This is a genomic window from Rahnella sp. ATs2, from assembly GCF_051851855.1.
GTDB lineage: Bacteria > Pseudomonadota > Gammaproteobacteria > Enterobacterales > Enterobacteriaceae > Rahnella > Rahnella variigena.
On sequence record NZ_JBLYPL010000026.1, the window covers coordinates 1 to 57,671 of the forward strand.

At 48.2% G+C, this 57,671-nt stretch carries 45 protein-coding genes and 12 pseudogenes (1 of these 57 running past the window's edge); 31 read left to right on the forward strand and 26 right to left on the reverse strand.

Annotated elements, in window-relative coordinates:
- Positions 1 to 7 precede the first annotated feature (7 nt).
- From ACJY2G_RS22005 to ACJY2G_RS22025, 5 genes are read left to right on the forward strand one after another with little or no spacing between them, the layout of a single operon-like run.
- On the forward strand, positions 8 to 88 hold the full coding sequence (locus tag ACJY2G_RS22005) for an IS3 family transposase (protein WP_439292210.1): 81 nt from the start codon (positions 8 to 10) through the stop codon (positions 86 to 88).
- A 59-nt stretch (positions 89 to 147) separates the two neighbouring features.
- Positions 148 to 309, forward strand: a complete 162-nt coding sequence (locus ACJY2G_RS22010; protein ID WP_439292150.1) for a hypothetical protein — start codon at positions 148 to 150, stop codon at positions 307 to 309.
- Positions 309 to 812 (forward strand): DUF1641 domain-containing protein, encoded by a 504-nt coding sequence (locus ACJY2G_RS22015; RefSeq protein WP_439292151.1) that lies wholly within the window; start codon positions 309 to 311, stop codon positions 810 to 812. The genes ACJY2G_RS22010 and ACJY2G_RS22015 overlap by 1 nt, the downstream gene beginning before the upstream one ends.
- Complete coding sequence (locus ACJY2G_RS22020; RefSeq protein WP_439292153.1) at positions 805 to 2,172, forward strand: cytochrome ubiquinol oxidase subunit I; 1,368 nt, start codon at positions 805 to 807, stop codon at positions 2,170 to 2,172. Before ACJY2G_RS22015 ends, ACJY2G_RS22020 begins: the two co-directional genes overlap by 8 nt.
- A 10-nt stretch (positions 2,173 to 2,182) precedes the next feature.
- Positions 2,183 to 3,133: a cytochrome d ubiquinol oxidase subunit II gene (locus tag ACJY2G_RS22025; RefSeq protein WP_439292154.1), complete on the forward strand. Its 951-nt coding sequence runs from the start codon at positions 2,183 to 2,185 to the stop codon at positions 3,131 to 3,133.
- An 801-nt stretch (positions 3,134 to 3,934) separates the two neighbouring features.
- Here ACJY2G_RS22025 and ACJY2G_RS22030 read toward each other — a convergent pair.
- Positions 3,935 to 4,144 (reverse strand): hypothetical protein, encoded by a 210-nt coding sequence (locus ACJY2G_RS22030; protein WP_439292155.1) that lies wholly within the window; start codon positions 4,142 to 4,144, stop codon positions 3,935 to 3,937.
- 859 nt (positions 4,145 to 5,003) lie between these two features.
- On the opposite strand from ACJY2G_RS22030, the gene ACJY2G_RS22035 reads away from it, so the two are divergent.
- From ACJY2G_RS22035 to ACJY2G_RS22045, 3 genes are all read left to right on the forward strand, one after another.
- Positions 5,004 to 6,130 (forward strand): IS3 family transposase gene (locus ACJY2G_RS22035; protein ID WP_439292156.1). Its coding sequence is split into 2 segments (ribosomal slippage): positions 5,004 to 5,268 and positions 5,268 to 6,130, totalling 1,128 coding nucleotides; the frame shifts between segments, so codons are not numbered across the junction.
- 954 nt (positions 6,131 to 7,084) lie between these two features.
- A complete protein-coding gene (locus ACJY2G_RS22040; protein WP_439292157.1) occupies positions 7,085 to 8,134 on the forward strand; it encodes a RepB family plasmid replication initiator protein in 1,050 nt (349 codons plus the stop codon).
- 668 nt (positions 8,135 to 8,802) lie between these two features.
- Entirely contained in the window at positions 8,803 to 9,510 is a 708-nt protein-coding gene (locus ACJY2G_RS22045; protein ID WP_439292159.1) for an SOS response-associated peptidase family protein, read from the forward strand.
- Here ACJY2G_RS22045 and umuC read toward each other — a convergent pair.
- A pseudogene (gene umuC, locus ACJY2G_RS22050) lies at positions 9,507 to 10,541 on the reverse strand (translesion error-prone DNA polymerase V subunit UmuC); the annotation flags it as partial. The gene ACJY2G_RS22045 and the pseudogene umuC sit on opposite strands and share 4 nt — an antisense overlap.
- A 271-nt stretch (positions 10,542 to 10,812) precedes the next feature.
- Here umuC and ACJY2G_RS22055 point away from each other — a divergent pair.
- Positions 10,813 to 10,995 (forward strand): annotated as a pseudogene (locus tag ACJY2G_RS22055) (IS110 family transposase); the annotation flags it as partial.
- A 596-nt stretch (positions 10,996 to 11,591) separates the two neighbouring features.
- Here ACJY2G_RS22055 and tnpA read toward each other — a convergent pair.
- A pseudogene (tnpA, locus tag ACJY2G_RS22060) lies at positions 11,592 to 12,018 on the reverse strand (IS200/IS605 family transposase).
- Positions 12,019 to 12,537: 519 nt separating this feature from the next.
- Here tnpA and ACJY2G_RS22065 point away from each other — a divergent pair.
- Positions 12,538 to 12,985, forward strand: a pseudogene (locus tag ACJY2G_RS22065) (IS6 family transposase); the annotation flags it as partial.
- A 90-nt stretch (positions 12,986 to 13,075) separates the two neighbouring features.
- On the opposite strand, the gene ACJY2G_RS22070 reads toward ACJY2G_RS22065, so the two are convergent.
- The 7 genes and pseudogenes from ACJY2G_RS22070 to umuD all read right to left on the reverse strand — a co-directional run bounded on the left by ACJY2G_RS22070 (position 13,076) and on the right by umuD (position 17,627).
- Entirely contained in the window at positions 13,076 to 13,621 is a 546-nt protein-coding gene (locus ACJY2G_RS22070) for a chorismate mutase (RefSeq protein WP_439292160.1), read from the reverse strand.
- Positions 13,622 to 13,776: 155 nt separating this feature from the next.
- Entirely contained in the window at positions 13,777 to 15,630 is a 1,854-nt protein-coding gene (locus ACJY2G_RS22075) for a tyrosine-type recombinase/integrase (protein WP_439292161.1), read from the reverse strand.
- Positions 15,631 to 15,786: a hypothetical protein gene (locus ACJY2G_RS22080; protein WP_439292162.1), complete on the reverse strand. Its 156-nt coding sequence runs from the start codon at positions 15,784 to 15,786 to the stop codon at positions 15,631 to 15,633.
- A gap of 142 nt (positions 15,787 to 15,928) precedes the next feature.
- Entirely contained in the window at positions 15,929 to 16,546 is a 618-nt protein-coding gene (locus ACJY2G_RS22085) for a tyrosine-type recombinase/integrase (protein WP_439292163.1), read from the reverse strand.
- Between the two features lie 72 nt (positions 16,547 to 16,618).
- On the reverse strand, positions 16,619 to 16,906 hold the full coding sequence (locus ACJY2G_RS22090; RefSeq protein ID WP_439292164.1) for a site-specific integrase: 288 nt from the start codon (positions 16,904 to 16,906) through the stop codon (positions 16,619 to 16,621).
- A 71-nt stretch (positions 16,907 to 16,977) separates the two neighbouring features.
- A pseudogene (locus ACJY2G_RS22095) lies at positions 16,978 to 17,205 on the reverse strand (DNA polymerase V subunit UmuC); the annotation flags it as partial.
- Entirely contained in the window at positions 17,205 to 17,627 is a 423-nt protein-coding gene (gene umuD / locus ACJY2G_RS22100) for a translesion error-prone DNA polymerase V autoproteolytic subunit (protein WP_439292165.1), read from the reverse strand. The pseudogene ACJY2G_RS22095 and the gene umuD, both read right to left, overlap by 1 nt.
- Before the next feature lie 580 nt (positions 17,628 to 18,207).
- Here umuD and ACJY2G_RS22105 point away from each other — a divergent pair.
- Together ACJY2G_RS22105 and ACJY2G_RS22110 are read left to right on the forward strand one after the other, a co-directional pair.
- Entirely contained in the window at positions 18,208 to 18,843 is a 636-nt protein-coding gene (locus ACJY2G_RS22105; RefSeq protein ID WP_120509973.1) for an AAA family ATPase, read from the forward strand.
- Positions 18,843 to 19,121 carry a ribbon-helix-helix domain-containing protein gene (locus tag ACJY2G_RS22110; protein ID WP_439292166.1) on the forward strand — a complete coding sequence of 93 codons (279 nt, stop codon included), beginning with the start codon at positions 18,843 to 18,845 and terminating at the stop codon, positions 19,119 to 19,121. Before ACJY2G_RS22105 ends, ACJY2G_RS22110 begins: the two co-directional genes overlap by 1 nt.
- 1,094 nt (positions 19,122 to 20,215) lie before the next feature.
- On the opposite strand, the pseudogene ACJY2G_RS22115 reads toward ACJY2G_RS22110, so the two are convergent.
- The 6 genes and pseudogenes from ACJY2G_RS22115 to ACJY2G_RS22140 form a co-directional block, all read right to left on the reverse strand.
- Positions 20,216 to 20,890: pseudogene (locus ACJY2G_RS22115) on the reverse strand (Tn3 family transposase); the annotation flags it as partial.
- 369 nt (positions 20,891 to 21,259) lie between these two features.
- Positions 21,260 to 21,760, reverse strand: coding sequence for a PaaI family thioesterase (locus ACJY2G_RS22120; protein WP_439292167.1), 501 nt, complete (start codon positions 21,758 to 21,760; stop codon positions 21,260 to 21,262).
- Between the two features lie 24 nt (positions 21,761 to 21,784).
- Positions 21,785 to 22,198: a hypothetical protein gene (locus ACJY2G_RS22125; protein WP_439292168.1), complete on the reverse strand. Its 414-nt coding sequence runs from the start codon at positions 22,196 to 22,198 to the stop codon at positions 21,785 to 21,787.
- Between the two features lie 85 nt (positions 22,199 to 22,283).
- Positions 22,284 to 23,255, reverse strand: a complete 972-nt coding sequence (locus ACJY2G_RS22130) for an ExeA family protein (RefSeq protein WP_439292170.1) — start codon at positions 23,253 to 23,255, stop codon at positions 22,284 to 22,286.
- Positions 23,255 to 24,922 carry an IS481 family transposase gene (locus tag ACJY2G_RS22135; RefSeq protein WP_439292171.1) on the reverse strand — a complete coding sequence of 556 codons (1,668 nt, stop codon included), beginning with the start codon at positions 24,920 to 24,922 and terminating at the stop codon, positions 23,255 to 23,257. Before ACJY2G_RS22135 ends, ACJY2G_RS22130 begins: the two co-directional genes overlap by 1 nt.
- Positions 24,922 to 25,584, reverse strand: a complete 663-nt coding sequence (locus ACJY2G_RS22140) for a recombinase family protein (RefSeq protein ID WP_439292211.1) — start codon at positions 25,582 to 25,584, stop codon at positions 24,922 to 24,924. The genes ACJY2G_RS22135 and ACJY2G_RS22140 overlap by 1 nt, the downstream gene beginning before the upstream one ends.
- Before the next feature lie 311 nt (positions 25,585 to 25,895).
- On the opposite strand from ACJY2G_RS22140, the pseudogene ACJY2G_RS22145 reads away from it, so the two are divergent.
- The 4 genes and pseudogenes from ACJY2G_RS22145 to ACJY2G_RS22160 all read left to right on the forward strand — a co-directional run.
- Positions 25,896 to 26,147 (forward strand): annotated as a pseudogene (locus ACJY2G_RS22145) (recombinase family protein); the annotation flags it as partial.
- 137 nt (positions 26,148 to 26,284) lie between these two features.
- A pseudogene (locus ACJY2G_RS22150) lies at positions 26,285 to 26,458 on the forward strand (transposase); the annotation flags it as partial.
- A 118-nt stretch (positions 26,459 to 26,576) separates the two neighbouring features.
- A complete protein-coding gene (locus ACJY2G_RS22155; protein ID WP_439292173.1) occupies positions 26,577 to 28,571 on the forward strand; it encodes a hypothetical protein in 1,995 nt (664 codons plus the stop codon).
- 57 nt (positions 28,572 to 28,628) lie between these two features.
- Complete coding sequence (locus ACJY2G_RS22160) at positions 28,629 to 29,852, forward strand: hypothetical protein (RefSeq protein ID WP_439292175.1); 1,224 nt, start codon at positions 28,629 to 28,631, stop codon at positions 29,850 to 29,852.
- A gap of 349 nt (positions 29,853 to 30,201) precedes the next feature.
- Here the strand turns inward: ACJY2G_RS22160 and ACJY2G_RS22165 are convergent, their stop codons facing one another.
- Positions 30,202 to 31,353, reverse strand: coding sequence for an IS30 family transposase (locus tag ACJY2G_RS22165; RefSeq protein ID WP_439292176.1), 1,152 nt, complete (start codon positions 31,351 to 31,353; stop codon positions 30,202 to 30,204).
- A 743-nt stretch (positions 31,354 to 32,096) separates the two neighbouring features.
- On the opposite strand from ACJY2G_RS22165, the gene ssb reads away from it, so the two are divergent.
- Both ssb and ACJY2G_RS22175 read left to right on the forward strand, forming a co-directional pair.
- Positions 32,097 to 32,648 carry a single-stranded DNA-binding protein gene (ssb, locus tag ACJY2G_RS22170; RefSeq protein ID WP_439292178.1) on the forward strand — a complete coding sequence of 184 codons (552 nt, stop codon included), beginning with the start codon at positions 32,097 to 32,099 and terminating at the stop codon, positions 32,646 to 32,648.
- A gap of 59 nt (positions 32,649 to 32,707) precedes the next feature.
- A complete protein-coding gene (locus tag ACJY2G_RS22175) occupies positions 32,708 to 32,938 on the forward strand; it encodes a DUF905 family protein (RefSeq protein ID WP_439292180.1) in 231 nt (76 codons plus the stop codon).
- A 135-nt stretch (positions 32,939 to 33,073) separates the two neighbouring features.
- On the opposite strand, the gene ACJY2G_RS22180 is transcribed toward ACJY2G_RS22175, so the two are convergent.
- Together ACJY2G_RS22180 and ACJY2G_RS22185 are read right to left on the reverse strand one after the other, a co-directional pair.
- Positions 33,074 to 36,103, reverse strand: a complete 3,030-nt coding sequence (locus tag ACJY2G_RS22180; RefSeq protein ID WP_439292182.1) for a Tn3 family transposase — start codon at positions 36,101 to 36,103, stop codon at positions 33,074 to 33,076.
- A gap of 65 nt (positions 36,104 to 36,168) precedes the next feature.
- The gene (locus tag ACJY2G_RS22185; RefSeq protein ID WP_439292184.1) at positions 36,169 to 37,665 is read right to left on the reverse strand and encodes a hypothetical protein; all 1,497 of its coding nucleotides are present in this window, start codon (positions 37,663 to 37,665) and stop codon (positions 36,169 to 36,171) included.
- A gap of 431 nt (positions 37,666 to 38,096) precedes the next feature.
- Here ACJY2G_RS22185 and ACJY2G_RS22190 point away from each other — a divergent pair, with 431 nt between their 5' ends.
- Together ACJY2G_RS22190 and ACJY2G_RS22195 are read left to right on the forward strand one after the other, a co-directional pair.
- Complete coding sequence (locus ACJY2G_RS22190) at positions 38,097 to 38,711, forward strand: recombinase family protein (RefSeq protein WP_439292186.1); 615 nt, start codon at positions 38,097 to 38,099, stop codon at positions 38,709 to 38,711.
- Between the two features lie 90 nt (positions 38,712 to 38,801).
- Positions 38,802 to 39,308, forward strand: coding sequence for a hypothetical protein (locus ACJY2G_RS22195; protein ID WP_439292187.1), 507 nt, complete (start codon positions 38,802 to 38,804; stop codon positions 39,306 to 39,308).
- A 925-nt stretch (positions 39,309 to 40,233) separates the two neighbouring features.
- On the opposite strand, the gene ACJY2G_RS22200 is transcribed toward ACJY2G_RS22195, so the two are convergent.
- Complete coding sequence (locus ACJY2G_RS22200; protein WP_050290700.1) at positions 40,234 to 41,181, reverse strand: DMT family transporter; 948 nt, start codon at positions 41,179 to 41,181, stop codon at positions 40,234 to 40,236.
- Positions 41,182 to 41,297: 116 nt separating this feature from the next.
- Here ACJY2G_RS22200 and ACJY2G_RS22205 point away from each other — a divergent pair, with 116 nt between their 5' ends.
- The gene (locus ACJY2G_RS22205; protein WP_439292189.1) at positions 41,298 to 41,759 is read left to right on the forward strand and encodes an Lrp/AsnC family transcriptional regulator; all 462 of its coding nucleotides are present in this window, start codon (positions 41,298 to 41,300) and stop codon (positions 41,757 to 41,759) included.
- 382 nt (positions 41,760 to 42,141) lie between these two features.
- On the opposite strand, the gene ACJY2G_RS22210 is transcribed toward ACJY2G_RS22205, so the two are convergent.
- Complete coding sequence (locus ACJY2G_RS22210; RefSeq protein WP_439292190.1) at positions 42,142 to 42,321, reverse strand: cytoplasmic protein; 180 nt, start codon at positions 42,319 to 42,321, stop codon at positions 42,142 to 42,144.
- 509 nt (positions 42,322 to 42,830) lie between these two features.
- Here ACJY2G_RS22210 and ACJY2G_RS22215 point away from each other — a divergent pair.
- From ACJY2G_RS22215 to ACJY2G_RS22230, 4 genes are read left to right on the forward strand one after another with little or no spacing between them, the layout of a single operon-like run.
- Complete coding sequence (locus tag ACJY2G_RS22215; RefSeq protein ID WP_439292192.1) at positions 42,831 to 43,139, forward strand: hypothetical protein; 309 nt, start codon at positions 42,831 to 42,833, stop codon at positions 43,137 to 43,139.
- A gap of 53 nt (positions 43,140 to 43,192) precedes the next feature.
- Positions 43,193 to 43,975 (forward strand): SAM-dependent methyltransferase, encoded by a 783-nt coding sequence (locus tag ACJY2G_RS22220; RefSeq protein ID WP_439292193.1) that lies wholly within the window; start codon positions 43,193 to 43,195, stop codon positions 43,973 to 43,975.
- A gap of 12 nt (positions 43,976 to 43,987) precedes the next feature.
- Complete coding sequence (locus tag ACJY2G_RS22225) at positions 43,988 to 44,914, forward strand: hypothetical protein (RefSeq protein ID WP_439292194.1); 927 nt, start codon at positions 43,988 to 43,990, stop codon at positions 44,912 to 44,914.
- On the forward strand, positions 44,911 to 45,642 hold the full coding sequence (locus ACJY2G_RS22230) for a 2OG-Fe(II) oxygenase (protein WP_439292195.1): 732 nt from the start codon (positions 44,911 to 44,913) through the stop codon (positions 45,640 to 45,642). Before ACJY2G_RS22225 ends, ACJY2G_RS22230 begins: the two co-directional genes overlap by 4 nt.
- 39 nt (positions 45,643 to 45,681) lie before the next feature.
- On the opposite strand, the gene ACJY2G_RS22235 is transcribed toward ACJY2G_RS22230, so the two are convergent.
- From ACJY2G_RS22235 to ACJY2G_RS22250, 4 genes and pseudogenes are all read right to left on the reverse strand, one after another.
- Positions 45,682 to 46,833 carry a hypothetical protein gene (locus ACJY2G_RS22235; protein WP_439292196.1) on the reverse strand — a complete coding sequence of 384 codons (1,152 nt, stop codon included), beginning with the start codon at positions 46,831 to 46,833 and terminating at the stop codon, positions 45,682 to 45,684.
- A 225-nt stretch (positions 46,834 to 47,058) separates the two neighbouring features.
- Positions 47,059 to 47,379, reverse strand: a complete 321-nt coding sequence (locus tag ACJY2G_RS22240) for a helix-turn-helix domain-containing protein (RefSeq protein ID WP_439292212.1) — start codon at positions 47,377 to 47,379, stop codon at positions 47,059 to 47,061.
- 45 nt (positions 47,380 to 47,424) lie between these two features.
- Positions 47,425 to 50,420: pseudogene (locus ACJY2G_RS22245) on the reverse strand (Tn3 family transposase).
- Between the two features lie 48 nt (positions 50,421 to 50,468).
- Positions 50,469 to 51,029 carry a recombinase family protein gene (locus ACJY2G_RS22250; RefSeq protein WP_439292198.1) on the reverse strand — a complete coding sequence of 187 codons (561 nt, stop codon included), beginning with the start codon at positions 51,027 to 51,029 and terminating at the stop codon, positions 50,469 to 50,471.
- 196 nt (positions 51,030 to 51,225) lie between these two features.
- Between ACJY2G_RS22250 and cqsA the strand changes: the two genes are divergently transcribed.
- Both cqsA and ACJY2G_RS22260 read left to right on the forward strand, forming a co-directional pair.
- Positions 51,226 to 52,374, forward strand: a complete 1,149-nt coding sequence (cqsA, locus tag ACJY2G_RS22255) for an alpha-hydroxyketone-type quorum-sensing autoinducer synthase (protein WP_439292200.1) — start codon at positions 51,226 to 51,228, stop codon at positions 52,372 to 52,374.
- A 149-nt stretch (positions 52,375 to 52,523) separates the two neighbouring features.
- Positions 52,524 to 52,790: pseudogene (locus tag ACJY2G_RS22260) on the forward strand (transposase); the annotation flags it as partial.
- A gap of 12 nt (positions 52,791 to 52,802) precedes the next feature.
- On the opposite strand, the gene ACJY2G_RS22265 reads toward ACJY2G_RS22260, so the two are convergent.
- Positions 52,803 to 53,954 carry an IS30 family transposase gene (locus ACJY2G_RS22265; RefSeq protein WP_439292201.1) on the reverse strand — a complete coding sequence of 384 codons (1,152 nt, stop codon included), beginning with the start codon at positions 53,952 to 53,954 and terminating at the stop codon, positions 52,803 to 52,805.
- Positions 53,955 to 54,018: 64 nt separating this feature from the next.
- On the opposite strand from ACJY2G_RS22265, the pseudogene ACJY2G_RS22270 reads away from it, so the two are divergent.
- The 4 genes and pseudogenes from ACJY2G_RS22270 to ACJY2G_RS22285 form a co-directional block, all read left to right on the forward strand.
- Positions 54,019 to 54,441, forward strand: a pseudogene (locus ACJY2G_RS22270) (IS3 family transposase); the annotation flags it as partial.
- A 672-nt stretch (positions 54,442 to 55,113) separates the two neighbouring features.
- Entirely contained in the window at positions 55,114 to 56,622 is a 1,509-nt protein-coding gene (gene ltrA / locus ACJY2G_RS22275) for a group II intron reverse transcriptase/maturase (protein ID WP_439292214.1), read from the forward strand.
- An 80-nt stretch (positions 56,623 to 56,702) separates the two neighbouring features.
- Positions 56,703 to 57,191 (forward strand): annotated as a pseudogene (locus tag ACJY2G_RS22280) (IS3 family transposase); the annotation flags it as partial.
- 331 nt (positions 57,192 to 57,522) lie between these two features.
- On the forward strand, positions 57,523 to 57,671 hold the 5' end (the start) of the coding sequence (locus tag ACJY2G_RS22285) for an RES family NAD+ phosphorylase (protein ID WP_439292203.1). Its footprint extends 562 nt past the window's final position; 149 of the gene's 711 nt are visible here — the first part of the coding sequence; it begins with the start codon at positions 57,523 to 57,525; its stop codon lies off the right edge, out of view.

Here is a 57,671-nt window from a genome sequence, read left to right on the forward strand (position 1 = left end):
TATTGAAGTGGATTACAATCAGAAACGTCGACATAGCACACTGGGTTATGTCAGCCCGATGGTATTCGAACGACAAGTCCTCTCTTAAGGGCGTGTCCACCAAGTCTGGGCCAGATCACTCCGGCCTACAAAGAAATCGCGGTCAACATGACCAAACTGGACCGGCCACCCCAACCGGATCCCCTGCCGCATGAAAACTTCCGCCATGGTCAGCGCAACCCCATCCATCACGTCCCCGCAGAAGATAAATGGCGTCAGGACGGCTATCATCAGCCGCCTGAACATGTTGAGCATCCGGAGAAATTTTAATGGCTGAACGACAGGAATATCAGGTGCCCCCTGCCCGTACCCTTACAACGGCGCAGGAAATGCTGCACACCTTAACGGAAAGCCTGCATGAGCACGGGTTTTTACGGTTGATGAAAGATCTGGTGCGGGCGAATACAGATATCGCCAGCATACTGGTAGCCGGCCTGAATCAACCCGGCGCCCAAAATGCGACGCAAAACCTTTCCCTGCTTTTTATCACACTAAGCAAAATCCCTCCGGAACATTTTAATCACCTCCTACTGGCACTGAAATCAGGCGTCATGGCGATACGACAGAATGAAGGGAAGAGCCATAGCAACGAGGAACCGAAACTGGAAGAGACGGCACCGGGGGTGCTCGGTGTCATGAAGTTACTCAATGACGAGGCGCTATGGCGCGGGCTGATGCCAATCGTTAACGGTCTTAAAGCATTTGGTGAGGAATTGCAGAAAGAAGAGCAAAAACCAGTCACCCGCAATACCGGTAAAAAGACGCATGACTGAGGCAGAATGGGTGCTGCTATTGTCGCGCGGGCAGTTTGCGCTCACCATCGGAATGCATATCACGCTGGCTGCGCTGACCTTAGGTCTGGCGCCATTTCTTGTCTGGTTTGAAGCGCGCTGGTTGTGGGGTAAACAGGAAGCCTCGCGCACTGCCCTGCACTTCTGGCTGAAAATATTTGCCATTACTGTTGCCGTGGGCGCGGTATCCGGTGTGGTGATGGAATTTCAGTTAGGCACCAACTGGTCAGTTTTCTCACAAAGAGCGGGCGGTATTATCGGGCCGCTGCTGTTTTATGAAGTGTTAATCGCTTTTTTTCTGGAGTCAGGACTGACGGGTGTCATGCTATTCGGCATGGGGAAAATCACGCCAAAGTGGCATTTTGTCATTACCTGCCTGGTTGCTATAGGGGCATTATTCAGTGCGTTCTGGATCCTTGCCGCTAATTCGTGGATGCAAACACCTGCCGGATTTGTGCTTGACGCGAAGGGTCATTTTCATCCCACCAGCTGGCTGGCATTTCTTTCGGCCCCTTCTTTCCCTTTGCGCTTTTTGCACATGGTTTTGGCTTCACTTATCGCTGTCGCATTTATGATCGCCGGCATAGGTGCATGGCGTTTACTTCATCAACCGGCAGAAGCCGCTTCCCGCATCATGGTAAAAGCGGCAATTTGGTTTGCGATTATTGCAACACCGGTACAAATTATTGTCGGTGATCAGCACGGTGAAAATACTCTTCGCTATCAGCCACAAAAAGTGGCCGCAATGGAAGGAAGCTGGCATCAACCGGTTACCGGAGAGGGCGAACCCCTGCGTTTATTCGCCTGGCCGGATCAACAGACACAGCGTAATAGGCTGGAGGTGGCGATACCCACGATCGGTTCTCTTTATTTGCGCCATAACCTGAACGGCCATATCAAAAGCCTGAGTGAGTTTCCAACTGAGGACCTTCCCCCCGTTGCCGCCGTTTTTTACTCGTTCCGCATTATGGTGGGTATAGGACTAATGATGTTGATAACCAGCATAGTCGTTGCGTACAGGCTTAAGCGTGGCGGGCTATTTGATTCCCGCCCACTGCTGGTGTGGTTGATCTGTATGTCGCCGTCTGGATTTGTTGCCCTGCTGGCAGGATGGCTGATAACTGAGTTGGGACGCCAGCCCTGGACAATTTATGGCATGCTGCGCACCGCCGGGAGTGTTTCATCCCTTCCTCTGTCATGGGTGGTGGCCTCCAGTTGCGGGGTGTTGCTGGTATACATTCTGGTCTTTGGTTTCGGTTTACGAAATTTACTGCGTTACGCGTCCGGTCCCTTACCAGAGGGGCAAAACATTGTGGTGACCGAAATACCGACCTCAATCTGAGGAGCACATAATGGTGTGGTTAACTGATCTTTCTGCAGCGGTGCTGTTGTTTTCGCTGTTGATGTATCTGCTGCTTGACGGCACGGATCTTGGAGCCGGAATGATAATAGCTTTCTTTCACCACGAGGACCAAAAGCGACAAATCGTCCGGTCAATGTTACCCATCTGGGATGCCAATGAAACCTGGCTTGTATTGCTTGCTGGCGGGCTTTTTTCCCTCTTTCCCGCTACTTATGCCCTGGTATTCAGCTCCCTTTATATACCGGTTTTCGTCATGTTATTTAGTCTGACACTACGTGCACTAGCGCTGGAATATCGGGATAGCGTCACCACAGTGGCGCGTTACTGGCTCGATAAGCTTTTGCCCGTTTCCTCGACTGTTGCAGCTTACTGTCAGGGAGCCTGCGCAGGGATGGTTGTCAGCGGCACGCTTATCGCTGGTGCCTGGGACTGGCTGGATTTTTATCCCATGCTCTGTGGATTCGGGCTTGTAGTGGGGTATCTTTTAATGGGATGTGGCTGGATACGTTGGCGTGTCGCCGGGAGCGTGGGAAGGGAGCCCCCGAAACTTACCCGCATTTTATTACTGCTGGGTCTTGCGTTGTTTGTAATAATAGAATATTTCAATCCCGCTCCCCTCCAACATCTCTCGGAACACGTCTGGGGAAAAGGTTTGAACGCAATGATAATTATGGTATGGATTAGTTTATTTTTGACTGTTTCAAAAAAAAATTCATTCTTGCACTTATTACTTTCACTTATATTGCTAGCGGCCATAACCATCCAGATGGGCATGGGATTTTATCCCGAGCTTATACAGGGGCAATTAAAATTACACCAGACATCATCAGATATTACGACTCAATGGTTTGTTTTATCTGGCATTGCTTTTATTATCCCTGTCACATTGGCTTACCACAGTTGGGCTTTTTGGGTATTCCGCGGAAAGATTGAAAAATAGGTATAACATTACGCTTATCCACTTAACTTCGTTTGCCAAGGTCATAATTTTCACGGGGCATCAAATGGTTATAAATACAAATAATCTTATTCTCGAGTGAAGAATATTATCAGGGGATTTGTGCATTCACATTCTTGGTTATACCCAGAAATATGAGCACAGCAAGGAATACCCTCTATAGCTCAAAAATTCGAGAAAACTTTTTGGAAGGTATTCTTAACAACACTATAATGTAAAGAACTAATTCCGAAGTTTATAAAAGATTATAACTATATAATTTCAACGATAAATAATATTAATAACATATTTACTTATCGAAGGATAATATCCCCCCCCTTTATGTATCGACCCTATTATACCTATATTTCGCTCATGGCGCCTACAAACCCAACCTTATCAGTGTAGATGATTTCTGTATTACTCCCTTGTTTGACGATTTCAGCAGCTTCATAAAACAATGACATTTGACTCCTATTTTGGCTTTCTGTGGCGAGTGTTTTAAGAGTTTCTACTAATGCAGTCTTTGATATAAGCCCGTCCACTAAAGAAATCTCAATGACGGCTCTTCCAACAGCATGAGAAATTAGGTTCAATCTGTTAGTGTCTAAATAAATTGACTTACCCTCCTGTTTTGACAGGTTTTATCTGGATTACAAGTAACTATTGTCATAGCACACCTTAGTATAACGTTTAGGGTTAGCATAAGTTACTTTTGAGAAATGTTAAATACTGGGTTTGATAAGTCCCAAGATAAACATTATTTATCAAAATGTGATACAGATAAGAATGGGTATTTAACCTTCATCGCATGAGAATCTCTATGGCTAGTTCCATTGCGAAGTCAGTTTCACCACTCGCTACTTTATAATCCTGATTGAGTAATGTCAGTTCCTCAACCAATATTGCACGATTAAAGTCTTCTGCGGTTGTGCATCGCATTAAGATATACTGCCCAACAATCTTACTGGCGGCATCTAGTATTTCGTCGGGACGTTCATTTAATCTTTTCATTATGATTTCACCAAAAAATTATGGGAATTTAAATTTAGCATCTAAAGATTTTCTCTCAAGACAATAACAGGGATTTCATTCAATTTTCATATGTCAACCCATACTCCTACAGAGGTAGGATGTTCCAGGATGGATATGGTTTTTTAAATCTAGAAAGCAATGAAATATTGATAAACGCATGGATTTCACTTAAAAATAATTAATAACCTTATAGGTTTATTATCTGGGTGATGTAATTTTATTATTCATTTTTTATATAAGAACCTGCTTAAATAAAAATCTTAAGTGATATAAATAAAATTTACATACAATCAAAATTATTCATGTAGGTTTATTAAAATATTTTATGTTTTAGGTTAATTGTTTATGGTGTTATTGCTTAATTCATCTAATTGAAATAAAAAGTTGTTTCATCATTTCATTACGCCTTTGATTGATTGGAGCATTTACAAGTGTCAGATAACTTTTTGAATTATAAATTTTAGCAATCTGAAGCTATTATAAGAAAATAAGACAAAATGCTAAAATATTTTACTTATATGAATACTCTTATTATGATTCAGTATTTACCTAAACCGCTACCTGCTTGACTATAATTAAACTTCATTCTATATGAACTCAATCCTAGATATTAATTGGAGGCAACATGTTTAAGAATAGTATTCCTGATAATAATCACTCGGATCATAAGCGAGATAAAGATAATCCCCAGCCAGATTATCCAAAAGATGATCCCCATGATGCACCTGAGTCAGGTGATAAACTAACCCATAGATAGCTGATGGATATCACCTGCTCCCCGTTGATTAGTACACCCCGATGTTAGTAATGTCTTCATAAGCCACATGAGGACATCCCCATGAAGAAGCGTTTTACGGACCAAGAGATCATCAGTATTCTCCGCGAGGCCGAAGCCGAAGCCGGAGTTTCTGCCCACGAGCTCTGCCGCAAGGACGCCATTTCCGATGCCACGTTTTACACCTGGCGTAAGAAGTATGGCGGCATGGACGTGCCCGAGGTTAAGCGCCTGAAGTCGCTTGAGGAAGAGAACGCACGACTCAAGAAGATGCTTGCCGAAGCCATGCTGGATAAAGAGGCGCTTCAGGTGTCTCTTGGTCGAAAGTTCTGACGACAGACCAGAAGCGGGAAGCCGTGATGTTGATATGTGATGCGACCGGTCTGTCGCAACGTCGTGCCTGCAGGCTCACAGGTTTATCCCTGTCGACCTGCCGCTATGAGGCTCAGCGCCCGGCTGCAGATGCGCATTTATCAGGGCGCATCACTGAGCTGGCACTGGAGCGCAGGCGTTTTGGTTACCGTCGCATCTGGCAGTTGCTTCGCCGTGAAGGGCTGCATATTAATCATAAGCGCGTGTACAGGCTTTATCACCTCTGTGGCCTGGGCGTAAAACGCAGAAGACGTCGTAAAGTGCTGGCAACAGAACGTCTGCCGCTGCTCCGTCCGGCGGCGCCCAATCTGACCTGGTCGATGGATTTCGTCATGGACGTATTGGCCACCGGTCGCAGGATCAAGTGCCTTACCTGCGTAGACGACTTCACGAAGGAATGCCTGACGGTCACTGTTGCCTTTGGGATTTCAGGCGTGCAGGTCACCCGTATTCTGGACAGCATTGTGCTGTTTCGCGGCTATCCGGCGACGATAAGAACTGATCAGGGCCCGGAATTTACCTGCCGCGCGCTCGATCAATGGGCCTTTGAGCATGGCGTGGAGCTGCGACTTATCCAGCCCGGCAACCCGACACAGAACAGATTTATTGAGAGTTTTAACGGACGCTTTCGCGATGAATGCCTGAATGAACACTGGTTCAGTGACGTCAGTCATGCCAGGAAAATCATCAGTGAATGGCGTCAGGATTATAACGAATGCCGCCTGCACTCCACGCTGAATTATCAAACGCCGTCTGAATTTGCGGCGAATTGGAGAAAGGGTAATTCTGATAGTGAAGGAACCGACATTACTAACTGAGCGTTGTATCTAATCCTGGGGGCAGGTCAGTGATGATATCACCTCTATTCAGGTGGCCAGATTTAGTGTGCCACTACAATATTGCGGTGGTTTACTCTCCCACACGGGCTTGATGCTCAAGTCCAAAATGAAACTCACCGCAATATCCCCAATGATCAGTCGGGGGATTATCGCTCGAATGCGGTAATCAAGATATAAGTCCAAGAACTGACCCGCTCTACATTATTTCCCGTTAAGACGAAAATTCAGTTTAGAAGACAGTGCATCGGAATTTCTAAACTCATTCTTCTTTAATTTTTCCACTTTTCCACTGGTTAGATCCAATAATAAGATCCTCTATAGATCATATAATAGATCAAAAGAGATCCCCGCACCTTCGCAAGCCGCGTTCTATAAGGCCTTGAGACACATTGCTAACCACTATGACTAGTAATTTAACCACTGTAAAGAGCATAACAACCGCTATAGAAGGTATTCTAACTTCGCTGGCGAGTGCCTAAAAACCACTACAGTGAGTAAATCGGCAATCGAGCTGTGGATAGTGTTCTTGCAAAATAGCTTTAATAAGCCCCTGAAACCTAAAAATAATCTTCAAGGAGATTAATGTGGTGAAAATAATGCTCACACTTTATTCACAGAGTCAGTTCTCGATTGTGAGCACTGCGTGGATCTTTATCTACAAACTTAACGCTCTGTTTTTAAAGTTATCCTATGCTTCGATCCAATAATAAGATCCTTATAGAACCTATAAGACCCAAAGAGATCCCCGCTCCTCTGCAGACCTTGTCCTAGCTGGGAAAAATTAATATCGTTAACCGCTGTAGTCAGTGAAACAACCACTGTGAAAAGCAAACTAACCACTATGACCTGTGGTAAAACCGCTATAGTGAGTGTTAGTATCCACTGTATTGTGTATTACGAGTCTCTTATCCACATTCCTTGTGCGAGCTGATAATGCCTGAAAATGAGCCTAAAAACATAGCGATAGCAAAAGCTTTCTCTGAAACCGATAAGCGAACGGGTGAACTTGTTACTCTGGTTCCTAACAGCAATAACACTGTTCAGCCTGTAGCATTGATGCGGTTGGGCTTATTTGTACCCACTTTGAAGTCTACTGCCCGCGGCCGTAAGGGGCAGATGAACTCAATGGATGTCACTTCTGAGCTGAAGCAGCTTTCGATCGTGAAGTCTGAAGGATATGAGAACATTAAGATCACGGGTGCACGGCTTGATATGGATAACGATTTCAAGACCTGGGTTGGGATCATCCATGCTTTTGCCAAGCATAAGGTCCTGGGAGACTCTGTATACCTGCCTTTCGTTGAGTTCGCTAAATTATGTGGCATTCCCTCAGCACGCTCCTCAGCGAAGCTCAGGGCGCGTCTGGAAGCCTCTCTTGAGCGTATCGCAACTAACACCTTGTCTTTTTCGAACAAAGAGGGGGACTATTACGTTACTCACCTTGTTCAGTCCGCAAAATACAGCCCGAAGAAGGACGCCGTAGAGCTGCAGGCAGATCCGAAGATTTTTGAACTGTACCAGTTCGATAAAAAAGTTCTTCTCCAGCTTCGTGCCATCAATGAACTCTCCCGCAAAGAGTCTGCTCAGGCTCTCTATACGTTCATCGAAAGTCTTCCGACAGATCCCGCTCCGATTTCTATGTCCCGCCTGCGTGCTCGTCTTAATCTGACATCACGAGCCATCACACAGAACGCTACTGTTCGTAAGGCGATGGAACAACTTAAGGCTATCGGCTATCTCGATTATACGGAGGTCAAACGTGGCAAAGCCGTATACTTCTGTATCCACTATAGGCGGCCAAAATTGAGACCGGCTCAGATCCCTACGGGTATTGGTGACGATGTCTATGATGTCCTGGACGATGAACATATCATTGATGTCCCTGCTGAAAAGGATAGCGATTCGGCAGCGCCGCGTGAGATGGTTATGTTAACCAAAGAAGAGCTTGAGTTGCTTGAACAACTTCGCCAGGCGAAGAAATAGTTTCAATCCCCTGTTATTCCCTGAATCCGACAGTCTGCTGAAAGTTGATAGCAGGCTTTTTCCTTCACCACTGTGGTAGGCAAGCCAACCACTGTAGTGAGCTGACTATCGACTGTAAACAGCAAGCCGGGCATTATAAAATTCAGCTAACCACTGTCGTCAGTAATCTCTACTCACTGTAGTGGTCATTTACTTATTTCGACATTACCCCCCTAGTAGTCACTAACCCGCAATCCTATATAGCCGCTGAGTCAGTGGTCACTAACTTACTACGTTCTGTCGCTATTTGCTCTCTGTAGTGGTTAATACTCATCATAGTGGTCGTTACTGATTACAGTGGTTTTCTACTCCCTCTAGTGGATATCACTCGCTGTAGTGGTTGCTAATTACCATAGTGGATATATGCCCACTCAAAGAGAATGCTCTCTATAGTGGATGTGTAAAATGCCTAACTGTAGGTAAGCGATTGTTGTAGCGGGGATTTGAGACACTGTCACTTCTGCTATGATACTTGTGAAACACTCCTTATGAGATCTCTTAGGCACTGTGCGCTGACACTTAACCTCAAAATGGTTTTATCCACTATTTTGTGCGCTTAGCCGTGCCGCTATTTAAATCCTCTCAGCATGTGTACCGTCTATACTTAGAATTCTAACTGAGGGCTCTTTATGTGTGGACGATTTACCCAGTACGAACCGCGTTCTCACTATATCGATGTGCTTTCCCCTGACAGAGAATTCGCAGGCGGCATCGATGATATCCCTGTTGGCCGTTATAACGTCGCTCCCGGGACTCGCGTGCTCATACTCAATCAACGCGATGATAAAATCTTTCTCGATCCTGTTAAATGGGGCTATCAGCCCGCTTGGGCAAAAGAATCAAAGCGACCACCGATGATTAACGCGCGTACAGAGACAGTGGCAACGAGCAGGATGTTCAGACCCCTGTTCGAACATGGACGCGTGTTGGTGATGGCCGATGGCTGGTATGAATGGAAAAAAGACCCTGTTGATCCGAAAATTAAGCAGCCATACTTCTTCTGCCATAAATCACATTCTCCCTTATTTTTTGCTGCGATAAGTCGTTTTCACTCTGATGCCTTAGAGGTCCCGGATAATGATGGCTTTGTTATCGTCACAGCTGGGAGCGACGAAGGGCTACTGGATATCCATGACCGCCGGCCACTGGTATTAGAGTCCTCAGATGCACTGGAATGGTTAGACTGCGATACTTCCCCGCAGCGCGCTCTTGAGATAGCGCAGATGCAATCAGAGCCCCCTTCTGAATTTCAATGGCATCCGGTGAATAAGAAAGTTGGTTGCATAAGAAATAATGGTTCCGAGCTAATCGAGCCTGTTGGGGATCCAATAATTTAAAGTTTGACGCGCATGAGTTCACTGAAGCGTGTTGTATATGCTGGAGAGAGCATCTGACGCTTCATTTCCCAGGATTTTTGCACCCCCTGGCTAGCGAACCACACCCGCCCTTTCCCGCTATGATTGATTCCATCGAGAACCGCCATGAGCTGCTCACTATTTGAGCGCGGCTGGTACTCGTCGAAAAGACCCAACTGGGCGACACCCTGACTGTAAAAATCCCCCAGCATCACGCCGCATTTCTGAAAGCGATGGCCGTCTTGCCAGATTGCATCCAGACATTGAGTTGCCGCAGCCACGATATCCCTGCTGTCCTGAGTAGGTATCTGAAGCTTGGTTCCCGCCGTTTTACCGTAATAGACTTCATTCACAGCAAAAGGACTTGTTTTGATGAATGCAGAGATATGCCGGCTGTATTGATGCTCACCCCGGAGTTTCTCTGCAGCCCGCACGGCATGACTACATATCGCTTCGCGCATCAGATCGTATTCTGATACGCGATCACCGAATGACCTTGAGCAAACGATTTGTTGTTTGGTCGGTGCGAACTCTTCCAGTTCTAAACACGGTTCTCCACGGAGCTCCCTTACCGTACGTTCAAGCACAATGTTGAAGTGCTTGCGGATCAGAGGAGTTGGAGTATCTGCAAGCTGCAGGGCAGTTTTAATCCCCATATCATTTAACTTTTTCGAAATCCTGCGTCCGACACCCCAAACTTCACCGACTTCAACGAGTGCCATCAGTTTTCGTTGACGTGCCGCTAACGAAAGGTCAACAACGCCACCCGTCTTTGTCCATTTTTTTGCGCTGTAATTTGCTAATTTTGCTAAAGTTTTGGTGGGTGCAATGCCTACACCTACAGTGAGTCCGGTCCACTGGAGAACTTTAGCTCGCACTTCCCTTCCGAACTCCTCCAGATCCTTGCAGTTACTGACTCCCTGCAAATTCATGAATGCCTCATCAATGCTGTATATTTCTACTGCCGGAGACATTTCCTCTAACACCGTCATTACCCGTGTGCTCATATCTGCATTTATGTGGAATGGAAAATCAAGGGCACTGTTGCAAAGATCAGCAAATTGGTAGAATTTGGCAATAAGTTTGGTTACCTGACGATGCCTTATGCGACAGAACCCGGATAAAGCCGATGCCCGGCCTTAAATCGTTCCGCCGGACGCAGAGTCCGCTGGCCAGCATCGAACTTATACATATGCTGCGCAAAGGGGCAATACCAGCCTCCTTGCGGGGACGTTCTGCCCCCGACAGAGCAGCCTTACTTTTTAATCGTATAAAAAACAAGCAATCCTGGTGCAATGCGCTCGCGCTTTTATGCAACGACTTGAACACAATCAGGGGCGGCTGGCTGACTGGGTGAAGGCCCAGCTCTCGCGGCATCACTCGAACGTAGTAGCCTGCGGATTAGCCAACAAACTGGCCAGAATAGCCTGGTCGGTGACAACCCATCGCACAGCTTTTATCCAATAAAAAGAGCCAACAGGGACGAACTGTTAGCTCTTAGGCGTTACGCAGTGACTTTCTGCTTTTGCGACGACTGATTATTGATGACATGAACGGCACAGCGACCTGCGGATGAACCTGACATAAAAAATGGCTCTTTGAATCCGTCCGCTTTTTAAGGTTCTGCAGGCGCGGACTTCATCGTGGCGCGGGCAACGTAAAGTTGCCCATCAGACGCCGTATAGATTTAAGCAAGCCCATCATAAATCAAAATCAACGTTGCAAAAACGGGGGTGACCATAGATTTTTATGCGCGTACTGATAGCTGTCCTGAAATAACGGGAAGTCTCTGGCAAAGAGCTCACCGAGTGCGGGAAGTTCGTCCTGCGTCAGGCAATGCTCCGGGCCCCGGTACAAATAAAATTTATCCCTCGCGGAGTCCGGCCCCGGACTCCGCATGTTTTTCAGCGAATTCTGCGACAGTAACATTGTGCTGACCGCCCCGGAGCGTGCACCCTGCCCGGAGGCGACAAGAATATAGTAAGTATCCTCCGGCAGAGCTGGAAGCTTTAGGGTGAGCGCCTCAAAGGCGCTGACAAACTATGAGCCGCCCAAGGCGGCTGCTATACGTTCAGTTTCATCTGGTCGTACCGTTCGTTTTCTCGTTCCTGGTTGCGGATGTAAGCCCTGACCGTGGCCTCATCCAAACCAACGGTGGAAACGAAATAGCCACGTGCCCAGAAAACTTCTCCGGTGAAGTTCTTACCTCTGCCGAAGTGCCGGGCTATCGCTATCGCGGTTTTCCCCTTCAGATAGCCGACTATTGTCGATACCGAGTACTTTGGCGGAACGCTGATGCATATGTGGACATGATCGCGCATCAGATGGCCTTCCAAAATCTGACAACCTTTCTGGTTCGCAAGCTCATGAAATACCTTGCCCAACTCATGCCGCACGCACCATATAACCGCTGCTTCCTGCGTTTGGGGATATAAACCACATGATATTTACAGCCCATTTAGTATGGCTTAAGCTTTGGTAGTCTCTCATCACGAATCCTCATCTCTTGGCGGAGATTTCAGATTCGCGCGACTGACTAAAAGGTCAAACCTTTCGGAGCCCCCGGCAAAGCCGGGGGTTTACCGGACTTAATTATCAAGTCGTATACACCGCTGGGGACAATTCTCATGCTCTTTAAGCCAGCCCAGTGCATCCAGCACCGGATGAAGGCGGCTGTTACCTGAACAAAATGTCAGCGCATCCAGTATTTTCGGCAACACACGGTCTAGTGATTACTGTAGAATGGCCGGAGGAGCTTATGGATCCCGCTGCTGGTAAGTCAGCCCCGACGATTCAATAACCCAAGAGTATTAATACCCACATTGTTTGAAAACAAATTATTAAATTGCTCTGCGTTAATCTGATAATTAGAGTAATACCCTGTAATGCTTTTTATCCATATAGGAAAATTAAACGTTGGTATATATAATCAATCCGATAATAAATTTCTTTCATAAATCGCTATTTTGCAGATTTATGGTTCTGTCGCATTAAGACGTCGTCCGGTAACTTAAAATCAAAGGCCAGTGGAAATACCAGTCCCGGGCGGTTGATACCGCGGGGCAGACCGTCGACTTCCTGCTGACCGCCAGGCGGGATGCGGCAGCCGCGCTGGGCTTCTTTCGCAAGGCTATCCGGCACCTGGGTGAACCTGAGATGGTAACCATAGATAAAAGGGGGGGCCAACACGGCAGCGCTGGCCACGCTCAACGCCGGCAAACCTGAAGAAGAAACTAACACCATCAGGCAGAACAAGTATCTGAACAACTTGTGGAGCAGGATCACCGAAACATCAAACGACGACCCCGCCCTATGCTGGGATTCAAATCGTTCCGCCGGGCGCAGAGTCCGCTGGCCAGCATCGAACTTATACATATGCTGCGCAGGGGGCAATACCAGCCTCCTTGCGGGGACGTTCTGCCCCTCGGCAGAGCAGTTTTACCTTCTGGCTGCCTGAAAAACAGGCTGCGCAACTTTGGGCTGACCTCACGTCATTAATGCGACACAACCTATTGGTTTTCCCCCGGCATCTTTCGTCCCCCATCCTTTACCCCTGTTTCAGGGACACCGTTTTTAGCGCATTCCAGATCAACAGCTTATCCCGATCGTTTAAATTTTGCTGTCGGATGTCCTGCATAAAGCGCGCTTTTTCCTGTTCAGTCAACGGCCCGCCTGACTTTAACCTTTCAGCCACGGTCTGCAGAATGGTATAGCTCAACCGGCCGATTTTCTCCCTGACCTCACTGAGCGGGCGGGGTGTCCAGCCGTTTTCCGGCACCGACAGCCAGTCCGCACGATACCGGTACTGGATCGCTTTCGCGGCATCCATCTGGGCCTGAATAAAAGGTTTCACCGTTTCCCCTTTTATTCCCAGCTCCCCGGCATCCGCGACGGCTTTTTCCAGCACCTTACTTTCCTGGGGCAAATCCTCGATCGTCTGATGGTGTTGGGCCTTATCGCCAGCCACGTCTTTCATATACGACAACCGTTCATTAATCAGGCTGCCGACTGAATGACGCTCAGCGGACGCAGCCGTGGCCGTAAAACCTGCGGCAGTCAGGGTTAATATCACTAAACAGAGCTGGTTTTTCATAACGATCCCTTCGTATCAATGAATATCAAGCCACCACACCGGCAGCCGTACAAGCATAGCCCGCCTGATGAAACAATAAAAGACGGACAAAGGGTAAGGCTCCCACGGGATGCCGTGTCAGCCTTCCGTGAGCGCGACGTCGCGGACGAGATGGGTTATGTCTTCTGGCTCCCCGGCGGCGGCAAAGCCGCCTTTTTGCGGATAAAACGGTCAAGCTTATCCAGATCGCCTTCCGCAATCGCCTGCTCATCCGGCTTCAGCGGCACCTCTTCCAGGTAGCGACGGACAGAGGCCTTACTTTCCAGCGCCAGCCCCCGGGCGCTGGCCTTTGGCAGACTGAAATCACAGCCGATACAGGCCATCCGGTGCGGGCAACTGCTCCAGAACGGATTGGTGCAGTACAGCTCACCCAGGTCATAGTACAGCGCCGGCCCCGCGTCCGTCATCGCCTGGCTGTCGTGATCGATAAGCACTTCAATCATGTGGGAAATTTTGTCGGCTTTCACAAAAGAGGCCGCCAGCCGGGTCGGCCGGATACGGATATAGTGCAGGGTTGAGCGCGGGCAGCTGTGTCCTGACCATTCCATCAGTTCATGCAGCGTCATCCCCTGTGGCACGCTGGCCAGCGCTGTGACCGCCGACGCCCGCCCGCGATGGCTGGTGATCCGCCCCTGACTATCTTCGACGGGGACGCCAGCCCGGGCGCACAGCACCGGGATCACGGTATTATTCAGCATGGCGCAGCCGGCCTGTCTGCCCCGGAACTGAAACAGATAGCTGACCTTTTCACCGGTGCGTTCGTCAGTCAGTGGAGCCTGTTCTGGCGGCCGCTCCTGCAGCCACAAATCGACATATTTTTTCACGGCACCGGCGACCGGTTTCACAAACGCTTTTGACGTTTTTCCTGCGGGAACATCCAGCCAGCACAGCGTCCCGGCGGATATAATGCTGCCATCCTCCTGAACAATATCATCCGTCTGCTCACGCACGCATCCCACGGTCAGGCGCAGGATTTCATTCTGACGCAGCCCCGCATGAGTCCAGATCACCGCCATCGCCTGATGCATGGCAAACGGATAATGGATCGCCGTCAGCATGTCCTCCGGCCGCAGGTTCAGGCTGGCCCAGATCAGTTTCAGCCAGACCGGATCATCAATCACCCGGGGGTTGACGCCACGGCTGAATGCCGGCGTATCCGGCGTTGCAAGATGACGATAAGGGCTCAGATGAAGTCTGCCCCATCCCCAGAGTTCATAATCGACAAAAAAACGCCGCAGGGCGTACAGGAACGACGCCCGGGAATTACTCATCATCGGCTGACCGGAGCGGGCCGACACACGCCGTTTTTCCTCAGGCTCCAGAGAAAGCTCATCAACATGCATTCTCCCCAGCGCGGCGATAAAACGGGCGCAGGTACTGATGGTCCACTGTCCGGGCTCACGTATATCAGGACAGTCCCTGGCCAGCCACAGGCCGATGCGAAAAATAAAACTGTAGTTTGTTTCGCGGGTCTGAGGCCTCAGTACGGAGGTTTCCCGCCAGCGCCGACAGAACTGCACCCATTCAGGGGCAATCCCTTCCGTTCTTTTCTCTTTCCAGCCCGTGTAACCCCGCATCCGCAGCGGGCGGGACAGAATGCCCATTGCCGCCAGGCCATGCGACACCTTGCCCACCGCGCGGGCGATACATTCCGTACGATATTGTTGCCCGCGCTTCAGCAGGTCTTCGGTAAAACTCTCCAGACGGGGATCGCCATTCTCCAGCATCAATGTACCGAGAACGGCAGACAGGAACATTTCCTGGTGCCGGAGGGAATAGCCCAGTGAAACCAGCACCTCAGTTAACCGCTTAAGTTCCTGATGAAAAAAATCCCGTCCGAATATTGCGCTGGCATAGCATGCCGGCTGACGGCACCGTTCAAGCTCCAGCGGTGTCCTGACGGAGCCCAGATGCCAGGCAAAAGCGGCAAGCAACGGCCCGCTGAGCCGACTTTGCTTAAAAAGGTGCATTCATATATCGTCCGGCCATGTCCAGCAGGGGGAATTGGTGTTGTAGGTTTCTGCAAGTACGGCCTGAATGGTCACCTTCGCCATCCTGGCGGGAATGCCGCTCAGCAGGGCGATATCGCTGAGTGGTTGCATCAATGGCGGAACGGGGTCAGTCATTTCCTGAAAGACTGTACGCCGGCGGGCAACACTTATCGCAGCCCTCTCCTTATCCGGGAGGTGCTCCGCAAGTATGTACCGTGAACGGTCAAAGGGAATATACACGGCATGGACAATATTATCAGATTTCATCTTGTCCCCTTCAGTCGAATATCAGCCTGGAAACTTTCTGATCAGTCATCGCAATAGCCCCGGCCATTCTGGCGGCCAGGTCCACCCCCGATAAATGCAGATACACCTGTGTGGTCCGGGGATCACGATGCCCGGCGTAGGCCGCCAGCTCATGCAGTTTCCAGCCGGCTCTTGCCAGATGCGTCAGGCGCAGATGGCGAAAGGTATGCGTCGAAAAATCCGGCAATTCGGTCTGTGTGGCCCAGTACCGCACCGTCTTGCTCCAGCTCCAGATACTCAGGGGCATGCCGTGATTCCGGTCTGATACCGAGCGGAATAACGCCCCGCCTGAAAATCCCTGGTGCCGCAGTTGCTGCAGATGTGCGGCAAGAACCGGCGTCACCGCCGGGCTGTAACAGACCATCCGTTCACGGTGATTCTTGGTGGTCTCGGCGCGGATACGGATCAGCCGGTGACCGTGATCAATATCGTCAATGCGCAGCGCCGTCACCTCGGCCCGCCGCAGTGCGCCATAATAAGCCAGTGCCAGCATCAGGCGATCGCGCAACGAGGCATGTGCCGCCTGCCTGAGCAGGGCAAACCAGCCCGGGTCATCCGGAATGCGGGGCAGCTTGACGATGCGCGGCACCAGCCCCCGTGCACTGAAACCCGCGGCGGGCTGCAGGGTACGTGGCACCGGGTTATGATCACAGTTTCCCTGTTAGAAGAGGAAATCGTACCAGAGGCGAATGGCGGAGATCCGCAGCTGTAAGGTGGCGCTGGCGACGGGGTGCGCCAGCCCCGGCAACTGCGGGCGAAGATAGGCGGAAAAGTCCTCAAAGCGCGCGGACTCGGGCCGCAGCGCCTGCGCCTCACAGTAACGCAAATAATGCGCCAGCGCCTGACGGTAGGCTTTAACAGTCGCAGGCGCTCGCCCCAAATCCGCCAGGATCGTCAGCCATTGTTCGACAAAGACCATACAGGGTGAGGAAAGCAGGCAGCGGGTCATGGGCGTTCACCTTTGATGTGAAAACATGTTCAGTGTAGGCGATCAAATGTTGCATTCCACGTAACTTACTAGAGCGCGTAGTTACTGCTGAATGTCACGATCTTATGCTGCTCGAAAAGCGCCCGCATCTTGAAGAACGGATCGCCCATCTTGATACCGAGTTTTTTTGCTTCGGCGCTGCGGGCAATAACGCAACCATCGTTGTTGCTTAAAACCACGACAGGTTTTCCCTTCAGGTCAGGCCTGAAAACAGTTTCGCAGCTCGCATAAAAACTGTTCACATCAGCCAGAGCGAACATTACTGAAATCCGTTGATGCTGAAAGTCACCACGCCAAACACTTCCAGTTCATCTCCGCCGTCATGCAACACGATGGGAGGGAAGTCCGGATTCATTGGCACCAGTTGAACAACCGGGTGTAAGCAAAGGCGCTTAACAGTGTATTCACCTGCAAGCGAAGCAATGATGATATCGCCATGCTTTGCCTGCAGACTCCTGTCCACAACAAGCATCGAACCTTCGTAAATGCCCGCATCAATCATACTCATCCCTGTGGCCATCACGAAATAAGTAGCGGCCGGATGATTTATACAGAGCTCGTTTAAATCAATGCCCTTCTCAATATAATCCTGAGCCGGCGAAGGAAATCCAGCCTGAACTTTACCTTGAAAGAAAGGGGTCAGCAGCTTCAAAGGCTCAGGTGTTGGGTAAAAGACATTCATGATTGATACTCACTAAGCACTGTTTATGCATACAGTATAATCATGGGTTCTTTAGCTTGTGAAGGGCTTATGCTTAGAAAAGTCTTAGGCTGCTGATCAGCAAGGAAACAAAAATTTTGCCCCCCTATTCCTCCAGTTCTCAACGTTTCTTCTGTCTTACTTTAAATATGTTTGGAATATGACGGAGCTTTTTCTTACTGATAGAGTCATGGGGGATTAAAAGCGGTATTTCTTACGCATGCATACGGAGGGTTCTTGTTGATGAGATGTAGAACTTGATGCCTTGAAGTACTCTCTGTACGGCAATATTCTGGTTAGAATTTCGCGGTTCGACTGAATCAACTTTAAGCTCACAGTTTGCGGTCAGGGCTAAGGGCGACAATTAATTAATCGTTAAATGCATGTTTATAAAGTCTAATTTTTCTCGATTGCGAAGTTACGCCGTAACTATTGTTTATTGAAGAAGCAAGCTACATGAATAAGTATTACTTCATACATAATAATTGCTCGATAATACTTCACATATGTTTTTTATGAGTTATCATTTAGGAAATGCTACTTTCGACATCACAGGTGACAAATGATCACGATTATTGGATGCAATAAAGGCGGTGCTGCCAAAACAACAACGGCCATCAATCTGGCGGTTGGTCTGGCTCTTCGTGGAGAGGACGTTTGTCTCGTCGATGCAGATGTTCAGCGTTCCGCTTCCAGATGGTATGCAGAGCGCGAAGCCTCAGGCATCACTCCATCCATTACCCTGATTGAAAAACGAGACAACATTTCTCAAACACTGAGAAGCCTGGATGAAAAATTTGCTCATGTCATCGTGGACGTTGCGGGACGCAATAGCCGGGAGTTGATCACGGGGGGTACCGTTGCCCATCAGATTATCGCGCCCCACCAGTGTTCACAGTTAGACCTGGATACTATGGTTGAACTGCAGCAGCAGCTGGAAAGTATGCGCGATTTGAATCCTGAGCTTAAGGCCTACTGCTATCAAAGTATGGCGACGACTAATCCGCTGTTGCAGGGTAACGAACGACATGAGTTTCTGGAGTATGTGCGTGAGTTTGAAGGGCTCATTCCTTTGACCGCCACAGCATGTTACCGAAAGGTTTACCGTGATGTGATGTCAGAAGGAAAATCAGTACTCGAGACATCTAACGAAAAAGCCAAGGCAGAAGTTCTGGCATTGCTGAATGAGGTATTTTAATGGCCTTAAAGAAACCCCCATTTTCAAATCGCCGAGTTGTAACAGAAGCTGAAGCTGACGCTCTGGCTAACAGACTGGCCGACCGCCCTTATGGTGACGAAAAAGTTGTTGCTGAACCTTCGCAGGAAATTCTGACAAGGACAACTATCTCTTTACCTCAGAACACGCTGCGAGAGATTGAAGATCTTGCCCTGCATAATAAGCGTAATGGTATTAGCCCGAAAAGCGTAAGTGCAATCATTCGTGATGCCCTGGATACTTACCTTAAAAAAGTTTGATACCAAGCGGCATTGGTAACCAGGCTGCTACCAATGCCGTTTTCACCAATCTCATACATTTCCTTAGCCACCGTGTTCCTTATTGCCTTCTCTCCTTTCCAACGTCTCCCATTGAGCTCAACGTTTCAAGAACACTCTCAATCCAAAGTATCGGAATCATTTCTGAGTGGGTTTAATCATCATTAGATAATAAGTATTAAGTGATAAATCACACTTAATACTGCCCTCCTGTGGCTTAGATTATTTGTGAAATACCAAGTGTGAAATGTGATTTTTGTGGGTTTTAAGCTCAGGCATAGCAAACTATATTACTGAATAAATAATGTTTCACACTTCATAAATCATAGGTAACACATCCTATCGATTAATGCACTTCTCCGAAAAACGTTGAAGGCATGCCCGTCTTTGTATGATTTACTCAGAGCGTATGTCACAACACATAAGTGTGAAATATTAGTTGTTACTTAACCAATTTTATATTGTTTATACGCTATCCACAATTCATACCTATGTAATATGAATTATTACATCATACTTCTTAACTCTTAACTCTTAACTCTTAACTCTTAACTCTTAACTCTTAACTCTTAACTCCTAACTCCTAACTCCTAACTCCTAACTCCTAACTCCTAACTCCTAACTCCTAACTCCTAACTCCTAACTCCTAACTCCTAACTCCTAACTCCTAACTCCTCAGTGACATTTGCCATTAGCTTGAAAGGATACTTATCCATAGAGAACAGCATGGGAGACATTGGGAGGCGAGTGTCTATGCAAGCATGCTGATAGAGAGGTATTAAAAGTTCAAAAGTGTTATTTATGAATTTACAATTCATAATTCATGTATGTGATTAATGCGTGGTGTCGGGTTGATTCTATGACGGGGAGCTTGGGCGTGTGCGTGAGGTAGAGCTCATGACCATGGCAACGTGTTAATGAATAATAATACTTACTATTTCATAATTATTATTTATGGGGTCAGTTTGGATATCGAAAATTATTGTACGTGGGGTCTGAAGCCCAATCGTACGAAAACGTACGCTAAGTACATTTTTTAACCAATGTGTCGTTTTTTATTCTCATGGCAAAGGCGACTATAAAGGCCATTCATCGCTATCTTCCGCTTTCTTAAGTGGCCTTAGCTGTCCTTTTGTTACCTGTTTCGCAAGCGTAAATGTATAGTGCCCCAGCATATTGATATGCGCATGCCGCAGTGGTGAAAGCCGGACTTCATCTTCTTCATTAATGACTTCGCCCTCATCACGTAAATGTGTCAGTGCGGCCTGCATATAAATGGTATTCCAGAGCACGACGGCATTGGTCACCAGCCCCAGAGCACCCAGTTGCTCCTCCTGCCCATCCTGATAGCGCTTTCTGATCTCGCCTTTCTGTCCGTGACAAATGGCTCTGGCGACAGCATGTCTGCTTTCTCCACGGTTAAGCTGGGTCAGGATGCGACGTCGGTAATCCTCATCATCAATATAATTCAGCAGGTACAGTGTCTTATTTATTTTCCCGGCTTCGATAATGGCCTGTGTTAATCCTGAAGGGCGATCGCTGCTCAGCAACGAACGAATCAAAACTGACGCACGAATAGTCCCCAACGTCAGGGAACCGGCCATGCGCATCATGTCATCCCAGTGTTGCTCTATCTTCCGGGCATTAGCAGCATTGCGGGCGATATCATTCAGCACGCCATAATCTGCATCTTTATCCACACGCCAGAATACAGAGGCTCCTGCATCAGCCAGACGGGGAGAAAACTGATAGCTGTAGTGACGCACAATAAAGATCGCCCTCACGCGCAATAAATGCCCCTTTCCAAACCACATTAATTGAGACGGATAACCCCGCCAGAATCACATTATGTGAGAATGAAACCACATTAGCTGATTACCAGCCACATTATGGACATTCTCACGCAGGTTACGTGAAACTCATCCTGATAGGTGATGTGCTATATTTTATATTCGCTATCACCTTCCTGAGGTGTTGTATGGTTCTGGAAATCAACCGTCCTCTAAGCTTGTTTGTGTGGGCATTATTTATCTTCACTACCATTGTTATTGCCCTGACCATCCATAGTCAGGATTTGGACGATTATGGGAATAATTCTCTCCAGGAGTGATTGATAAATATTACTCTTTTTTGTATTGCCGCAGTTTCCACTTCATCATGCCATTAGCCACGGTAGACGGGATGGTAAGACCATTCCAGCGAAGTTTACCTATACGGAAAATAGCGGTCGCTGTCGCCAGAACTCGACCGCTAGTATCACTGAGCTGTCCCGACGTGAAGCAGAGATTCCCCTTTATATGTTCAATTTTTCCTGTGCCTAAAATTTTTCCGGGAGACGCAGGCCGAACGAAAAGTGTTTTTGTTTCCACGGTTACCGCTATTTTATTCGGCGGAAGAGTGGCATAAATCGCCGGGCCCATACAATCATCCAGCATGGCTGAAAGAATCCCTCCCTGAACATTCCCAAGTGGGTTCGTCAGTGCTGCTTCAGCTGTATATGCCACATGAATCTCTCCTGACCCCTCATCATAACGAACAAACTGCCACCCGAGCGTTTTTGCTGCCGGGGGCAGCGGCAGTTCACCGCTGACCACCCGCCAAAATACGGCATTACGGTTCATACATCTCTCCGGTTGATTCAGATTTCAGGACAATAAAATGCAGATAAAACCAAGAACAGATAAAACGGCAGCCATCACACCACCGGCCACTGGTGTTTTTGCCCCTGTCTGCATCCGTAGTCTTATGGCCACAAACACGGGAGCTATTGCAGAAAGTAAATACAGGATCTGGAAGGTTGCCAGTTGCCAGAAGATTACAGGCCCTGACAGCAGAATAATTAACAAATATATGCAGATAAAAATCCAGGATAACCACGCCATACCAAGGGCATTCATTAGTGCCAGCAACAATTTCTGCATCCTGGTGTCTATTTCATGCCACTGGCGTTGTACAGCATCCCGGTGGTATGGCATAAACGATGAGCGGAATATATAGATCATGGAAAATGTTAGAACCAGAGTCAGTGACAATATGTAGCAGATCATTCCATAAATCATGAATCACCTCGAACAACCTCAAAAAACAAAAAAGTTATACACATCCACACTGAATAGCGTACCTACGAGGTGTCCGGCAGACACATCACAATGGCAGCCCGGCCGCACGCATTTCCTCGACCAATTCGTTAGCGCGCTGTGGGTTTAATGTGCCACGCATCAACTGACGGATTTCCGGAGGTTTAGCATCAAATTGCGTGCAAAGTGCACGGATATCGTATCTATGACGTGTTAGCTGCGGCTCAAGATCATCAATCCGTCGTGACAGGACTGCTTCCACAATACCGGCATCAATGGGCTTTACACCCATATCAAAGCCAGTCTCGAAAGCCCGAACGAGATGGCGTCCTATCTGAAGAGGGGTTTTTAGCCGGACCGCCAATACTGTCGCGGCTTCATCGGTGATGACATCACTGATGTCGCTCCCTTCGCCAAGCGATTCTCGTAGTACCCAGTCGATATAATCTCGCTGTTTGTCCCGGAGGCCACCAAACTCGAACACCGTGGTGCGATCGCCGACTTCTTCCATACTGGGACGACGTAAATCGTTTTTGAGCTTGGGGTGGCCAATCAGGACGATAGAAATCTTGCCCTTCCCATCGGTAGCCAACTCAAACAGGCGCTTAAGTGAGGTCAGGGTTTTTGGATGCAAATCGTGGGCATCATCAATAAACAAGGCCACCGGTTTCTTTGCCTTACGAAATAATGCCTGTAGCTCACGCGCCCGTTTCTCTGAATCGCCAGGGATCTTGACCGTTTTCTCGGTAGAGAGATCGTAGAACAATGCTGCATCAAGCAGCGATGCGGTGAGTTTTGTCTTGTCAAGACTGAGAGAACGGGCAACCATGACCTTGCTCTCCTTTTCCAGCGTTTCACGCAGCCGTCGCATGAGCAGGGTTTTTCCCGAGCCGATCACCGCTGTAAGGGCTATCAGCCGGCCATTTTGGATGGCCGCTTTGAGATCCCGGTGAATTTGCTCGTGGTGGTCGGTCTCGAAATACCCGGCATCAATCGGTTCACACTGCAGGCCATAGTAGTGCATGACTTCGGTTAGCATTAGCCAATCCCTCCTTTTCGCCCTGCAGGAAAACGGGCGCGAATTGCCGCAGTAATCGCGGGTCTGGACAGGGTTTCATCCAACAGCTGCCCAATGAATGTCTGGTCTTCTGTCTTGAGTTTTGCCAGCGGCAGACGCAGCTCATCGGCAATGGCCTGACGTGCGGCGAACTTGGTCGGATACGTCAGTTCACAAAATGGATCGGGACCCACAAAGGACCGGGAGGGCATTGTTGCCGACGAGGGTGAACGCGTATTATCCAGTACGACAATGTCTGCTTCACCACTGACGGCGGCCAGAGGGATGCTGAGTTTGTCGGCCAACGAACTCACCTGCTCAGCCCGGTATTCCCGACGACTTTTGCGGTGTTTACGGTATCGATGGAGGGGAATGGGACCGCCAACCGGCAGAAAGGGGCCAAACTGCTCCTCATCCCGTTCGGCAAACAACTCTTGATCGAAAAGTCCCCACCAGACCACCACGGTTTCACCGGCCAGCTCGGCATCAAGCTCGTTGGTGACGCCAGCCACGGTCAGACGACAGTCGATGCCTACAGTGCGAGGTTCAGGCTCCCGGGCGAATGAACAAAAACGTTCCCAGGAGCACATCGAGCGCAAGCCACAGCTCGGTTGCCTGGATTGCCAATCCTCGAGACGGCTGTGAGGTTCGTGACGATGCTCCCTGGCGTTATAGGTCGCAATATAATTTGCCAGCCAACGATTGGCCTCGGCTTCAGTTGTTGGCTTGTGGAAATGGTAAAGTGTTTCGTGGGCTTCCTTTACGGTGCGAAACGGTCGCTCAACCTTGCCTTTGCTTCTGGCCGTTGTGCGTCTGCCATCAGTACCCCGGGGTTTATGAAAAATCACCGTCACGCCAAGGAAATCCATGACACGTTTGAATACCGCCGATTTCCCTACCGGGCCATTGTCGAGCTGAAGGGCTTCCGGTATGCCTTGTAAGGTAATACCCAGTTCTGTTTTTTCACTCATGGCATTAAACAGGAACCGCAGTGCCGACTCTGCGTCTTCCCCATAGACACAGCGATACTCCTGGTAGCTCACACCACTGCGATCATCAACCACGCTAAACAGCATCAGCGTAGGGGCGCCTTGCCGATCAGGATCGATCCAGCCAGGTGTTTCCAGCTCTTTTAGGTCAGAGGGACTCATATCAAAATGCCATAACGCATTCGCATATTCGGCCTGAAAACGTACTGCTGGCGGCTCGCGGGTCATTCTGGCCTGGTCATAGCCCAGCCGGCGCATATGACGATTTAGCGTAGATTCGGTCAGCTGTCCGGGAGAAAGCTTTTCCAGTCCCTCAGGAGTTTCAACGCCATACTGAACAAGCAATTCGAGGATACGAGTATTTGACAGACAGCGACCTTTCTTGTTCGTCGTTCTGACTTTGAGTGCCGCGACGATTTCGCACCACCGCTCGATCCTGGCCGTTGTCATCACGCGCGGCTTGCCACGATCGGCACGGTGTGCATCTTTAGCCCGTCGATCGCCACGTAAAAGCCGATAAAGCGTGGCGCGCGATACGGCATACAGACTAGCCGTCGAATCCATCAACAGGAAACGCTCGGGATGCCGGGCAGGTAACGCAGCGAGCCGTCGCCGTAACGCCGCAATAGCCTCTACAGGAACGGCGGCGGTTGTCCTCATCACGCACCTCTGACCCTTTCGGGATGGTGGCCTGCTAAGGAGTCACCAGCGCCCCCATTGAGTAAGTAGAAACCGGGGGCCTTCAGTGAACCATCCCCGTTAACATAGGTATAAAGTGTTGTCGTCGTCATCCCGAGGCGTTTTGCGACATCGGCCGCAACGGCTTTAGGGTCGGCCATCGCCGCCATCGCCATTGTCAGGGTGGCGCGATCCATTTTGCGTGGACGACCGCCAAGACGGCCGCGCGCACGGGCAGCGGCCAAACCCGCCTGAGTTCGTTCAGCGATCAGTTCGCGTTCAAATTCGGCGAAGGCCGCAAAAATACCAAAAGCGAGCCGACCATTTGCCGTTGTGGTGTCAATTTCGGCCCCGGCCCCCGTGAGCACCTTCAGATGAATGCCTCGTACCCGCAGATCTTCGACAGTATTGACAAGATGACGCAAATCACGCCCCAGTCGATCAAGCTTCCAAAGCACCAGGGTATTACCGGGCTGAAGTGCTTTAAGGCAGGCCTTTAATCCAGGACGGTCATCATTACGCCCGGAAGCGATATCTTCATAAATACGTTCAGGGGCAATGCCGGCAGCGAGCAGAGCATCCCGCTGAGGGATGACCGTTTGGACCCCGTCGGATTTTGATACCCTGGCGTAACCGATCAGCAGCACAGGAATAACTCCGCAAGAAAAGAATAATGACAAAGTATAACCTTGCGTTGATTTCCGCAATGAGTTTTCTTGCGAAAAATGGTGATGAATTAAGCGAGTTCGGGACCACCAGAAAACCGGCCGTTTTTCTGGCGGTTGCTCTGTCTCAGGGAGGTTGCGTGAACGTCTCAATAATGTGGTTGAGAGTCAGATAATGTGGTTTGATTCTCAGCTAATGTGATTATGGCGCGGCTATTTGTCTCAGCTAATGTGGTTTGAAAAAGGGCATTTATTGCGCGTGAGGGCGATCTTTATTGTGCGTCACTACACTTATCGACCTGATGGCCGCGATGTCGCATAAGGACTGGCTGAGCCGCCGCCAGCGCCAGAAGCAGGGAATTGAACGGGCACATACACTGGGGAAATACCGCGGCAGGCAGGCTGATCATGATCGGCATCAGAAAGTGCTGTACTACCGACAGGTAAAAAAACTGAGTATCCGTGAAACCTCTGAGGCCACCGGGTACAGCTGTTCTCAAATATGTCGCATTCAAGGACTGTACCGAAAATCAGGCTCCTAAGTCATGACCGCTGTATGATGTTGGTGAGTATAATTAAGTCCGGCCCCCCCCCGGCTTTGCCGGGGAGACTCCAAAAGGTTTGACCTTTAAGTCAGTCGCGCAAATCTGAAATCTCCGCCAGGAGATGAGGATTCGTGATGAGAGACTACCAGAGCTTAAGCCATACGAAATGGGACTGTAAATATCACGTGGTTTATATCCCCAAACGCCGGAAGCAGCGGTTATATGGTGCGCTGCGGCATGAGTTGGGGAAAATATTCCATGAGCTTGCGAGCCAGAAGGGCTGCCAGATTCTGGAGGGGCATCTGATGTGATCTTGACCCGCCATCTCAGAATAGTTCATATAATAATCGTTTTTTGAAAGATAAATCTGATGGTTACGAGATAATCCTCCATTCATCAATTCATCAATTCATCAAGTGAATATGTATGCCTAATATTAATAATACCCATCTGACACAACTCCATTATCCCCTCGCTTTCGTCGAGGCAAAGACTGACCATGGCGATGGGCGTTTTGTGGTTAATAAAAACACAGGAATCATTTACCAGCTTTCGGGGGTTACAAACAGTAGCTTGCAACTAAATCAGGTTGATTCGTCTGCCCTAAAGGGAATGGGCATCAGATTTATAGATAAGGTTACACACTTCAATGCCAATGAGATAATGAAAAATCCTAGTATGCTCAATACCGTTCTTAGCCCGTATAGCTTTAAGAGCACATTGCCTGGCCGATTCAAGGCCATCGCCGATTTAGATGCGATTGAAAAGTCCCAATACAAACAGTTATCAGAATCCGACAAAACTGCACAACTGCGTCAGGCTCTCATCTCGCTTGTAGACAACGATCTGAAAGAACCGTTCAGTAGTTTGTTAAATGAGTGGGGAACCTATGGTGTTTCCGCCTGCGAGGTCGATAAGGGAGCTTATTCCAATTTCAAAGAATTCTATGATGAAGAAATGGCAAGCCATGCTGTAAAAAAAGATGATTATGCCAAACTTGATTTTTCCACCCAAAATATTAAATCACACATTACCGACCCACGTTGTATAAACGCTAAACTGACGCCATTACAACTGTTCAAAGCGGCTTTTCAGCTAGGCGATGTCCCTGCAGTTTCCAACTTTCGTTTTATGAACAACCCAGCCAGTAAAGACGACGGTAAATACCGGGAGTGGATGTATCATTTTGACAACAGTAATTATGCTGCCGAGTTTAAACTGATTACCACACGTACCGCAGGTACCGAACAAGCCAACAACGAACAGTGCCTGGCTGCGTTCCCCTATGATACCGAAAAAACCATCCGTTTTACGCAAAGCGAAGCGGCAACAAAATTCCCGACGATGGACGACCTGCAAAAAGAATTCAGTCATATACCGGGAGCCCGCTATGTGGTTATTCGTAACCCCGACAACACAACGCCGATTGAAACCGGTATTCGTACCGAAATGATCGTACATCACCGTTCTGCAAGCGGCAAAAACGAAACGGAATCACGCGACGCCGATTTGATGACCTTCCATGGTGCTGACCGGTGCCAACCTTTCCTTACTCCACAGGAACTTGAACAAGCCCCGCATCTCACGTCATTACAACGTTTCGTATTGGGTGAATTCCGTGATGCCGAGCCGCAACAATTTGTTGAAGCTTTAAAAGAACAAAAAGAAACCCTTAATGCACAAATAAGGCAAAGCCTAACGGTCAACGCACTTAAACCACTAGAAAAAATAACCGTGGCAAAATTCAGTGAAGATGGACTACAAATCACCAACAAAGAATTATTCAGTAAACAGATAAGCACTTACAATAATCTACCCGAAGTTCTGGATAAGCTCCCGAAACTGGAGTTTTCTTCTGCCGACTTAACTGAGGACGTGCTCACTATCGTTCCCATGCTAATGAACTACGATCAGAATGCAGAATTGAAGCCGGACTGCTCCGAAAATAAGGCATTTCCTGCCAGAACCCAATTGCGGGAACGCACTAATGAACAATTCAGGGAACCGTTGGAACGTGATTTAAAATACGTCCAAATGAGTAACAGCCCCAACAACCTTCTCTCCATGGATAAATTGATTGATATCACTCATCATATTCAGGACTTTTACCAGAAGGGAGTCCATTCTCTCAAAGAGTTAAAGGCAGACCCTAAAGTGATAGCGTTATATGAAAGCCGTGCAGAATTAGCCAGAGAGTACGCCAGTCAGTTCCCGACACGCGCAACTCACCCAGAAACCCATCAGGTACTCTCACTGTTCACCTACTACATGGTAGACGATCTGGACCAGGCGGCTGCCACTTTACATAACCTGGCGGCCAACGTCGATAGCACTCAGCTTGCCCGTATGAAAGAGCAACAGCAACCACTACTACAGCACTTTATTACCCATCGTCTGTTAAATGATCAACTGGCAGACTGAACCTGTTTCTCGGGGGCCATGATAGCCCCTTTCTCTACAAACGAATAAATAACAAATATGATTATTCAAAATTATCGAAGCATGATTGGCCAATTTTTTCCGCTCCAGCAGGAAAATAATGAAGCCCGTACAGCAAATCTGACCCAGGACAGAACCGCCGGGGAATTTATCAAAATGGATGCTGTGCCGGGTGATAGTAAAAGTAGCATTGAGAAAATGACTCACCCTCTGGCAGGGTGCGATGAAACAGGAAGCATGTCACCTTATATGATAGTGTTGCTTGGCGATCAAAGAGCGCTGGATTTTGCCGATAAAGTGCTTCATGCACCGAGACAGCGCTTGTTTGACACACTGGGTATCGATGCTGATAACAAAGCAGATCGCCACGCCCGGCTACATAGCGAACTGGAATCCCTCGCTCGTTTCTACCCAAATACTCCTGAGTTTGAACCCCAAAAGATCACATTAAATGACCAGCCTTTTATCGAGCAGGAGCCTACCAAACCTTACTTTGCTGGTCAAAAAATTATCACACCTGATTTCACCACCTTCCGTGCTGAGCAAGAAAAACAAAGAAATAATCTTTTACTATGTAAAACGCGAGATGATAGCGCGCTGTATTTCAATCAAACCCCGATCATCGAACTAAAAAGATACAACGAGGATGTATTTGCCAAAGAAAAAGCACTGCGTGCTAGCGAGAATTTTTTGAATAAAACGCAATATTTCATCCCAATGGTCGAGTATTTAACCCAGTTCAGCAAAGAAGGGGATATTTTGGTACAAAACCCCTTTGAAACCAGCAGCGATAAAAATACGCCGCACTTACAATTTATTCCTGGCGATGTCCCTTTGCCCCTGCTCTATCAAAACTCGCAGGTGTTAATTAATGAAAAGTACCAACAGGTTCACTGGCATTTACCTACCTTGGCTGTGACCGTGGATAGCCGACAATATGACTGGCGAGAACAGACAGAACGGGTACAGACTGTGTGCCAGGAGTTACTGGCTAATCAACACATCAGTACTACACCAGTGCTCAGGAATCTGGGGAATGGCCTGATAGAAATGTATTTGATCTTCAAACAGGATGGTAGCGATTTGGCAGCAGAAATTATGCAACAGGCCCCCGGTTGGTTGGAATCTTGCGGTATTTTCATTTCTAATACGCCAAAAGCAGTTATGTTTGCCTCCTTGGGTGCAGTTCAGTATTACGCCCCCTACGGGGTCACGGATAAGGAACAACTGTTAACAAGCCTAGTGCAGCAACTCATTAACTGAGCATAAATGCTGGTAAAGTGATCGCCTGGTAACACATTTTGTTAATCGATATTACACATCCAGAGCCGCGCTGAGATTGTGGACCTGAATTCACTGGTTAACATGCTGAGGTAGGGTAACGGAAATATCGACGGAGAAGTCGTCTAAATAGCGGCTCTTCCGTTTTGGAGTGGCCAAAATTTAGTCTTAACGTACAATAATTTTCGATATCCAAACTGACCCCTTTATGATCAAAAGTATAGCTTTCTGTATCACGTAGTACTTCACACTTCACACTTCACACTTCACACTTCACACTTCACACTTCATATTTACTATTTAACATTTTTTAAAGTTCTCTGTTGTAGATTCAATCTGTCAACGCAACACCCCTTTCAATTATCTCTTTCGGTGTTTTGAACTTCAGTGTCTTTCTTGGTCTGTTGTTTAGCTGAGCTGCAACCTGATCCAGCTCATGTTGAGTATATTGGGCAAGGCATGTCTTTTTGGGAAAGTAATGTCTAATTAGCCCATTAGTGTTCTCTTTTGTTCCCCGCTGCCAGGGACTCTGAGGATCGCAGAAGTAAACTTTAACTCCGGTGCTGCCAGTAAATTCCAGATGCCTGGCCAGCTTCATTCCTCTGTCCCATGTCAGTGATTGCCGGAGTTCAGGCGGCAAGCTCAGGAATTTGTCGGTAAGAGCCTGATTCACTGAAAAAGAATCTTTGCCCCTGAGTCTAAGGATGATCGTATAACGTGATTTTCGGTCTACAAGTGTGGCTATATGCGAGTTTTTTGTGCCTGATACTAAATCGCCTTCCCAGTACCCCAGAGAGCGTCTGTTATCGATATGCCGGGAGCGTTCGTGAATTGGCGTTCCGTTCACTATGTTGATCGTACCTCTTTCACCTTTGCGGGTATGGCGTCTGCCATGACGAAGGCTATGCGACCGGCGCAGATGCTGTACATTCAGGTGGTGTAGCGCTTCACGGCTACGAAAGTACAGCGTTTTATAAATTGTCTCAGGTGATATTCGCAGTTTTTTTTGACGCGGCTTCGTTCGCCTTAACCATCCTGATATTTGCTCAGGAGACCACTTCATCTCCAGCTTTTCCAGAACAAGCTCTCGCAACGTTAAATTCTGATCCAGTAAGCACGGTTTTGGTCTTTTCGCCATCCTGTTGGCCCGGTTATTAGCATCAACAGCTTTGTAATAGCGCCTGCCTCGATTACGCTGAACTTCACGTGAGATCGTCGAAGGACTACGATTTAGCGCAGTAGCTATCGCACGAATGCTCATTTTGGCTGACAAACCGGCTCGTATTTCCTCGCGCTCAGACAGCGTCAGGTGAGCTACAGCCCGCTTGCGCTCATTGGGTTTTATGCCGCCAGTATCTCTTAACATAGTGAAGATTGTTCCTGGTTTCGAACCCAGGATATTAGCTATTTCACTGAAGCCTGTTCCGTTCTTCCACAGTTCAAAAACAGATGCTTTTTCCTTTGCTGTAAATGTCCGTCTCATTCAAAAATCCTCCGCAACCCCATGTTTTCACATGACTGTTGCGTTGACCAATTGAATCTACAGTGGTGTTTTGCTGAGAGAATAAAATGCGTTCAAATAATGCATGAGGATTCTTAGTGAATAACAGTAAACGGCGCGATAGGCATTGCTGAGGTTGGTTCTTTTTGAACAGAGTTTCATTCATATACATATATAAGTAACTTGCAGTTTCGGAAAATCAGGGGCAGGGCGTCACCTTCGGCACGGCTGTCGTGAACAGAGCCAGGCTGCCTGTCTCTGCCCTTCGGGCTTCCATCCTGACGCAAAAATCCTCATCACACTAGCAGCGGCCAATGGCCGCGCCGTTTCACTGGCCTGCGGTAAAGCAGCAGGCCGCTGTTGGGCAACGGCGATTCGCTGCCGCTCGTCGTCGTTGCGGTGGTATCCGCTACGCCCATCTTGGGTGCCGTCTCTCCAGTTAAGCCCCTCTCGCCGGGGCTGACCAAAACACAGCCGCTGTCGCCCGTCCAGGGTAAATAAACGCCCCCAAAACTTTTCCTCGTACCTCCGAAAACTTTCGTGTCCGCCCCGGACGTTCGTCCTCGTCGGTGTTTTTTTACGCCCTTGCGGCGGAGGAACTCAACTGGAGATGTGGTAACACCCAGCCAGAAATACAGCCGAATACCACAAAACGTCAAGGTCGCGACAAAGCGAATCTAACCGAAGATATGGGCTAAAAGTCCTGAAAAATAAGGAGTGTCATCATGGCAGAACGTGGAATTAACAAAGTCATCATCGTGGGTAATTTAGGTCAGGCACCGGAACTGCGCTACATGCCGAACGGCGGCGCGGTCGCCAGTCTGACGCTGGCCACCTCTGAAAACTGGCGTGACAAAGTCACCGGCGAACAAAAAGAAAAAACCGAATGGCACCGTGTGGTCGTGTTCGGAAAGCTTGCCGAAATTGCCGCTGAATACCTGACCAAGGGCGCAAAAGTCTACATCGAAGGTCAGCTGCAGACCCGCAAATGGCAGGACGGGCAGGGTATCGACCGCTACACCACGGAAATTGTGGTCAAGGCAAACGGCACGATGCAGATGCTGGGCAGCGCACAAGGCAACCGTCAGTCGGGTGACGCAGCGGGTTCACAGGCACCGGCAAATGCGCCGTCTCATTCCGGTGAGCCTGCCGTTGACCCGAAACCGGCAAAAGCCGCGCGCGGTAAAAAATCCGCCAAAACGGCACCGGCGCAGCAATCCGCACCGCAGGGGGGAGAATTCCCGCCGGTTGATTTTGACGATGATATCCCGTTCTAGGATTTACCTTCGACATTAACCGCCCTGCGATAGCAGGGCACCACAAGGAGTGGTTAGCGATGAAAAACGAAAATCATGTATTGCTGCCCGAAGACACATTTTCCCGTAAGCAGGCTGAAGCCGTCGCCGTCGCTTACGCGAATATCGCCATCGAGGACGATCAGGGCACGCATTTTCGCCTTGTCGTTCGCATTGACCGGCAGATGGTGTGGCGGGCGTGGGATTTTGAGCCTGAAGCAGGGGCTGGTCTTAACAGATACATCATCAGATGTGGTGTGAGAAAGCAGTAAGGCAGTGAAGTGAGGTGCCGGACGGGGAAAACGTCCGGCAGACAAAATCAAAACTTACGAGGTATCAATTATGTCAGTAGCCGAGTCTAAAGCAGTTTCTAAAGGGGTTCTACGCCGGAACCCCAGATTTTTCCGTTATCCCAGTTTCAGCCCGGCAACCAGCGCATCCAGGTCAATAATCTCATTGCTGCTCTGGAAGGTATAATGCCCGTTCAGCAAAATATGCTGCCAGGCCACCGGTGATATTCGGGCCAAAGTCTCAATGCCCTTGGCGTTGCCTTCCGCTTCCAGTCGTTCCAGCAATCGCGACAGGATCGCCGAGTTGTAATACACGATCGCGTTGGAAATCAGCCGCCCGCACTGGTTACTGATGTCTGTTTCAATGTCATTTTTCCCGGTTAACTCCTTCTTTCCACCGACCTTGGCCACTGCGGCACGCAGCTGGTGATAAGATTCAATCCGGTTCTGGGAACGCCGGATGTTGCGTTCCAGCTGCGGATCGCGCAGATACTTCAGCGTGTAGATGCTGCGTACCAGCCGATCATATTCAAAGAGGGCCTGCCGGATCGGATTCGTCGTGGTGTACGTGCACAGTTTGCGGACCAGCGTCCCCTGCGTCATTTCTTTCCGCCCCAGCGTGGCGACGATGCGATCGAGATTGCTTTTTTCGCGGATGATAAGGTCCCGGTCAATCTGTCCGGCGGGCTGGATCAGGCATTTTTTATAGGCCGCTGGCTCTCTGAGGCAGTACAGCTCCTGCAACTGCCGGTTCAGGTCCGTAAAATGAGGTTCAAAGCGCAGGCCAAACCAGTGCAGGATCGCAAAGTTGGCTTTATTTATGCTGTGCATGTCGCCGGTAATGGCCGTGGGTTTGACCTCTGAGGTGTTGCGGTACCAGATATCAAAGACATGGTGGGCTTCATAGTCGTTCGTGCCAATCAGGTAACCGTTGATCGGGATGTGGTTACACAACAGTGTGTAGGCCACCATGCCTTTACCGCGGCCGAAGTATTTACGTGAATGTCGGGCCTTTACTGTCGGCCGTTCAATGCCAAACTTCTGCCCGTCAACGGCACCATAAAGCGTTTCCGGATCAAACGAATAGTGCGGAAAAATAGGCAGGGCCTCTATGGCATCGGTGATGCAGTCATTAGCCGTGACCAGTGACGCCAGGCGGAGGTACTGTTCGTACGTGGTTTCCAGCACATGGAACGGAATATCGCTGGTTCGTGCCATCACATGATTACCGTGATTCATCGCCTGGGCAACGATGACCGCCATCAGGCTGTCTGCATCGGCATTCTTTTTGGCATAGCGTGGCTGTAGCGGCTTCATGGCATGAAGAAAACGGCACTGCCCGTTAACAAACCGGAAGACGTCGGTCACATCGCAGAATGGCAACTGCTCATAAAATTGCTTCTCCTGCGCCTTATGACGGCTGACCACGGATTTATGCCAGGTCAGTTTCTGCGTTTCTATATCGTATTCCAGATGTTTCAGCTTCCCCTGCTTCAGCTCGCGGTTGAAAGCTTTCCACTGCCGGTGCAGTTCGGACTCCAGCGCCCTGAGCTGCGATTTAACCGGCTTTTGTAAAAACGGAATATTCATTTCAGCCAGGACAGCGGCCTGTTCCCCTTCCGGTACCAGTTCATCAGAAAGATGGCGGTGCCGGAGACTATCATTGAGGTGGAATTCACCCGTCTGAAAACGCTTTCTTATCTGGCGGTAGAGCCAGAACTCATAGCGCCCGGCGTTTAGGCCTGTGGGCTCGCCATCCTCGCCGAACTCCAGCAGATACGGGCGCAGCCGCTCCGGTAATGTGCCCGGCGGGCATTCCGCCAGTGACCGCTGTGAAAGCGTCTGCTTTTTGCTGAAAACCATTTTGAGCCAGCTCAGCGCTTCAGCCCACGGGCTGTCGTGGATCACGCTGGTGAGGTCGAGTGACAAAAATAATGGCCGCAGGTGACGCCGGATTAATGCCGTCATACCGTCCACGGCCTGCCACTGCAGCGCCAGTTTACTGACGGGTTTTACACTCATGCGCTGCGCGGTGGTTTGCAGCGCCTCCCGCGGCATGATTTTCCATGCACGCCGGCGGACTTCGCCAAAAGTGGTTGGGTCCGGGACGCTGTCATCAACGTAAAGCGATAACAGCCGCCCGATTTTAGACGTCTCACGCCGGAATTTTTCCTGGACGTCGGCCAGAAGCTGTTTGGCCGCGCTGCGGCTCTCATCCTCCAGCTGTTTCATATGGAAAAACATCGCATCCACCAGGTTATCGCAGAACTGGCGGTAACGAACCCATGCATAGCACAGCAGGTAAAGGCGGGTCTGATCGGGCTTCAGTTTTCGGAGATCATAAACGGTATAGAAGTTTGCCAGGCTGGCGTAGTAAAGCAGATTCTGCTGAGAAATATTCAGTGCCGGCAGGATGTCGCAGGCTTTACGGTGCAATGGCGCTAGTATGGCCCGTTTTTCCCGCTCCCGGACCATCTGGCGCCAGCCGAAATCACGAGCATCCTGCCTGAGGATCGCCAGCCGGGAAAGGGTATCATCGCGTTCAATCAGCGTGTTCAGGCTATCGATGGTGGCGTCATCAAGTCGCTCCCTCAGGATACGCCCCAGCCGCTGCCTTTCATCAGAAAGCGTCCGGCTTACCAGCTCCTGAAGCGTGGTATAGCCTGGTCGGATGATTTTGTGCTCATTGAGCCAGATGATCAGCTCCGTGGCAACAAAGCCGGGAGTGACATCACGGTGAACAATGCGGGCGGCCTGTTGTTCAAGCGGTGAAGACAGTGCCGATGACCAGGGGCGGTAACCATAGAGCGCACAGATTTGTTCCCGCTGCGCATAGCGTTCCTGCTTATAGGGCAGTTTGTCCGGCAGTGACTCCCCGGGAAAATAACGGCTCAGGACAAAGCTGCAGTCGTCTGGAACATCAGCCCACCCGAAACGGAAAAACAGGTGCTTGGCTTTAAAGTAGGCGATCTGGATGATGCAATACATTTGAGCGTGAAGCCCCCGACGGCTGCAGGCCAGCGCCAGTTCAGATTCATTCAGCGCCAGAAACTCCAGTCGCTGAGCATCATCGAAATCAGGGAGGCCATACAGCGCATCCTGCTCTGCGTCCGAAAGAATGCTGAGGAGTTTATTTTTGTTGGCCATCCCTGATCCTTCATGCCCATTGAACGTAGCGCCCTGTTAAGCTCCTTTACACCGTTGAACTAAATTTAGATATTGCTACGCGTAAACGTTAACTCTAGCGGATTGAAAAGATTACGGAAGAAGGTATCCACCTTTTTGATGTTACTGATATCGTTTTCCGTCAGGGTGTCATTCTTAAGGCGAGCGATCATCTCCGTAGTAATTTCTTTCATAGCCGCAATATTATCGCCATGGCGAGCAACGTTACCGGTTTCTTTTTCCAACTGCTGGGCTGTCAGCTGAATGCTGTCCACGGCATTATGAAAGAAACTATCCGGGAAAACGGTTTTATCCGCGGGCAGAAATGCCGTCGTCGCCATGTAATTCAGGGTTGTGCTGAATTCACGAAGCACGGCTAAGTCATCTGCAGTGGTGGTGTACTGCGCTGAATCGGAAAACGGAAATGATTCAATCGCAAACTGCTTATCGCTCTCGCGAATCGTCGCGGGGGGCGTGCCAGTGACAGGTGCTGAATCAAAACGCATGTTCTGCGGCAGTTTCAAATAGGTGTTCGTGGTTTTTTCTTCGCCATTTTCTTTAGCATAGGCCGGAATATTCAGCTGCTGCGCATAGGTATAGGTCTGGCGGAATACTGCCGCAGGCGTTCCGGCTATGATAATTTTATTGCACGGTTTATTCTCCCGGATCATATTATTAAGAATATCCGCCACGTTAATAGAATTCTGACCGCTGTTTGTGGAGAAATGATCAGTGTGGATTTTTTTCGCCGCAACACCATTATTTACCAAAATCTCTTTAAATCGGCCCGCTTCGGTTTGGTTTACTGCGATGTGATGGCGGTCGGTGGTGCCATGACCACCAAATCCGCTGGTAATAAATTGCAGGTGTTTGGCTGAACCGGCTAATTTAGCAACATGAGCGACATAAGCTTCATCATTATTGCCGTTCAACACTAAGAAGTTCCCCGGTTTGTCGTTTTCTCTTAACCATTGCTGCTCTGTTAAATTGCCTGCGGCCTTCAGAGTAATAACGTTACCGTTATCACCGGCCTTAATATGCAACGCTACCGGCTGTGTCAGGACATCCAGTTTCCCTCTGGCAGCAATTTTAAACGCTGCCTCCATCGGCTGTAATTCGTTGATAAGCGGTGCGACGGATTTTGGATGAGCCTGAAGCTCGTAGCCTTCCGCGACCAGCTTTTGCATTACCTTTGCGGTCTGGTTATCAGCAAGATGCTTACCGCCATTAACGGATTGGTGCAATGTTTTTCCTGTGGCGAGAAACCGGGTTCCTGGGTGCTGGGCCATCGCCCGCTCTTTTGCGTTCTTCTCTATCCCATTTTCAGTGGATTGCGCAATTTTCTCTTTCATCCGCATTATTTTTCGTTCTACTGGAGAATCACTTTTTCGAATTCCTGGCGATGCGGGAGAATTACTGACGCATTCAATTTTGCGGATAAATTTTTTTCCGACCACAGCCGGGTTTTGAGAAGCTACAGGCGAATCTGTCCGAGACAAAATCGCAGAGTTACTGAGGGGGGCATGCGTTACAGAACCGATCATGATTAATCCTTATATCAAGTTAAACAATGTTGTAATGTAAATTACTGGCGCTGAGATTTATTCAATAAAACGACTTAAAATAACGTTCATGCTCTGGCTTCTCTTTAACAACAACTGCCCCCAGCTCAACGTTCTGTTCCTTAAGTGCATCCAAAACCTGTTGATGTGAACATAAAACCAACTGAGTGAGCAAATAATGCTCAGTATGCTAATGCGGTCAGCAGAATGGTGCTTACAGAAGATACGTCAGGGAGTGATCGCAACACGATTTAAGACTCCTAATCATCAAGCGTACTTAAATGTCACATTATGATTAATACAGGACCTTTACGTACAATAATTTAAATGACGGGTAATGTGACAATGATTGACAGCTCCCGATACCAAAATCAGAATGTCACATAATCGAACGTATATGTGACAGGTGTGAAATGTTAATTGGTTATATGCGGGTGTCAAAAGCAGATGGTTCCCAGACTAATGATTTACAGCGCGACGCGCTGATCGCTGCCGGCGTTGATGTTGCCCATCTTTATGAAGACCGGGCATCGGGCAAGCGAGAAGATCGCCCTGGACTTATTGCCTGTCTGAAGGCCCTACGGCCAGATGACACCCTGATTGTATGGAAACTGGATCGACTCGGGCGCGACCTTCGTCATCTCATTAATACGGTGCATGATCTTACCGGGCGCGGGATAGGCCTGAAGGTACTGACCGGTCACGGAGCGACTATCGATACCACGACAGCTGCCGGCAAGCTTGTTTTTGGGATCTTTGCCGCACTGGCCGAGTTTGAGCGCGAACTGATTGCCGAGCGAACGACTGCAGGCCTTGCCTCAGCAAGAGCCCGCGGGAGGAACGGCGGACGGCCTTACAAAATGACGCCAATAAAATTGCGACTGGCAATGGCATCAATGGGGCGGCCAGAGACGAAAGTCAGTACATTATGCTTGGAGCTGGGGATAACCCGGCAAACGCTGTACCGCCACATTTCTCCTGATGGTCAACTGCGAGCTGACGGCATAAAGCTACTCAGCCGGGGATAATTTTGGCGAACGGAAAAATCTGGGGTTCCGGCGTAGAACCCCGTCGTCATTCACCGTGACCGCGATGCTGATTCAGGGCAGAACAAGCCGATGCGCATTTTCCTGACCGATAAGTGTTTTACCTCACGCGGTATCCGGGTCGAAAACATCCGTGAATGGCTACACCAGTATCGCCAGTGGGCGATTTCACGCGGACTGGCGGAGACGCTGCGCGAAAAGTACGAGCGTCACCTGCTAAAAATGGCCAGGCTGGGGATCTCAATGGAGCGTCAGCATTCGCTTAAAAACCGCCTGCGGCAGATAAAGCGCTGGGTTGTCAGCCCCGAACTGCGCGGAGAGAAAGCGCGCACTGAGGCAGATATCGGTGCGATTCTCGACGAGCAGGCTCGCAAGGTGCGGCAGCTGCGTGGCAACGGTGGCAAAGAGAACCGCCACAGAAATGCCTGGTGGAATTGGGTGGCCAGCGGCCAGTGTACCCACGTCCTCCAGATGCAGCTCGAAAGTGCCGTGAAAGCTGAGCATCCAACATTGCTGGCCAGCGATTCTGAGGCGTTCTACCGCCTGCTGCTCGAGCGCGCCGGCGTCCCGCTCTCATAAACTCAAAGTAGCCTCACGAAACACACTTTCCGCGTCAGACGCGGGCTTTATGCTGACATTTTTTCGATGCCGGCAGAATTTCCCGTGCCTGCAATCTGGCGGCTGCGGCCTTGCTGACGCCAGCGCGGGAACTTCACCCAGTACCTCGTCGGCGTTTGAATAATAATTATACAAATCAGGCAGGCGCAGAGATATCGATGCCGGTCGGTAAGGCATTAACTTCGAAAAGGCCTGATAAATATCGTTAATTTCGAACGTAGCTTCTGAACAAAAACGCTTTCTAAAGAAAGAGTACTCCTGAGCCGGCTTTCAGCACGGCATCGGGAGTAGCTCCCTTCGCGTTGCTCAGGGCAATCCTCATGCAAACATCACCGACGTTGAGATAAAGATGAAGTAGCACCCTCCACGTTGTTCCGGGCAGGCGTCAGAGTTCCTTCATCAGCCATCCAGTCGTTTTCGCTGGCCGTGGGTCTTTTACCCGGACGGGCACCAGGCCCGGCCGGATAAAAGAATCAGGAACAGTGAATGTTGTAACTAGTTTTGCGGGAAGAGTCTTTTGTCATTCGACCGTTAAGCTTCTTCGTGGCTGAAAGTCCGCAGTATCGGCTTTCGCACGCTCAAGCCTCTTTAAAAACGGTCTGGCAGGGCGGGGGGTTGACTGCGGGCTATTAGGGTCACAGACCGGCTACGCCGGGCTTACGGCGACGTTTGGCAACAGAGCTATGCGAAACGACGTTTGTCGCCTTCATGCCGCTAGGTGTAGTGACCTGCATTTATCCCCGAGTTTCAGCCCACATTAGCTGCAACCAGCACTGGTCCCAAACCCACAATACCTGCAAATGAACCCGCATTTATCCGCACCGACCTGCATTTCATTTTCACTGACCCACATTAACTGAAAACGAAAAGTCTTCTCTTTAAGTCCTCAGGAAGTTTCAGTATGCTCAGGAATACAATTATTTGTTTGTGGCGAACTATCCCGATGTATGTTGGTTGCAGGCACTCGTCGTGAGAAAAGAGTAAGAAATACCCCGGCAACTAACGGTATAATGAACAGCATTGATTGAGTTGAAATTGCATATCCATATATATAGCTTTCCAGGCTTACCGCAATCAGAGGAAAAATAAGGAAAACAAGCGAAGCCTGAAAGGCACTGGCTTTTTGCTGAAGTGCGAAGTAGCACAATATTCCAAAAACTCCGGCAAAAGCACCGAGATACAGAGTAGCTAATATTGAGTGCGCTGAAAAAGCTGACACCTGTGGTCTTTCGAAGAACCATCCTACCGCAGAAAGTATCAATCCTGCCAGAAAGCACGGGAGCGCATTGAACGTTATAACAGATACAGTACAGCTTCTTTTCTTGCATTGAGTATATATTATGGCATGGATGATTACGGCTGAAACAAGCGCAATGATTCCCTGCCAGTGACTCTCTGTACTTGTTTTCGTTTCCTCGATAAGAATTCCCGCCAGTGCAACTATTGCGATAGTTAACCCCACAATCTGCATTGAGTTCGTTTTTTCATTCAAAAAAATTACTGAAGCTATCAAAACAGCCACAGGCATATTCGCAAATATAATGGAGGCAAGTCCGGAGCTAACATAGGTTTCACCATAAATCATTAATGAGAAAGGAATGGCGAAATAAAATATACAAATTCCAAGCTGAAATAAGCGTTGTCCGGGTGGAAATAAAAGTGGTGTTTTTCTTAACCATGCAATGCTCATTAAGAATGGTGCCGCGAACATAAATCTCATTCCGGTTGCAAACACCGGAGGGATAGTTTCAGCGGCTATTCGCATAGCCAGCCATGTGGTTCCCCAGGTCAGTGCAACCAGCAGGAATAATACCAATATCGTCACTCTGCGCATAAGATGCTCCCAGTAAAAGAAATTAATTTAACTTTTTAACAGGAGAAAAATATTGTTTTATTTACTGTTTTTTCATACTTTTAGAGAAAATATTTCTCTATCAGAGGGGCACGGTTATGCTGGACAAGAAAGATAAGGAGTTACTCAGGCTTTTACAGCGCGACTGTACTCTGTGTCTGCAGGATCTGGCAGCGGCTGTCGATTTAACGCCTAATCCTTGCTGGAAGCGCATAAAACGTCTTGAAGATGAGGGGATCATTATTGGTCGGGTTGCCCTGTTGAGTAAGGACAAACTTAGCTTGTCGCTTACAGCCTTTGTGATGATAAAAACACAAAACCACAGCCATGACTGGTATAAACATTTTGTTTCGCAGGTCAATAGCATGCCGGAAGTGATGACTTTTTTCCGTACTACGGGAGAATATGATTATCTTCTTCAGGTAGTGGTTTCAGATATGAAGGGTTACGATAGTTTTTACAAAAAACTGGTCAGTTCAGTAAGTGGGTTGAGTGATGTCACGTCCAGTTTTTCCATGGAGGAAATTAAATACACAACCCAGCTTCCATTACCAGGTTAACGGTTTCGTTATTAGTTGTCAGATTCCATAAAACGACCGTTTTGTGGAACCTCCAACCTGTTGGCCATAACCGGTCTGCAATCCGCAGTGCAGGATTACACCTTCTCATTCCATCTATCATTTTCCATCTATACTCAAATTTCGTGACTTACTGGAATACATATCATGCTTATCGGATACGCGCGGGTCTCCACGGGGTCCGCATGGAAAACGGAAAATAAACCACGCTAAGACTAATTTTTAACCAAAGCGTTCTTGGTTGTTACCCGAACGGCGAGGCTAAGGCGTTTCTGTGTCCGAAACGGGGTTCTACGCCGGAACCCTCGAAAATTCTGTAACGTTTGTCACTTTTAAATTATGAACCGGTTACTGGATTATCCCCTTAATCATCAGGATCATGCCGTAACATCCAGGTGCTTCCACCGAAAAGTGTGCTCCCCACAACCTGTTCCCAGCTCTCCATTTCTGCCAGTTTCGCTTTTACTGACAAAAAATCGGCATGACTCAGAATGACTTCACCCTCATCACCCAGGGATTCCAGCATATAGCCGTCGGCTAGCACTGATTTTACCTCGCGGGGGCTCCGCCGATCGCCGGTAAAAACTTTTAATACACCCACCGTTTCGGGGTTGTAAGCGGGAACCCGCCAAAATTTTGTACCGTCTGTACTTATTACTTTTTTTGGACTGGATAACGAAAAGGGAGATAATTGCTCAAGGAAGCAATTTGATTTTTAACTAAATAGCAAATGTAAAATTTCATCACTCTATAGCCATGGATATTTAGGGCTATCAGCATAATTAATTAGGCTTTTTTGAGTAACCCCGCTCTAGATTCTAATCATCAGCTTTGGCTAAATATGTAAACCATGTTTATGAATTGTTGTTGCAATGATGCAAAAATACACTATAAATGTAAATTGTCTATGCTATGCCGTTTGTACGATTACTAACGCATAGGCGTGATGGATCAGCAAAGAGCTCACTTTTAATAGATGAAATACCCGTAGTTCTGAGAAGTTAGATGTGGGCCAACAATCTCATTAACTCAATAGAAAATAAGGATATATTCATGGAAAAAGTTAACATCAAAATGCACCCACGCTTACAGGCTGCAGCACCGATGAATCTTGCCAAGGTCATTGGCGAATTTGACTCGACTAAGTCACTACACCCGCGCTTGCAAGCGGCTGCTCCCATGAACCTGGCTAAAGTGATTGGTGGTTTTGATTCTACCAAGGCGTTGCATCCGCGTTTACAGGCCGCTGCGCCAATGAATCTGGCCAAGGTCATCGGAGGGTTTGATTCCACCAAAGCCTTGCACCCGCGTTTGCAGGCGGCTGCCCCTATGAACCTGGCTAAGGTTATCGGTGGCTTCTAGTTAAATATTCCATGCCTCAATCCCGTATTGAGGCATTTTTAAAAGGATTTTTAATGAGCACAATCTCTGTCATCGGCAGTGGCATGCTGGGTGTCAATCAGATTACCACAGAAGGTTTCTCCGTCATTCAGAGTGTAAATCGGGTTTTCTGGATCGGAGACATTGCTGGTCTGAACGAATATCTTTCCCATCATGAAATACTCCATGAGAACCTCTCGCATTTGTATGAAGATGGCGGTGTTGATGTTGATAATTACACCAGAATTATCCAGTACATCTCAAATGTGCTTACTGAGTGTGAACATGTAGGCCTTATCGTTCCTGGTCACCCGAGAGTCGGCGTGACCATCGTTCAATTACTACAGAAATTATCTCAGGATGGGATTTTTACTTTTCATTGTTATCCTGGAATTTCAAGTTTCGACGCGATGATCAATGATATTGGTATTGACCCACTGGAAGAAGGTGTCAGTATACTTGATGTGAATCGGTTGATTATCTATGATTATGCAATGGATCCCTGTGTCAATTATTTTATTTATCATGTCTGCTCTATTGGTAATGCTAATACGGATTACTCATCACCGCAGACTTCAAATAAAGTCATATATTTGAAGTCGAAGCTATTAAAGCATTACCCAGCCAATACTCCGATTTTCTTGTTGAGTGCCTCAACCAAAAAAGGACAATGTGCGGATAAGTTACAAGGTGAGCTTTCTGATATCGAGACATTACTTTCAAAAGTTACTTATCGCCATACGCTTTATATCCCAGGCTCTTTACCCAGCAAGGAGAGGGTAAACTTCGAATTTTTGAAAGAAATTAATATTATTTAGCAGGAGGGTGAAATGTCAATACTTTCCTATAACGGAAACGATATGCTGAATGATTACTACTCATGCTGCGAGGAATCGGCCCTTCACAGAGATATCAGCGAAAAGTGGCCCCCTATTTGCGCACAAGTTCGCGATCACGCCATGCACGATAGATGTTTTTTTACATTACCTCGAAAACACGTCTCAAAGATTGACATAGGAAACTGGTCATTTAACTGGACAAATGCTGAGGCAGGAGAGGCAATGGCATTGCTGATAGGGATTTCTGATGTCGGCAGCATTCCAGTATGTGATAATCGATTAGCATTCCTCAATGACGGCGTGAAAAGGTTTTCTTCGTTATATGAGAGTGAAATGGCATTCATCGCTGATTTTATCTCAACATTGGTATGGTTGGTTCCTAAAAATGCAAACGCCAATAATGGGAGCGCATCATTTTACGAACTCCCACATCTTACCTTTATTTCCGATGCCACACTCTTCTTTGTTCCACCGTTCCATAAGCTTCCAAGAGAATTCGGGTTTCTTGGGTTCGTCGAAAATCTTTATCACGAAGCACTCCATCATCAAGTACACACGTTCAACGCATTTCATGGTAATCAATACTGTCAGGGAACTCTGGGGGAGTCGCTGATCGATTTCCCTCAACGGCAAGATCGAACTTTCAGTTATACCCAGGCTTTCAATGCTTGTTACGTTTACGGGGAAATTGTTAGATATCGTCGTAAAGTAGCGCAATACCTTTCAGAGGAATATCGGGCTGAAGAATTAACATGGATAAATGAGGCATTGGACTCTGCAATAATGATGCGATTTAATCTGGCCGCACGTTTATATCACGTCAGGGACGCCTTTTTACCTCCCTGGAAATCACTCATCGAAGAATGGAAGTTGGAAAATGAGACAGAGAAATATTTCAACTCGGAGAAACCATTATGAGTAATATAGTCGAAGGGGAAGGCTATCTGATTTTTGACGAATTTTTGAGTAGCGATGAGCTCTTCGCCCTTCAGTTATATATGCAATTTGAGAATTACTATCTCGTCCATTCTCAGGGGTGGTCAAAATCATGGAGGATGACCGACGGCGAGCCTTTGGTGAGTGTCAGTTATTTTTACTCATTGCTGACAGAAAAAACCACCCTGGATGATAATGTCATTACTGCTGGTATTAATATTTTAAGTAAAAAGATCAGCATAATAACATCACATCTGCGTAATTTTCTGGGGGAAGACTGGAATGCATTTTCACTCACAACGTTCCTGTATCCAGCAGGTAGCGGGCTGGGCTGGCATGAAGACGATGCCCAATATAAAGGGGCATACATATTTTATGCGCATCCCGAATGGAAACCCAATTGGGGTGGGGAGCTTTGTGTCACCAACACACCTGTTAATTCCAGTGCGGGACTGTCCGAACAAACCTACAATGCTTCTGAAGAGGTTTTACGCATGTCAGGGATAACCGGGGGGGCAGTCGGACCGGAGTTTGGATGGACCATCCGTGAACGCAGTATCAATGATTCTGGGGTCGGGACATTTATTTACCCAAAACCCAATCGACTTGTGATCATAAAACCAAATTATTCACACTGCATCAAGAAGGTTGATGTCAGTGCCGGGGACAATATGCGTTGTTCCGTTGCCGGTTTTTTTCATAAAAGCTGAAGCTACGGCCGGTAATCAATACCGGCCGTTTTAATGTCATTAAGATTGACGTTTTACATGCAAAATCAGTAGAGAAGATAGCAACAACCCTGTCATAGAACAAATGACAAGTGCCAGCGGACTGCCTACTCTGTCAGCCAGTATGCCCGCCGAAATACTGATCACTGCACCGATAATAATTTGTTTTCTATAGCTGCTGGCAGAGGCTGCTGCTACCTGATCGTTGTCAAAGTTCGTCAGCAAACTGTACCAGCCAAGGCTATAGATGATATTGGAAAATACATGGGCAGAAAAAACCAGTAGTAATGAAACACTCAGGAACGGTGTCAGCGGAACGAACAAATAGCACACAATAAATGCCGTCATGCACGCAATAATAAACAGTGATGACTGATTCTTGTAACGCTCTTCCTTGACCAAAAATGGCCCAAGAAGTTGTCCCAGACTGCGGGCGAACAATAAAAACAGCAGTGTTTCTTTTTGGTCATTATTGCTGTGGACCAATGTAGGCAGGAGCGACATGGCCGGTGCTCCAGTCATCGCCAGTGCCGGCAATAAATAGAGGCTAGCACGTTGTTTTGATGACAACCTTTTAGGCAACCCTTGTGCGTAAATATTCTGTTCTGCATAATTCGCCAGCTTTGGCAGTGAAAATATAAATGTAATGGCTATGATGTAGCTGAGCAGATTTGCCAACAAATAGGTATTGCTCTGAACGGTACCATAAAGGAATACGCCAACACCGATGCCAAATAAAACCTGGCAAGCAAACACCAGCGTGTCGATAACCGCACCGGCACCAATATCTTCTGGAGCAAGTTTAGCTTTGGTATAATGATTAATGGCAGGAATGGTGATCCCCGCAGATACCGACGAGGCAACGCCAGCAAGCTGCAGGATGGTCACGGAACCATGAACCAATCCGTACCAGGGAATAATCAAACCCAGTGCGCCAATGCATTCAGCGATCATGAAGCAATATTTTGCTTCAATACGTGCAAGCAGATATTTTCCTGCAATACTCCCCAAAAACCCCGGTGATGTTGACAAAATAAACGCCAAGGCAAAGGAAGACGGCGCCGCGTTCAATCTGGCCAGCTCACCAAAAACCATGATGAACGTCAATCCAGAACCTACGGAACTGCAAATTAGCGCCAACACGAGTATTCTTAACCAAAGATACTTACGCATTGAGCGTAACAATATCAAAAACATAGTCACCTCAAGACCATTAAACGATTAATTGAATTGATTCCCCTCCATGTGATGTCAATTACATCGTCTCGTTCCTTATCTGGATCTGGTTGTTGAGATGGTTATACTCCACCGAGTATAGATAATCTTTTCCTATTTTCCAGTTTGGGATTCCATGTTTGAATCTCCGAACATTTTGACTTTACAGATGAATGAATGCCATTAGCTTTCCTTACTGCGGGCCAGTGTTCGGTAAACTGTCGGTCGTGACACCGAAAATAATTCAGCCAGGTCGCTGATTGAGTACTGCCCGGTTTCATGCATCCGGCACAGCTCTTTTTGTTGTTTATCAGACAGCTTGGGTTGTTTTCCCCGCAGTTTTCCTTTCGCCCGGGCAATGGCCATCCCTTCCCGGGTGCGCAGACGAATCAGGTCTCCTTCAAACTCGGCAAAGGTAGCCAGCACGTTGAAGAACATTTTCCCCATAGGGTCTGCCGGATCAGGGGTCTGAAGCCCAACCGTACGAAAACGTACGCTAAGTATGTTTTTTAACCAGTTTAGAACTTTATTGCCTTGATAACTAGGTCGTCATAAAGGCCAATCATCCGCCTCGTCCGCCTGCTTAAGAGGTCTGAGCTGGCCCTTTGTTACCTGTTCTGCAAGCGTAAATGTATAGTGCCCCAGCATATTGATATGTGCATGCCGCAGTGGCGAAAGCCGGACTTCATCTTCTTCATTCATGACTTCGCCCTCATCACGCAAATGTGTCAGTGCGGCCTGCATATAAATGGTATTCCAGAGCACGACGGCATTGGTCACCAGCCCCAGTGCGCCAAGTTGCTCCTCTTGCCCATCCTGATAGCGTTTTCTGATCTCGCCTTTCTGCCCGTGACAAATGGCTCTGGCGACAGCATGTCTGCTTTCTCCCCGGTTAAGCTGGGTCAGAATGCGACGTCGGTAATCCTCATCATCAATATAATTTAGCAGATACAGTGTCTTATTAATTTTCCCAGCTTCGATAATGGCCTGTGTTAACCCTGAAGGGCGATCGCTGCTCAACAATGAACGAATTAAAACTGACGCCCGGATTGTCCCCAGCGTCAGAGAACCCGCCAAGCGCATCATGTCATCCCAGTGTTGCTCTATCTTTCGGGCATTGGCAGCATTGCGGGCGATGTCATTCAGTACGCCATAATCTGCATCTTTATCCACTCGCCAGAATACAGAAGCCCCGGCATCGGCAAGGCGGGGTGAAAACTGATAGCCCAGCAGCCAGAAAAGACCGAAGATCAGGTCACTAGAACCCGCCGTATCTGTCATTATTTCTGTCGGGTTTAGTCCGGTTTGCTGCTCCAGTAGCCCTTCCAGTACAAATATGGAATCCCTTAGCGTACCTGGAACGACAACACCATGAAATCCGGAGTACTGATCTGAAATGAAGTTGTACCAGGTGATCCCACGGCTGGAACCAAAATATTTTCGGTTGGGGCCCGCATGTACCGTTCTTACAGGTGCAATAAACCGCATGCCATCCGCAGAGGCCACCTCGCCACCGCCCCATTTCTGAGCTAGAGTCAGGGTAGACTGATAATCAACCAGTCTGGCGTTTGCTTTTACCAGCGTTTCTGCCCTGAGATAATTTTGTTTGGTCCAGCTCAGACGATAACGGGTCAGCGCCGGAATATTAGGTCGAATGAAGGGTTCCATACCAATATTACAGGCTTCAGACAGCAATACCGCACATATACTGACGGTCAGGTCATCCATACGCGCACCCGCCTCGCTTGCATGGGTAAATTCATCTGCAAAACCTGTATGCGCGTTAATTTCAAGAAGGAGTTCTGTCAGATCGACAACTGGCAGCAGGTCAGATATACGTTTTGAGAGTAACTTCAGCGTCGGCGGCTCATCCAGTCCGTTCAGATGTGCAATAGTCAGCTTCGTGCGTTTACCAGTAAAATCCAGCGAAACGGCTTGATTATCGGCAAAATTTTTAGCTACCTGTCGATACACCGTGTCGAGCTGCCGGGTAAGCGCATTGACGGCCTCTACTGCGTTGAGGGGATGCCCGAGTGAGCGATACACCTGCACTCTGTTGGTGTGCCAATCCTGACCCTGGAGAAGTTTAGCCCGCGGATCTCCCCAGCGTTCGCTCTGTGCGACATAAATATCCCGTCGCCGCAGACTGTCCTGTAACTTATTCATAACACAGAGGGTATAGCCCTGTCGGGATAAATGACCGTCTTTGCCATAGCAGAGTCGCTTCCAAGGGCCGGTAATTATCGCCATTGGTGCATCATCAATATGCTGCCTCCGGGTTGACCGGAGCGCCGCAAGATAGCGTATAGCCTCCAGCGTGGTTTCACCTGCCGGAGCGGCGCTGAATTCAATATTTTCCAGCAAACAGGGAAGAAAGCGGCGGACTCTCCCATACTGTTCCACCATTTCATCGTGAAAACTGGCGTCAGGAGGCCGGGCAATAGCATTTATAAATGTGATGGTATCGGCCAGCCTGGCTTGAGGGAATTTTTCAAATATTGTCGTGCGAAGCAACTCACTGTTGACATTTTCATCCAGAAGCACCGAGCAGATATGCGCCAGTTCTAATGCTGATTTATCAAGGTCTTTCAGCGTTCTCAGGCGTTTTTTCTGCCCAATTTTTTTCGCCTCCCGACCGATATCAGCGATAACCCCATCCAGAACGTCCAGAGCGTCATCCAGTGCCGATATTTCGCAGGAACGAACAAATGCAACCAGCATTGCTGTTCGTCTTGCGGGTGGCATTCGGGCTATTTTGTACACTGAAATCATATCAGCATACCGGGCGAGTGCATTGAAACGCACCGGAGGAATACCGGTGAAGTCGAGATCCTGCATGCCAAATGCTTTAAGTTTCAGGTAACGCGTAACTGCCTGGTTAAATGCTGGCCCGCTGATAACAACGGGCCCCTTTCTTAACTGGTCAAAACGTGAGGTGCGTATTCCGTCAGGCACTTGTAACATGAGCACTGTTCGTCTGATGCCAGTCCGGATAGGCGTGACCAGAGCCTGTCTGCTGATTTTTCACGTATTTCGGATATCAAACGGGTCAGTGTGGTGACGCCTGGCAACAGAATTTTATTTTGCAGAAGCCAACTGGTAGCCAGATCGAAAAGCAGACCTGGTCGTTCGTTGCTAAGCCAACTGCGGGTGAACAGTAACCGGCTCAACCTGAAGGTCCATGGCCACGAAAAATCACGATAGCCATACTGACGACGGATCAGAGCCTGATGTTCACGCAGCGTGGTTTCTCTTCTGGAGTAGTAGGACAGAACACCCGTATCGGATATTCCCAGCTTTCGGGCAACAAACCACAGTACGTTGGTTGGGATCGCTGACAAGTCATGAGGCCATGTACCAAGAAATCGAACGCTGCCAATCAGCAATGCCACTGCCAGACGGTTTGCCCTTCCGCGCCGATTGTTAATGAAGTCCATATCCACTTCGTCCAGCAGAAAGAAACGAGCAAGCTGAATGTCATTAGGCTCACCAGAGAACTGACCATAACTGGCACGTTGTTCCGCGTTTAAAAAATCTGCTGGCAAAAGTGCCTCCCTGGCTACGGATCACATACGAATACATAAAATGAGATGTTAATCAGATTGTTTCAGGTATTGATACAGCGTTTCACGGCTAATACCAAATTCGCGAGCAAGCTGGGCTTTTTTCTCACCCTCTGTTGCTCGCCGTCGTACTTCAATTTGTTGTTCTGAGGACAGTGATTTTTTCCGCCCTCGGTAAGCTCCACGCAGCCTGGCTAAAGCGATGCCTTCACGCTGGCGTTCATGGATTAAAGAACGTTCGAACTCGGCAAAAGCACCCATAACTGAGAGCATCAGGTTTGCCATTGGTGAATCTTCGCCAGTGAATGTCAGGCATTCTTTAACAAACTCGATACGCACTCCCTTATGGGTAAGCTTTTGTACCAGACGGCGCAAATCATCCAGGTTACGAGCCAGTCTGTCCATACTATGAACCACCACGATGTCTCCATCACGCACGAATGACAACAGTGAATCCAGCTCTGGCCGCTGAGTATCTTTACCCGATGCTTTATCGAGGAAGACTTTATCCACCTGAGTCTGATCCAGTTGCCGTTCTGGATTCTGGTCAAAGCTACTTACCCGGATATAGCCAATACGTTGACCTTTCATACGCCTCCAATAGTGAATGTGTCAGAAAAGAATCTATGACCTTTATTTACTTGTGTCAATAAACACGTATGGAGACTTTATTCTGACACTTTTCATTATCAGGTCTGACGTCAGGTTAGGGTATACATTAAAATTACATGGTAAAAATGATTTCTATTGATTATATTCAAATATAACTTATCTATTTTGGTGACATATGCATCAGAAACCTCTCCCATCTTTCCTTGAAAAAAGAATAAAAGAACATTATCAGGATCGCTTTGTTAATGAGTGGGGAGGAGAGAGTTTATTTAAATCACCTTCACCATCATCGAATGATGTACCATTGAATAATAATGACTATCTTTGCCTTTGTAAAAATAAATCACTTTATTTAAATATGGGGAAAGATATATCAAATGACGTGTTGATGTCATCGGTTTTTCTGGATGAATCTAGTTTTCAGACTAGAGTTGAAAGAGAGTTTTCAAAATTCTTTAATGTTGAAAATAGCATTTTATGTCAGTCTGGTTGGGCTGCAAACACAGGGTTAATACAATCAATAGCGGATGATACCACCCCAGTATATATTGATATTTTAGCTCACATGTCATTCCATGATGGAGTTAGGTTAGCAAACGCAAAATCTTATGTGTTTGCCCATAACAATGCAAATAATGCGAGAAAAAAGATATCACAATATGGTCCTGGTATTATAGTGGTTGACTCCGTCTATAGCACTAATGGTAGCCTTTGCCCATTAAGTGATTTTGCTACATTAGCTCAAGAGTTAGATTGTATTTTAGTTGTTGACGAGTCCCACTCAGCAGGAACACATGGTCCAGAGGGAAGGGGGATTGTAAATGCTTTAAAACTTAATGAACAAGTCGATTTTATTACCGTCAGTCTTGCCAAGGCGTTTGCTGGCAGAGCTGGGTTGATAACTTGCCCCAATAAATTCAAAGATTACTTTCTGCTTGAGTCGCATCCATCAATATTTAGTTCGGCGCTCATGAATCATGATTTAAAATGGTTTATGAATGTTATTCCAGTTATTGTTTCATCTGATATTAAGAGGGAGAAATTACATTTTAACTCCAGGCAAATAAGATCAAGTCTGAAGCGGTTGGGATATAATGTTTCCAGCGGAACAGAGCAAATTATTGCAGTGGAAATCGGTAGTGAAAAAAGTGTGCTAATACTGCAAAAAAAACTCCAAAAGAAGGGAGTTTATGGTTCCGTATTTGGTTACCCGGCTACGACAAAGAACAAATCTTTAATTAGACTTACAATAAATTCAGATCTAACTGATTCTGATATATCAAGAATAGTCGATGCATTTAAGACAAGTATCCACGATGTATAATTTGATGATCCTGAAATGTTATGACTGGATATATACTTTGCTCAAAAAATGCACTTGCCGTACGTTTCCGTACGGTTGTAGTGGCACACTGAATTTGGCCACCTGAACAGAGGTGATATCATCACCTCACAGTCAAAACAGGTGACATTATGACCGGACGTAACAGACGTAATTTTAGCCCCGAGTTTCGCCTCGAAGCTGCCCAGCTTGTACTCGATCAGCACTACACCGTTGCCGCCGCTGCAACGGCAATGAATGTCGGCAAATCCACGATGGACAAATGGGTTAGACAACTGAAAGAAGAGCGAGCGGGAAAATCACCCACTGCTTCACCCATGACGCCTGAGCAGATTGAAATACGTGAGCTAAAGAAAAGACTTCAACGCGTTGAAATGGAAAGGGATATATTAAAAAAGGCTACTGTAGATTCAATCTGTCAACGCAACACCCCTTTCAATTATCTCTTTCGGTGTTTTGAACTTCAGTGTCTTTCTTGGTCTATTGTTTAGCTGAGCTGCAACCTGATCCAGCTCATGTTGAGTATATTGGGCAAGGCATGTCTTTTTGGGAAAGTACTGTCTAATTAGCCCATTAGTGTTCTCGTTTGTTCCCCGCTGCCAGGGACTCTGAGGATCGCAGAAGTAAACTTTAACTCCGGTGCTGCCAGTAAATTCCAGATGCCTGGCCAGCTCCATTCCTCTGTCCCATGTCAGTGAGTGCCGGAGTTCAGGCGGCAAGCTCAGGAATTTGTCGGTAAGAGCCTGATTCACTGAGAAAGAATCTTTGCCCCTGAGTCTAAGGATGATCGTATAACGTGATTTTCGGTCTACAAGTGTGGCTATATGCGAGTTTTTTGTGCCTGATACTAAATCGCCTTCCCAGTGCCCCAGAGAGCGTCTGTTATCGATATGCCGGGAGCGTTCGTGAATTGGCGTTCCGTTCACTATGTTGATCGTACCTCTTTCACCTTTGCGGGTATGGCGTCTGCCATGACGAAGGCTATGCGACCGGCGCAGATGCTGTACATTCAGGTGGTGTAGCGCTTCACGGCTACGAAAGTACAGCGTTTTATAAATTGTCTCAGGTGATATTCGCAGTTTTTTTTGACGCGGCTTCGTTCGCCTTAACCATCCTGATATTTGCTCAGGAGACCACTTCATCTCCAGCTTTTCCAGAACAAGCTCTCGCAACGTTAAATTCTGATCCAGTAAGCACGGTTTTGGTCTTTTCGCCATCCTGTTGGCCCGGTTATTAGCATCAACAGCTTTGTAATAGCGCCTGCCTCGATTACGCTGAACTTCACGTGAGATCGTCGAAGGACTACGATTTAGCGCAGTAGCTATCGCACGAATGCTCATTTTGGCTGACAAACCGGCTCGTATTTCCTCGCGCTCAGACAGCGTCAGGTGAGCTACAGCCCGCTTGCGCTCATTGGGTTTTATGCCGCCAGTATCTCTTAGCATAGTGAAGATTGTTCCTGGTTTCGAACCCAGGATATTAGCTATTTCACTGAAGCCTGTTCCGTTCTTCCACAGTTCAAAAACAGATGCTTTTTCTTTTGCTGTAAATGTCCGTCTCATTCAAAAATCCTCCGCAACCCCATGTTTTCACATGACTGTTGCGTTGACCAATTGAATCTACAACCGCGCTCTTGATGTCAGACTCCCTGAACAATTCTCATTAGTTGAGAAACTCAGGGCGCGGTTTCCTGTTGCCGTTGTGTGCAACGCGTTTGGGGTCCATCGCAGCAGTTATAAATACTGGCGGCAGCCCAGGAAGCCTGACGCCACGATAGTGGCATTACTGAGCCTGGTGCGTGAAGTTTATCGCGAAAGTAACAGCTCAGCAGGAGCGCGAAGCATTGCTGCGATGGTCACCACCAAAGGTATAAAACTGAGCCGCTGGCGGGCAACAAAGCTGATGAAAGCGCTCAATATTATCAGCTGTCAGCAACCTGGCCATCGTTATAAGAAGGCGTCTAAGGAACACATTGAGATCCCTAATTATCTGGATCGCCAGTTTGCTGTTACCGAGCCTAATCAGGCCTGGTGCGGTGATGTGACTTATAGTGTGCCCGGAGTTCAGGGCGAGCATGGACGCTCAAATGAACCACGAGTCTGTCTGGAATATTGAACCGGTAACTCACGATGAGAAACCCAACAATCCCACCGGGTGTGACGGTGGAGAACCTGAGCGGCAGTGACCTGCGGCATGCCCGCGGGGTGATGTAACCCGCTGACAACGGGGATTGAGGCGAGATCACTAAGCCGAGATGATCCTCAAGGTTAAGTACTGATAGGCTGAAGAACATGAACCCGTTAATCCGCCTCTGTGGGTTGAAAACGTCACCACGGCCTACGTGATCTGACAGGCCGTGCAGGAGGAACTGGCAGTGATAAGTAAGCACCGCCGGTCGAAGGTGTTTTGACATGTATGCGAAATACCGGGGCAGCAGCGTCTATCACGCTCGCGTTGCTGACTTCTGCCGACTTGCGGCAAGCAAGGATAAAGAGTGCGACGGGCAGCCTCCTCAGTATGTCTGAGTCCAGGCAGGTAAACCGGGGAAGGTCAGCGACGGATGTTAAGGGGGCATGGCTCCGATGACGCGCTGGCTGGCGGAGCTTCCGTAGTAGTCCGCGATGGGGAAAGCCCATTACATGGCGAAGGGAAGCAGTTTGAATGTGTTTGCGACGTGAATTAACTGACCTAACGAGGTGAAGACCTTTGATAATCAGCGAAATGCAACGCAAGCTTGCCACATGGGCAGCCACCGATCCGTCCCTACGGATTGAACGGCTGCTGCGTCTGATAACACAACCAGAATGGCTGGCTGAAGCCGCGCGGATCACGCTTTCATCAAAGGGGGCGCATACCCCCGGTGTTGATGGCGTGAACAAAACAATGCTACAGGCCAGACTGGCTGTTGAGCTGCAAATCCTCAGGGATGAATTACTCTCAGGTCACTACCAGCCCTTGCCCGCCAGACGGGTTTACATCCCTAAAAGCAACGGCAAACTGCGACCACTGGGTATCCCCGCGTTGCGGGATCGTATTGTTCAGCGGGCCATGCTGATGGCGATGGAGCCGATATGGGAGAGTGATTTTCATACGCTCTCATATGGCTTCCGACCTGAGCGCAGTGTCCACCACGCGATCCGCACGGTGAAATTACAGCTCACCGACTGCGGTGAAACACGGGGACGCTGGGTGATTGAAGGCGACCTGTCCAGTTACTTCGACACCGTACATCATCGACTACTGATGAAGGCTGTACGCCGCAGGATCAGTGACGCACGTTTCATGACTCTGCTGTGGAAAACCATCAAGGCGGGACATATTGATGTCGGTCTCTTTCGGGCGGCCAGTGAAGGTGTGCCACAGGGTGGCGTAATATCGCCGTTGCTGTCGAATATCATGTTGAATGAGTTCGATCAATACCTGCATGAGCGCTACCTGAGCGGGAAAGCCAGAAAAGATCGGTGGTACTGGAATAACAGTATCCAGAGGGGCCGAAGTACGGCGGTCAGAGAAAACTGGCAGTGGAAACCCGCGGTGGCGTACTGCCGCTATGCCGATGATTTTGTCCTCATCGTCAAAGGCACCAAAGCACAGGCGGAAGCCATCAGGGAGGAGTGTCGGGGTGTGCTCGAAGGCGGTCTGAAACTCAGGCTGAACATGGATAAGACTAAAATCACCCATGTTAATGACGGCTTTATCTTTCTGGGGCACAGGATCATTCGCAAACGCAGTCGTTATGGCGAGATGCGAGTGGTCTCAACGATCCCGCAGGAGAAAGCCAGAAACTTCGCCGCATCGCTGACAGCACTGTTATCAGGCAACTACAGTGAAAGCAAAGTCGATATGGCTGAACAACTCAACCGAAAACTGAAAGGCTGGGCCATGTTCTATCAGTTCGTTGATTTTAAGGCCAAAGTCTTCAATTATATCGACCGTGTCGTGTTCTGGAAGCTGGCTCACTGGCTGGCCCGCAAATACCGTACAGGTATCGCTTCCCTGATGATGAGGTGGTGTAAATCACCGAAACCGGGTCAGAGCAAAACGTGGGTTTTATTTGGTAAAACCAACCACGGCAAGCTCAGCGGCGAAATACTGTACCGGTTGGTGGGGCAAGGCAAGAAGCTGTTCCGCTGGCGTCTACCCGAAGGTAATCCCTATCTGAGGACGGAAACCAGAAACACGTATAGATCGCGCTACACCGAAGTGGCAATGGCGTTCGCCAGCGTTTAGATGGAGAGCCGGATGCGCTGAAAGGTGCACGTCCGGTTCGGGGAGGAGAGGCAGGGAAATAGTCCGACTACGCCCTGCCTCTTACTCTACTCTGGACGGGAAAACGCTGGGCTTATCTGGCTGTAGTACTCGATTTGTTTTCCCGTAAACCGGTTGGCTGGGCGATGTCATTTTTCCCTGATTCCGCACTGACAGGTAAAGCCCTGTCGATGGCCTGGGAAGCACGGGGAAAACCGGCTAATTTACTGTATCACTCGGATCAAGGCAGTCACTATACCAGCAAGAATTTCAGACAGTTACTGTGGATATATCAGATAAAGCAAAGCCTGAGTCGCCGGGGAAATTGCTGGGATAACAGCCCAATGGAACGGTTCTTCAGAAGCCTGAAAACAGAGTGGGTACCGGATAATGGCTACGCGAATTTTAGCGAAGCCAGCACGGCAATAACGAATTACATCACAGGATATTACAGCCAGCTCAGACCTCATCAATATAATGGTGGTTTGACGCCGAATGAATCAGAACGATTGTTCTGGAAAAACTCTAAAGCTGTGGCCAGTTTTTGTTGACCACTACAGGTTGGGCTTCAGACCCCTCAAAATACAGTATCCAATGAAGTTATCATTTCTAATTCTCCTGATAAGGATCTGTATGTTACTCCTTTCGGTAAAACACTCTGCGTTATTTCTTATTTTCAAACCTTCCCATATATCGAGAAGGCATGCGAAGTATTTTAAAAACTTTATAAATCTCTGAAACATAAAAATTTTGCTTGGTATAATCGAGATTGAGATGCACGTGGTCTCGCGAACCCTGCTGGGCAAGCACGGCAGGGATTGTTTTTCAATCAATATGGAGAGGAGCCTATGGCTTAATCTGTTTATAGAAGGAGAATTAAAAATGAACAAATGGACATTTAATAAAACTGCTGTTGCACAAGGAATTGCTGCACAAAACAATTCTGGACGTATTCCGGCGATTGACATTCAACAAGGCCCTGGTCTTTTGAAGCGTCATCAAAGGAAGTTGTATAAAAGCGCAATCAACTT

Coding starts and splice junctions, on each gene's coding strand:
- ACJY2G_RS22010 (WP_439292150.1), top strand. CDS start 148: ATGACCAAACTGGACCGGCCACCCCAACCGGATCCCCTGCCGCATGAA.
- ACJY2G_RS22015 (WP_439292151.1), top strand. CDS start 309: ATGGCTGAACGACAGGAATATCAGGTGCCCCCTGCCCGTACCCTTACA.
- ACJY2G_RS22020 (WP_439292153.1), top strand. CDS start 805: ATGACTGAGGCAGAATGGGTGCTGCTATTGTCGCGCGGGCAGTTTGCG.
- ACJY2G_RS22025 (WP_439292154.1), top strand. CDS start 2,183: ATGGTGTGGTTAACTGATCTTTCTGCAGCGGTGCTGTTGTTTTCGCTG.
- ACJY2G_RS22030 (WP_439292155.1), bottom strand. CDS start 4,144: ATGAAAAGATTAAATGAACGTCCCGACGAAATACTAGATGCCGCCAGT.
- ACJY2G_RS22040 (WP_439292157.1), top strand. CDS start 7,085: ATGCCTGAAAATGAGCCTAAAAACATAGCGATAGCAAAAGCTTTCTCT.
- ACJY2G_RS22045 (WP_439292159.1), top strand. CDS start 8,803: ATGTGTGGACGATTTACCCAGTACGAACCGCGTTCTCACTATATCGAT.
- ACJY2G_RS22070 (WP_439292160.1), bottom strand. CDS start 13,621: ATGAAAAACCAGCTCTGTTTAGTGATATTAACCCTGACTGCCGCAGGT.
- ACJY2G_RS22075 (WP_439292161.1), bottom strand. CDS start 15,630: ATGCACCTTTTTAAGCAAAGTCGGCTCAGCGGGCCGTTGCTTGCCGCT.
- ACJY2G_RS22080 (WP_439292162.1), bottom strand. CDS start 15,786: ATGACTGACCCCGTTCCGCCATTGATGCAACCACTCAGCGATATCGCC.
- ACJY2G_RS22090 (WP_439292164.1), bottom strand. CDS start 16,906: ATGACCCGCTGCCTGCTTTCCTCACCCTGTATGGTCTTTGTCGAACAA.
- umuD (WP_439292165.1), bottom strand. CDS start 17,627: ATGAATGTCTTTTACCCAACACCTGAGCCTTTGAAGCTGCTGACCCCT.
- ACJY2G_RS22105 (WP_120509973.1), top strand. CDS start 18,208: ATGATCACGATTATTGGATGCAATAAAGGCGGTGCTGCCAAAACAACA.
- ACJY2G_RS22110 (WP_439292166.1), top strand. CDS start 18,843: ATGGCCTTAAAGAAACCCCCATTTTCAAATCGCCGAGTTGTAACAGAA.
- ACJY2G_RS22120 (WP_439292167.1), bottom strand. CDS start 21,760: ATGAACCGTAATGCCGTATTTTGGCGGGTGGTCAGCGGTGAACTGCCG.
- ACJY2G_RS22125 (WP_439292168.1), bottom strand. CDS start 22,198: ATGATTTATGGAATGATCTGCTACATATTGTCACTGACTCTGGTTCTA.
- ACJY2G_RS22130 (WP_439292170.1), bottom strand. CDS start 23,255: ATGCTAACCGAAGTCATGCACTACTATGGCCTGCAGTGTGAACCGATT.
- ACJY2G_RS22135 (WP_439292171.1), bottom strand. CDS start 24,922: ATGAGGACAACCGCCGCCGTTCCTGTAGAGGCTATTGCGGCGTTACGG.
- ACJY2G_RS22155 (WP_439292173.1), top strand. CDS start 26,577: ATGCCTAATATTAATAATACCCATCTGACACAACTCCATTATCCCCTC.
- ACJY2G_RS22160 (WP_439292175.1), top strand. CDS start 28,629: ATGATTATTCAAAATTATCGAAGCATGATTGGCCAATTTTTTCCGCTC.
- ACJY2G_RS22165 (WP_439292176.1), bottom strand. CDS start 31,353: ATGAGACGGACATTTACAGCAAAGGAAAAAGCATCTGTTTTTGAACTG.
- ssb (WP_439292178.1), top strand. CDS start 32,097: ATGGCAGAACGTGGAATTAACAAAGTCATCATCGTGGGTAATTTAGGT.
- ACJY2G_RS22175 (WP_439292180.1), top strand. CDS start 32,708: ATGAAAAACGAAAATCATGTATTGCTGCCCGAAGACACATTTTCCCGT.
- ACJY2G_RS22180 (WP_439292182.1), bottom strand. CDS start 36,103: ATGGCCAACAAAAATAAACTCCTCAGCATTCTTTCGGACGCAGAGCAG.
- ACJY2G_RS22185 (WP_439292184.1), bottom strand. CDS start 37,665: ATGATCGGTTCTGTAACGCATGCCCCCCTCAGTAACTCTGCGATTTTG.
- ACJY2G_RS22190 (WP_439292186.1), top strand. CDS start 38,097: ATGTTAATTGGTTATATGCGGGTGTCAAAAGCAGATGGTTCCCAGACT.
- ACJY2G_RS22195 (WP_439292187.1), top strand. CDS start 38,802: ATGCGCATTTTCCTGACCGATAAGTGTTTTACCTCACGCGGTATCCGG.
- ACJY2G_RS22200 (WP_050290700.1), bottom strand. CDS start 41,181: ATGCGCAGAGTGACGATATTGGTATTATTCCTGCTGGTTGCACTGACC.
- ACJY2G_RS22205 (WP_439292189.1), top strand. CDS start 41,298: ATGCTGGACAAGAAAGATAAGGAGTTACTCAGGCTTTTACAGCGCGAC.
- ACJY2G_RS22215 (WP_439292192.1), top strand. CDS start 42,831: ATGGAAAAAGTTAACATCAAAATGCACCCACGCTTACAGGCTGCAGCA.
- ACJY2G_RS22220 (WP_439292193.1), top strand. CDS start 43,193: ATGAGCACAATCTCTGTCATCGGCAGTGGCATGCTGGGTGTCAATCAG.
- ACJY2G_RS22225 (WP_439292194.1), top strand. CDS start 43,988: ATGTCAATACTTTCCTATAACGGAAACGATATGCTGAATGATTACTAC.
- ACJY2G_RS22230 (WP_439292195.1), top strand. CDS start 44,911: ATGAGTAATATAGTCGAAGGGGAAGGCTATCTGATTTTTGACGAATTT.
- ACJY2G_RS22235 (WP_439292196.1), bottom strand. CDS start 46,833: ATGCGTAAGTATCTTTGGTTAAGAATACTCGTGTTGGCGCTAATTTGC.
- ACJY2G_RS22250 (WP_439292198.1), bottom strand. CDS start 51,029: ATGAAAGGTCAACGTATTGGCTATATCCGGGTAAGTAGCTTTGACCAG.
- cqsA (WP_439292200.1), top strand. CDS start 51,226: ATGCATCAGAAACCTCTCCCATCTTTCCTTGAAAAAAGAATAAAAGAA.
- ACJY2G_RS22265 (WP_439292201.1), bottom strand. CDS start 53,954: ATGAGACGGACATTTACAGCAAAAGAAAAAGCATCTGTTTTTGAACTG.
- ltrA (WP_439292214.1), top strand. CDS start 55,114: ATGCAACGCAAGCTTGCCACATGGGCAGCCACCGATCCGTCCCTACGG.